Origin of the sequence: Pseudoalteromonas sp. Isolate6 (assembly GCF_022398435.1) — a bacterium.
GTDB classification, from domain to species: Bacteria; Pseudomonadota; Gammaproteobacteria; order Enterobacterales; family Alteromonadaceae; genus Pseudoalteromonas; species Pseudoalteromonas galatheae.
In genome coordinates this window covers 1-56326 of record NZ_JAKEVK010000007.1, presented here as the reverse complement: position 1 = coordinate 56326, position 56326 = coordinate 1, and the positions used below count along the sequence as shown (strand labels likewise).

54 protein-coding genes are annotated in these 56326 nt (G+C 44.3%); 31 read left to right on the top strand and 23 right to left on the bottom strand.

Annotated elements, in window-relative coordinates; all coding sequences use genetic code 11:
• The first annotated feature begins 212 nt into the window (after positions 1-212).
• Positions 213-440 carry a helix-turn-helix domain-containing protein gene (locus L1D50_RS02045; RefSeq protein WP_128728415.1) on the top strand — a complete coding sequence of 76 codons (228 nt, stop codon included), beginning with the start codon at positions 213-215 and terminating at the stop codon, positions 438-440.
• Positions 424-1041: a GNAT family N-acetyltransferase gene (locus L1D50_RS02040; RefSeq protein WP_128728416.1), complete on the top strand. Its 618-nt coding sequence runs from the start codon at positions 424-426 to the stop codon at positions 1039-1041. Before L1D50_RS02045 ends, L1D50_RS02040 begins: the two co-directional genes overlap by 17 nt.
• A 141-nt stretch (positions 1042-1182) precedes the next feature.
• On the opposite strand, the gene L1D50_RS02035 is transcribed toward L1D50_RS02040, so the two are convergent.
• Positions 1183-1929: an SDR family oxidoreductase gene (locus tag L1D50_RS02035; RefSeq protein WP_239965404.1), complete on the bottom strand. Its 747-nt coding sequence runs from the start codon at positions 1927-1929 to the stop codon at positions 1183-1185.
• A 27-nt stretch (positions 1930-1956) separates the two neighbouring features.
• Positions 1957-2445: a winged helix-turn-helix transcriptional regulator gene (locus L1D50_RS02030; RefSeq protein ID WP_010371968.1), complete on the bottom strand. Its 489-nt coding sequence runs from the start codon at positions 2443-2445 to the stop codon at positions 1957-1959.
• A gap of 405 nt (positions 2446-2850) precedes the next feature.
• On the opposite strand from L1D50_RS02030, the gene putA reads away from it, so the two are divergent.
• Positions 2851-6654, top strand: coding sequence for a bifunctional proline dehydrogenase/L-glutamate gamma-semialdehyde dehydrogenase PutA (gene putA, locus L1D50_RS02025; protein ID WP_128728418.1), 3804 nt, complete (start codon positions 2851-2853; stop codon positions 6652-6654).
• A 71-nt stretch (positions 6655-6725) separates the two neighbouring features.
• On the opposite strand, the gene L1D50_RS02020 is transcribed toward putA, so the two are convergent.
• Complete coding sequence (locus tag L1D50_RS02020; RefSeq protein WP_010371972.1) at positions 6726-6980, bottom strand: helix-turn-helix transcriptional regulator; 255 nt, start codon at positions 6978-6980, stop codon at positions 6726-6728.
• A 227-nt stretch (positions 6981-7207) separates the two neighbouring features.
• Here L1D50_RS02020 and L1D50_RS02015 point away from each other — a divergent pair, with 227 nt between their 5' ends.
• From L1D50_RS02015 to L1D50_RS02005, 3 genes are read left to right on the top strand one after another with little or no spacing between them, the layout of a single operon-like run.
• Positions 7208-7891 (top strand): S24 family peptidase, encoded by a 684-nt coding sequence (locus L1D50_RS02015; RefSeq protein ID WP_010371973.1) that lies wholly within the window; start codon positions 7208-7210, stop codon positions 7889-7891.
• A 7-nt stretch (positions 7892-7898) separates the two neighbouring features.
• Positions 7899-8534 carry a LysE family translocator gene (locus L1D50_RS02010; RefSeq protein ID WP_088529978.1) on the top strand — a complete coding sequence of 212 codons (636 nt, stop codon included), beginning with the start codon at positions 7899-7901 and terminating at the stop codon, positions 8532-8534.
• A 28-nt stretch (positions 8535-8562) separates the two neighbouring features.
• Positions 8563-9021 (top strand): methylglyoxal synthase, encoded by a 459-nt coding sequence (locus L1D50_RS02005; protein WP_239965403.1) that lies wholly within the window; start codon positions 8563-8565, stop codon positions 9019-9021.
• 54 nt (positions 9022-9075) lie between these two features.
• Here L1D50_RS02005 and yegD read toward each other — a convergent pair whose 3' ends face one another.
• Both yegD and L1D50_RS01995 read right to left on the bottom strand, forming a co-directional pair.
• Positions 9076-10434, bottom strand: a complete 1359-nt coding sequence (gene yegD, locus L1D50_RS02000; protein ID WP_239965402.1) for a molecular chaperone — start codon at positions 10432-10434, stop codon at positions 9076-9078.
• 68 nt (positions 10435-10502) lie between these two features.
• Positions 10503-11444 (bottom strand): sensor domain-containing diguanylate cyclase, encoded by a 942-nt coding sequence (locus L1D50_RS01995; RefSeq protein WP_239965400.1) that lies wholly within the window; start codon positions 11442-11444, stop codon positions 10503-10505.
• Between the two features lie 388 nt (positions 11445-11832).
• Here L1D50_RS01995 and L1D50_RS01990 point away from each other — a divergent pair, with 388 nt between their 5' ends.
• The 8 genes from L1D50_RS01990 (at position 11833) to L1D50_RS01955 (ending at position 18639) form a co-directional block, all read left to right on the top strand.
• Positions 11833-12615 carry a sporulation protein gene (locus tag L1D50_RS01990; RefSeq protein WP_128728423.1) on the top strand — a complete coding sequence of 261 codons (783 nt, stop codon included), beginning with the start codon at positions 11833-11835 and terminating at the stop codon, positions 12613-12615.
• Positions 12616-12810: 195 nt separating this feature from the next.
• Positions 12811-13749, top strand: coding sequence for a CHAD domain-containing protein (locus L1D50_RS01985; RefSeq protein WP_138521565.1), 939 nt, complete (start codon positions 12811-12813; stop codon positions 13747-13749).
• 23 nt (positions 13750-13772) lie between these two features.
• Positions 13773-14672 (top strand): DUF350 domain-containing protein, encoded by a 900-nt coding sequence (locus L1D50_RS01980; protein WP_128728425.1) that lies wholly within the window; start codon positions 13773-13775, stop codon positions 14670-14672.
• Between the two features lie 3 nt (positions 14673-14675).
• Positions 14676-16412 (top strand): polyamine aminopropyltransferase, encoded by a 1737-nt coding sequence (locus L1D50_RS01975; RefSeq protein WP_138521567.1) that lies wholly within the window; start codon positions 14676-14678, stop codon positions 16410-16412.
• A gap of 81 nt (positions 16413-16493) precedes the next feature.
• Entirely contained in the window at positions 16494-16907 is a 414-nt protein-coding gene (locus L1D50_RS01970) for a DUF2170 family protein (protein WP_010606165.1), read from the top strand.
• Between the two features lie 15 nt (positions 16908-16922).
• Positions 16923-17612 (top strand): PspA/IM30 family protein, encoded by a 690-nt coding sequence (locus L1D50_RS01965; RefSeq protein WP_010371996.1) that lies wholly within the window; start codon positions 16923-16925, stop codon positions 17610-17612.
• Between the two features lie 65 nt (positions 17613-17677).
• Positions 17678-18316, top strand: coding sequence for a DUF4178 domain-containing protein (locus tag L1D50_RS01960; protein WP_128728427.1), 639 nt, complete (start codon positions 17678-17680; stop codon positions 18314-18316).
• Positions 18313-18639 carry a hypothetical protein gene (locus L1D50_RS01955; RefSeq protein WP_138583022.1) on the top strand — a complete coding sequence of 109 codons (327 nt, stop codon included), beginning with the start codon at positions 18313-18315 and terminating at the stop codon, positions 18637-18639. Before L1D50_RS01960 ends, L1D50_RS01955 begins: the two co-directional genes overlap by 4 nt.
• Before the next feature lie 109 nt (positions 18640-18748).
• On the opposite strand, the gene L1D50_RS01950 is transcribed toward L1D50_RS01955, so the two are convergent.
• The 5 genes from L1D50_RS01950 to L1D50_RS01930 form a co-directional block, all read right to left on the bottom strand.
• On the bottom strand, positions 18749-19228 hold the full coding sequence (locus tag L1D50_RS01950; RefSeq protein ID WP_010606161.1) for an FKBP-type peptidyl-prolyl cis-trans isomerase: 480 nt from the start codon (positions 19226-19228) through the stop codon (positions 18749-18751).
• Positions 19215-21641, bottom strand: coding sequence for an AAA family ATPase (locus tag L1D50_RS01945; protein ID WP_128728429.1), 2427 nt, complete (start codon positions 21639-21641; stop codon positions 19215-19217). The genes L1D50_RS01950 and L1D50_RS01945 overlap by 14 nt, the downstream gene beginning before the upstream one ends.
• 71 nt (positions 21642-21712) lie before the next feature.
• Complete coding sequence (locus L1D50_RS01940) at positions 21713-22171, bottom strand: hypothetical protein (RefSeq protein ID WP_010372012.1); 459 nt, start codon at positions 22169-22171, stop codon at positions 21713-21715.
• A gap of 134 nt (positions 22172-22305) precedes the next feature.
• Complete coding sequence (locus tag L1D50_RS01935) at positions 22306-24441, bottom strand: TonB-dependent receptor (protein ID WP_239965398.1); 2136 nt, start codon at positions 24439-24441, stop codon at positions 22306-22308.
• A 180-nt stretch (positions 24442-24621) separates the two neighbouring features.
• Entirely contained in the window at positions 24622-25698 is a 1077-nt protein-coding gene (locus L1D50_RS01930; protein ID WP_345773966.1) for a PepSY-associated TM helix domain-containing protein, read from the bottom strand.
• Between the two features lie 248 nt (positions 25699-25946).
• Between L1D50_RS01930 and leuS the strand changes: the two genes are divergently transcribed.
• The 14 genes from leuS to L1D50_RS01860 all read left to right on the top strand — a co-directional run bounded on the left by leuS (position 25947) and on the right by L1D50_RS01860 (position 39939).
• The gene (gene leuS, locus L1D50_RS01925; RefSeq protein ID WP_239965397.1) at positions 25947-28535 is read left to right on the top strand and encodes a leucine--tRNA ligase; all 2589 of its coding nucleotides are present in this window, start codon (positions 25947-25949) and stop codon (positions 28533-28535) included.
• Positions 28519-29031: an LPS assembly lipoprotein LptE gene (gene lptE, locus L1D50_RS01920; protein WP_010606155.1), complete on the top strand. Its 513-nt coding sequence runs from the start codon at positions 28519-28521 to the stop codon at positions 29029-29031. The genes leuS and lptE overlap by 17 nt, the downstream gene beginning before the upstream one ends.
• On the top strand, positions 29031-30074 hold the full coding sequence (holA, locus tag L1D50_RS01915) for a DNA polymerase III subunit delta (RefSeq protein ID WP_239965396.1): 1044 nt from the start codon (positions 29031-29033) through the stop codon (positions 30072-30074). Before lptE ends, holA begins: the two co-directional genes overlap by 1 nt.
• Complete coding sequence (gene nadD, locus L1D50_RS01910; RefSeq protein WP_128728434.1) at positions 30071-30706, top strand: nicotinate-nucleotide adenylyltransferase; 636 nt, start codon at positions 30071-30073, stop codon at positions 30704-30706. Before holA ends, nadD begins: the two co-directional genes overlap by 4 nt.
• A gap of 52 nt (positions 30707-30758) precedes the next feature.
• Positions 30759-31076, top strand: a complete 318-nt coding sequence (gene rsfS, locus L1D50_RS01905; RefSeq protein ID WP_128728904.1) for a ribosome silencing factor — start codon at positions 30759-30761, stop codon at positions 31074-31076.
• A gap of 1 nt (position 31077) precedes the next feature.
• Positions 31078-31548, top strand: a complete 471-nt coding sequence (gene rlmH, locus L1D50_RS01900; RefSeq protein WP_010372039.1) for a 23S rRNA (pseudouridine(1915)-N(3))-methyltransferase RlmH — start codon at positions 31078-31080, stop codon at positions 31546-31548.
• 2 nt (positions 31549-31550) lie between these two features.
• Positions 31551-33419 carry a penicillin-binding protein 2 gene (gene mrdA, locus L1D50_RS01895; protein WP_128728435.1) on the top strand — a complete coding sequence of 623 codons (1869 nt, stop codon included), beginning with the start codon at positions 31551-31553 and terminating at the stop codon, positions 33417-33419.
• A complete protein-coding gene (gene rodA, locus L1D50_RS01890) occupies positions 33416-34522 on the top strand; it encodes a rod shape-determining protein RodA (protein WP_128728436.1) in 1107 nt (368 codons plus the stop codon). The genes mrdA and rodA overlap by 4 nt, the downstream gene beginning before the upstream one ends.
• Complete coding sequence (locus tag L1D50_RS01885) at positions 34522-35295, top strand: septal ring lytic transglycosylase RlpA family protein (RefSeq protein ID WP_239965394.1); 774 nt, start codon at positions 34522-34524, stop codon at positions 35293-35295. Before rodA ends, L1D50_RS01885 begins: the two co-directional genes overlap by 1 nt.
• Before the next feature lie 41 nt (positions 35296-35336).
• Complete coding sequence (locus L1D50_RS01880; protein ID WP_010372052.1) at positions 35337-36500, top strand: serine hydrolase; 1164 nt, start codon at positions 35337-35339, stop codon at positions 36498-36500.
• 164 nt (positions 36501-36664) lie between these two features.
• A complete protein-coding gene (gene ybeD / locus L1D50_RS01875) occupies positions 36665-36943 on the top strand; it encodes a DUF493 family protein YbeD (RefSeq protein ID WP_095728297.1) in 279 nt (92 codons plus the stop codon).
• A gap of 19 nt (positions 36944-36962) precedes the next feature.
• Positions 36963-37616, top strand: coding sequence for a lipoyl(octanoyl) transferase LipB (lipB, locus tag L1D50_RS01870; protein WP_130163564.1), 654 nt, complete (start codon positions 36963-36965; stop codon positions 37614-37616).
• Positions 37613-38578 carry a lipoyl synthase gene (gene lipA / locus L1D50_RS01865; RefSeq protein WP_010372064.1) on the top strand — a complete coding sequence of 322 codons (966 nt, stop codon included), beginning with the start codon at positions 37613-37615 and terminating at the stop codon, positions 38576-38578. Before lipB ends, lipA begins: the two co-directional genes overlap by 4 nt.
• A gap of 158 nt (positions 38579-38736) precedes the next feature.
• Positions 38737-39939 carry an aromatic amino acid transport family protein gene (locus L1D50_RS01860; RefSeq protein WP_167815409.1) on the top strand — a complete coding sequence of 401 codons (1203 nt, stop codon included), beginning with the start codon at positions 38737-38739 and terminating at the stop codon, positions 39937-39939.
• 24 nt (positions 39940-39963) lie between these two features.
• On the opposite strand, the gene L1D50_RS01855 is transcribed toward L1D50_RS01860, so the two are convergent.
• The 3 genes from L1D50_RS01855 to pomA form a co-directional block, all read right to left on the bottom strand.
• Complete coding sequence (locus tag L1D50_RS01855) at positions 39964-40476, bottom strand: hypothetical protein (RefSeq protein WP_138583033.1); 513 nt, start codon at positions 40474-40476, stop codon at positions 39964-39966.
• A 222-nt stretch (positions 40477-40698) separates the two neighbouring features.
• The gene (locus L1D50_RS01850) at positions 40699-41628 is read right to left on the bottom strand and encodes a flagellar motor protein MotB (protein WP_128728439.1); all 930 of its coding nucleotides are present in this window, start codon (positions 41626-41628) and stop codon (positions 40699-40701) included.
• Positions 41629-41630: 2 nt separating this feature from the next.
• The gene (pomA, locus tag L1D50_RS01845; RefSeq protein ID WP_010606140.1) at positions 41631-42398 is read right to left on the bottom strand and encodes a flagellar motor protein PomA; all 768 of its coding nucleotides are present in this window, start codon (positions 42396-42398) and stop codon (positions 41631-41633) included.
• Between the two features lie 234 nt (positions 42399-42632).
• On the opposite strand from pomA, the gene xseB reads away from it, so the two are divergent.
• The 3 genes from xseB to dxs all read left to right on the top strand — a co-directional run bounded on the left by xseB (position 42633) and on the right by dxs (position 45798).
• The gene (gene xseB / locus L1D50_RS01840) at positions 42633-42872 is read left to right on the top strand and encodes an exodeoxyribonuclease VII small subunit (RefSeq protein ID WP_128728440.1); all 240 of its coding nucleotides are present in this window, start codon (positions 42633-42635) and stop codon (positions 42870-42872) included.
• The gene (ispA, locus tag L1D50_RS01835; protein WP_128728441.1) at positions 42872-43771 is read left to right on the top strand and encodes a (2E,6E)-farnesyl diphosphate synthase; all 900 of its coding nucleotides are present in this window, start codon (positions 42872-42874) and stop codon (positions 43769-43771) included. The genes xseB and ispA overlap by 1 nt, the downstream gene beginning before the upstream one ends.
• A gap of 164 nt (positions 43772-43935) precedes the next feature.
• On the top strand, positions 43936-45798 hold the full coding sequence (gene dxs, locus L1D50_RS01830) for a 1-deoxy-D-xylulose-5-phosphate synthase (RefSeq protein WP_128728442.1): 1863 nt from the start codon (positions 43936-43938) through the stop codon (positions 45796-45798).
• Positions 45799-45881: 83 nt separating this feature from the next.
• Here dxs and L1D50_RS01825 read toward each other — a convergent pair whose 3' ends face one another.
• The 10 genes from L1D50_RS01825 to glyA all read right to left on the bottom strand — a co-directional run bounded on the left by L1D50_RS01825 (position 45882) and on the right by glyA (position 56186).
• Positions 45882-48962 (bottom strand): ligand-binding sensor domain-containing diguanylate cyclase, encoded by a 3081-nt coding sequence (locus tag L1D50_RS01825; RefSeq protein WP_239965392.1) that lies wholly within the window; start codon positions 48960-48962, stop codon positions 45882-45884.
• A gap of 24 nt (positions 48963-48986) precedes the next feature.
• Positions 48987-49469: a phosphatidylglycerophosphatase A gene (locus L1D50_RS01820; RefSeq protein ID WP_239965390.1), complete on the bottom strand. Its 483-nt coding sequence runs from the start codon at positions 49467-49469 to the stop codon at positions 48987-48989.
• An 8-nt stretch (positions 49470-49477) separates the two neighbouring features.
• A complete protein-coding gene (gene thiL / locus L1D50_RS01815) occupies positions 49478-50440 on the bottom strand; it encodes a thiamine-phosphate kinase (RefSeq protein ID WP_138521586.1) in 963 nt (320 codons plus the stop codon).
• A gap of 43 nt (positions 50441-50483) precedes the next feature.
• Entirely contained in the window at positions 50484-50894 is a 411-nt protein-coding gene (nusB, locus tag L1D50_RS01810) for a transcription antitermination factor NusB (protein ID WP_010372094.1), read from the bottom strand.
• 11 nt (positions 50895-50905) lie between these two features.
• Entirely contained in the window at positions 50906-51370 is a 465-nt protein-coding gene (ribE, locus tag L1D50_RS01805; protein WP_010372096.1) for a 6,7-dimethyl-8-ribityllumazine synthase, read from the bottom strand.
• Positions 51371-51486: 116 nt separating this feature from the next.
• The gene (ribBA, locus tag L1D50_RS01800; RefSeq protein WP_128728446.1) at positions 51487-52599 is read right to left on the bottom strand and encodes a bifunctional 3,4-dihydroxy-2-butanone-4-phosphate synthase/GTP cyclohydrolase II; all 1113 of its coding nucleotides are present in this window, start codon (positions 52597-52599) and stop codon (positions 51487-51489) included.
• A 28-nt stretch (positions 52600-52627) separates the two neighbouring features.
• On the bottom strand, positions 52628-53284 hold the full coding sequence (locus L1D50_RS01795) for a riboflavin synthase (protein ID WP_128728447.1): 657 nt from the start codon (positions 53282-53284) through the stop codon (positions 52628-52630).
• Position 53285: 1 nt separating this feature from the next.
• Positions 53286-54398: a bifunctional diaminohydroxyphosphoribosylaminopyrimidine deaminase/5-amino-6-(5-phosphoribosylamino)uracil reductase RibD gene (gene ribD / locus L1D50_RS01790; protein WP_239965389.1), complete on the bottom strand. Its 1113-nt coding sequence runs from the start codon at positions 54396-54398 to the stop codon at positions 53286-53288.
• Positions 54395-54844 (bottom strand): transcriptional regulator NrdR, encoded by a 450-nt coding sequence (gene nrdR / locus L1D50_RS01785; RefSeq protein ID WP_010372109.1) that lies wholly within the window; start codon positions 54842-54844, stop codon positions 54395-54397. The genes ribD and nrdR overlap by 4 nt, the downstream gene beginning before the upstream one ends.
• Before the next feature lie 85 nt (positions 54845-54929).
• The gene (gene glyA, locus L1D50_RS01780) at positions 54930-56186 is read right to left on the bottom strand and encodes a serine hydroxymethyltransferase (RefSeq protein WP_010372111.1); all 1257 of its coding nucleotides are present in this window, start codon (positions 56184-56186) and stop codon (positions 54930-54932) included.
• Positions 56187-56326 lie beyond the last annotated feature (140 nt).

The following is a 56326-nucleotide window of genomic DNA, read 5'->3' as shown; positions in this document are numbered from 1 at the left end:
CGTATTTACATACCAATAAAAAATACATCCTATTGATATTAAATAATTTTAATTTTTGGCACAGTTTTTCCTTATCAACTAACACGACAAAAAAGGAGCGTAATTATGTACACTTTATATCAAACGATGTACTTACTTTGGCATTTGGATGTGAGTATCTGGCCTGTGCACGATACAGCAACAAACCCAATAGATGTTAAGGAGAAAGCACAATGACACTTAGCAAACTAGACACTGCCGTACACGCTGTAATGAACGATATGCTCACCCCATCACAAGCCGCAAAAGCCTATCATGTGCCGCAGCGATCACTATACGAAGCACTGAGACGCTCCAAAGAGAAACAGCAAACTCGATGGCAAAAATTAATGCATGAAAAGGCAAGGCTTGAGCAAAGTCTGGCTCGGATAAATAAGGAACTGCATGAACAATTTGTCTAATACCGCAATGCAGCTTCGCATTATTCAGGCACCTAGCTTGAAATACAATCGCTTAGATTGTCAGCTTTGGGTAAAACAACTTAGCGCGCTGACGCAAGCCTGTATTAACCTTGGCGCCTCTATCGGTTTTTTGCAATCATCCTCTAGCAGAGCAATACAGAATTACTGGTGGCAAGTTCTCGATGCTGTGATCAAGTCGCAAAAGACGCTTATTATCGCTGAACTTAATGGCGTAATGGCAGGTTGTGTGCAACTCTCTCCTGCAACAAAAGATAATGCTCAGCACCGAGCTGAAGTTGAAAAACTATTAGTGCATCCAAACAGCCGGCGAAAAGGTGTGGCAACAAAGTTGATGCAAGCCATAGAGCAAGAATCTACACGGCAGCAGATATCGTTACTCGTCCTTGATACACAATCGGATTCGGACGCAGAAATCCTATATCAGAGTCTAGGCTTTAAAGTCGCAGGGCAAATCCCTCATTTTGTCAGTGATGAGCGCGGCGACTTCCATGCCACCACATACTATTACAAACTGCTTGCACCGACCTTGCGCAATCGTATTGGGAACCTAGCTCAAGCGCATTATGTCAATGAATACTAGCAAATCAGTATAATCAAGCGATTCGCTAAGACTTTCGTTGCGCAATAAGACGTCAAATCTTTGTAACTGTTAAATGCCGCCGTCGACGCCGCATTGATCAAATGTTCCTGAGACATAAACAATTTTATTTTTCATAAATTGCTATTTCCCTCCAGCTAAATCAATAAAAGTCCCTGTAACAAAGCTTGCTTCGTTACTTAAAAGCCAAGCGATGGCATTAGCAACCTCAATTGCGGTTCCACCTCGCTTCAGCGGTAAAAAATCGGCTAGACGGTCAACTCGGTCTGGTTCGCCACCGTCACCGTGGATATCGGTATAAATACAGCCAGGTCTCACGCAGTTTACACGGATCTGCTCAGCGGCTAATTCCAGAGATAAGCCTTTAGTGAAGCTGTCTATTGCACCTTTTGCAGCGGCGTAGTCAACATATTCATTTGCCCCACCTAAATAAGAAGCTGCTGACGATACATTTACCATTGCACACTGTGCTGGATTAGCACTCAAACGCATGTGTTTAATTGCTTCGCGAGCACAAATAAAATACGGCGTAACATTATTAGTAAGCATATTGTTGATACGCGCTGCAGTCATGTGTTCAACTCGAGTCTGCGTGTTCAGCACCCCCGCGTTGTTGACCAGATGCGTAACTATGCCAATACCTGCCTTTATCTTGTCAAACATTGCCTCTACAGACTTTTCGTCTGTGACATCTGCTTGCAACAAATGCGCTTTACCATTATTACTTAGGATGGTATTGGCAACCGTTTCTGCGGCTTGCACATTCTGCTTGTAATTTATAACAACGGTAAACCCTTGTTGTCCCAGCAACTGAGCCGTTGCCGCACCAATCCCACGGCTCGCACCGGTGATAAGTACCACTTTTTGCATGTATTATTCCTTAAATTGGGCCAACAGTTACTGATAGTTCAACACTTCTACACCCATGTCTTCTTTGACGTGTTCTATCACCATATAGGTATGATTTGTACCAACTCCAGGTATTTCAACGATTTGACCTAATACCTCACGATATTGACGCATATCCTGGACTCGGATCTTAACTAAATAATCAAAGCCACCAGCTACCATATCACAAGAAACGACGTTGGGGATTTTTACAATATGCTGTTTAAACACCTCAAATACCGCTTCGGTCGAGCTTTTCAAGGTTATTTCAACATGCGCAACCAAATGCTGGCCAAGTTTTGCGGCATTTAATCTTGCCGTATACCCTTCAATATACCCTTCCGACTCGAGTTTTTTTACTCGGTCGAGGCAAGGACTCGGGCTCAAGTTTACCTCTTTCGCCAAGTTTACATTAGAGATCCGACCGTTGCGCTGGAGCGCGTCTAAGATTGCTAAATCGATGCGATCTAATACCCGAGTTTTAATGGAAGTCGTCATATCAGCATAAAATTTTGTGAGGGTTTGAGATTACCCGCAAATTTACCGTATTCCTTGAAAATAAAACAGCATATTCTGCTGTCTTTTCGATAGAATGCCCGCGAAATTAACGATAAAGGGCAAAGCGGTTTATCTCTGTATCTAACGCAGCTTTGTTCAAACACTTAGAACATGCATTCTGGCTAAAATTTGAACCCCCGAATGGGTGTGTTATGGTTAGCAATGTGACTGCATCATTTTGTCGTAATTGAGGCTTCCTATGCAAAAGAAACTACACTTTCAACCTTTGGTTGCTTAGTTTGGCATCAGTTCAGATGTAGTTTTGTAATCTACACATTAGATGTGTGATTCCATAGGCTGGCGCGAATTACATGTATTTTTGACTCCAATTTTTGAGGGTTGCTTATGCTTTTTAACGGCGATTTGACAACTAACTGTCCTATTCGACAAAAGATCCGTGATTTTTACCGCATTGATGAGAACGCGGTTATTGATCATATTTTACCTTTAGCTGAGGTAGGCGTTACAGCTCGAAGCCGAGCATGGGAACGTGCGCGTCAAATGGTATTGAACATTCGTAGAGATCAAGATGGTCAAAACGGTGTAGACGCGCTTTTAAATGAATTCTCTCTTTCTACCGAAGAAGGCGTGGTGCTGATGTGTTTAGCCGAAGCGCTACTTCGTGTACCAGACAAAGCAACGCAAGAAAGCCTGATCCGCGACAAACTCGCACAAGGCGACTGGAGTTCACACTTAGGTAGCAGCGACTCGTTATTTGTTAACGCTTCAAGCTGGGGCTTACTCGTTACCGGTAAAATGGTTAATTACTCAGACAAGAATAAAGAAGAACAATTTGGCGTGCTAAAGCGCACAATTGGTCGTCTTGGTGAGCCTGTTATCCGTAAATCCGTTAACTATGCAATGAAGATCATGGGTAAGCAGTTTGTAATGGGTGAAACCATTCAAGATGCTATCGACCGTGCCGCTGATAAAGAACAAAAAGGTTATGTATATTCGTACGACATGCTAGGTGAAGGCGCACGTACGATGAAGGATGCAGAGCGTTACTTCCAAAGCTATATGAACGCCATCCACGCAATTGGTAAAGCGGCAAAAGGCCGTGGCCCAATTAAGAGTCCTGGTATCTCAGTTAAACTTTCAGCTATTCATCCGCGCTATGAATTCACACACCGTGACCGCGTGATGGACGAGCTAGTACCAAAACTAAAAGAACTTGCTATTGTAGCTAAAGAATACGATATCGGTTTTACTGTTGATGCGGAAGAAGCAGACCGTTTAGATATCTCTTTAGATGTCATTGAAGCGGTATTCTCTGATGATGCACTTGGCGACTGGAATGGTTTTGGTCTTGCAGTACAAGCATATCAAAAGCGTGCTATTTTCGTTGTGGAATGGGTAGCAGAACTTGCTCGTCGCGTAGGCCGTAAATTGATGGTGCGTTTAGTTAAAGGTGCTTACTGGGATACGGAAATTAAAACCACACAACAAGATGGTCTGGAGCACTTCCCTGTATTCACCCGTAAAGCAACGACTGACGTTTCTTATAAGGCCTGTGCTATTAAGCTCCTTGAAGCACGCGATGTATTATTCCCGCAGTTTGCAACGCACAATGCTTACACCGCAGCAACTATCCTAGAGGTTGCTAAAGGCGATAATAAAGGGTTTGAATTCCAACGTTTACACGGAATGGGCGAATCACTTTACGATCAAATCGTTGAAAAAGAAGGTATTCAGTGTCGTGTGTATGCGCCTGTTGGTCAGCACGAAGATCTACTTGCTTATCTGGTACGCCGTCTACTTGAAAATGGTGCAAACTCATCATTCGTAAACGCGATTGTAGATACCACTAAGCCTGTTGAGTCACTACTTCCTGACCCTGTAGAAACACTGCAAGGCCTACGTAACCGTTACAATACGCAGATTAAACTACCTATAGAGCTTTATGGCGATGAGCGTCCAAACTCAAAAGGTAAAGATCTGACGGATATCAATGATTTAACACCATTCAAAGAGAACCTAGACAACTGGTTTAACGAACACCTAATCGATGAAAGCCAAGTACCAGAAGGTCACCTTGCAGTTCGTAACCCAGCGAACCACAAACAAGTGATTGGCTCTGTGCCTTTACACGATGAAGTACACATGCAAAATGTACTAATAAATGCTGACGCGGCTTTTGAGAGTTGGTCACAGACCACTGTCGAAGAGCGTGCAAACCTACTACGCCGTATTGCTGACATTCTTGAGCGTCACCATGACGAACTCGTTGCTATTTGTATTAAAGAAGCAGGTAAAGTAGCCCAAGACAGCATCGATGAAGTGCGTGAAGCCGTTGACTTCTGTCGCTACTATGCAGCTCGTGCAGAAGAGCTGTCTAAAGATGAACGCTTTGAAGCTCGTGGCGTGATCTTATGTATCAGCCCGTGGAACTTTCCTCTGGCGATCTTCTTAGGTCAGGTAGCTGCTGCTATCGTGACTGGTAACACCGTTATTGCAAAGCCTGCTGAACAAACCAGTATGATTGCACTGCGTTGTATCGAATTAATGCATACTGTTGGCTTACCTGAGCACGTAGTACAGCCTGTTATCGCACGCGGTAGCGAAGTGGGTAAACACATCGTGCCTGATGAGCGCATCCAAGCGGTTATGTTCACAGGTTCAACAGAGACCGGTACGCTTATCTCGCAAATTCTTGCTGAGCGTAATGACATTCAGGTTCCTCTGATTGCAGAAACTGGTGGTCAAAACTGTATGATCGTTGACTCAACAGCATTACCAGAGCAAGTGGTTGACGATGTTATTTCTTCAGGTTTTCAAAGTGCGGGTCAACGCTGTTCAGCACTTCGTGTGTTATTTGTACAAGAAGATGTCGCTGATGGCATTATCGAAATGCTAACAGGTGCACTAAAAGAGCTGCATGTGGGTGACCCTTCACAACTTTCAACTGATATTGGTCCTGTGATCGATGAAAAAGCGCTGACCACGCTGACTAAGCACGTTGATTACATGAAGTCGAACGGCAAGCTACTATTCGAAGCTAAGATCCCAGATAACAGCGAGAATGGCGCTTACTTCTTTGCCCCTCGCTTATATGAGATTTCTGATCTATCCGTGTTGAAGCGTGAAGTATTCGGTCCGGTAGTCCACGTTGTACGCTTTAAAGCAGATCAACTTGATAATGTTATCGACCAAATCAATGGTACAGGTTACGGTCTAACAATGGGTGTTCATTCACGTATCGAAGAGCGCTGCGAATACCTAGCTAAGATGTCTCGTGCGGGTAACGTATACGTGAACCGTAACATGATTGGTGCTATCGTTGGTGTACAGCCATTTGGTGGTCGAGGCTTATCTGGTACAGGTCCAAAAGCAGGTGGTCCAAACTATCTAGTTCGCCTTGTAAAAGAAAAAGCGTCACCAGACAACGTCCAAATGACAGATTTAACACCTGATGAGCTAGAAATTCACCACTTCCCAGGTGCAGTTGAGCAAGTTGAAAAACTGATGCAAAACTCAAAGCGTGATGAAAAGATCTGGCGTCGTACAGCTTTGAATGACCGAGTTTCAGCAGTGCGTCAGCTACTTGCTAAAATCGCAACTGTAGACATTATTGATGAGTTGGCAGATGATTTATCATTAACGCTTTCTGATGCACGTGCTCAGCTAAACCGCTTAGAAAAGCGTATGCGTACTTACACCACGCTACCGGGACCTACTGGTGAGTCAAACACGCTGCACTTAGAAGCGCGTGGTTGTGTTGTGGTATATGCCGATAAGAGTACTTCGTTCAACTTTTGGGCGATTTCAATTATCACAGCGCTTGCTGCAGGTAACACAGTGATCACGGTAGCCTCTGACCTATTCTATGAAGAAGCATTGGCATTTAGAGATAAGTTTATCTCTACAGGGGTTGCTGAAGGCGTATTCCAAGTAGCGAAGCAAAACCAACTGCAAGCTATTTTGGCACACCCTCATCTTGCAGGTGCTGTTGTGGCTGCACGCTCTTCACGCCTTGGTTACTTCTCACAACAACTTGCAGAGCGCAAAGGCGCTATCCTGCCAGTGATCAGTGCAGAGTACTACGATACGCTTATCAATCGTCTAGTAACAGAGAAAACCATTAGTATCGATACCACAGCTTCTGGTGGTAACACTTCACTGATGACACTTGTTGAAGACGAAGAGTAAGAAAATATAAGTCGCTATGCTAGACATAGCGATTTTATCGAACAAAGCCAGCGTACGCTGGCTTTAATTTTTTACGCAGCACTTGATGTCCTTAACCCCACGATGACATTAACAATGTCCATTAAATAAACATCTTCAACCAATGCAATCACATCATTCCATTTAGGGTTGTATTCGTTATTCTCCCAGCGCCTTAATGTTCGCTCCTCTATACCATAACTTGCGGCTGACTCAGCTTGAGTAAAACCACGACTTTTACGTGCAAATCTAAGTATGGCAGCACCAAGCGGCGCGCGTTCAGAAATTAAAGGTTGGCTCATTAACATCACACTCATTCCTTAAAAAATTGCGCAAATAAATGACGTTTATAAAAATCACTTATTTACGCACTCACTGACTAAATGCATTCACTGCGTAATTTAATGAAGATAATAAATCCATTTTTTACGCATTACAACGAAAAAATGGATCTTTTTTGCGTCAAAAATGATTTTACTTCGCAAAAAATAGCCCATATAATGACGCACACGTATCACTATTTAAGAGGAAACGCATGGAACAAAGTCTCATGAGCCTAGCGGAGCGCGTAGAATATGCGATCAAGCCGGACAGTATTAGAGCTTTTGCGTTAAAAATTGATGTATCTGAAGGGACGCTGCGCAGAATATTAAAAGGGGAAGACCCAAAACTCAGTGTGATTGAACGCATTGCTAAACAGGCCAATGTAGATTTGATGTGGCTCGTTACCGGGATCCCACTTGATTGCAAAACAGAGTCACCAATCATCCAGCAAAGTATTACCTTGGAAGACTTTAATGAAGACTTTGTTGTTGTGCCTGGCTATCATGTTTCTGTCAGCACGGGTTATGGCGCATTTAACCAAAGCGCCGAGGTTGCACGCTACCTTGCATTTAGAAAAAAGTGGATTGAATTTAAAAATCTAGATAAGTCACAGCTGGTCGTGGTGTTTGCCAAAGGCGACTCTATGGAACCCACTATTCACAATAACAATACAATTTTAGTGGACTTATCGGATAAAAAGTTAAGCGAAGGCCTGATCTATGTTGTTCGCCTTGGCGAAGAGCTTTATGCCAAGCGCCTACAACAAAACTTTGATGGCTCAGTACGCTTGATTAGCGATAATAAAGAATACCGAGAACAAGTTGTGATGCCGAATGAATTGGAGCAGCTGGAAATTCTCGGTAAAGTGGTATGGATTGGTAAAGATCTAATTTAATAATACGATGCTAAATCTTGAATACTTATTCTCATTTTTAATCGCCAGCACGGTAATTGCCGTAGCACCGGGTCCATCCAATGCATTTTTAATGGCGCAGACCTTTACTAATGGTCGCGCAGCTGGAATGCAGAGCGCATTGGGCTTTGCGCTCGGAGGGGTGATACACACACTCTTTGCCGTTGTTGGCTTATCGGCACTCCTAAAAGCTTCAGAGACCGCCTATACCACAGTGCAATACCTCGGCGCAGCTTACCTAGCTTATCTAGGTGTAATGACTATCAAGGAGACGCTTGGGAAGGGGCAGATAGCCTGCGAGGAAAAACCACACGTGAGCACCAAAAAGCCTAAAAACGTAATGTTCCAAGCAATGATGACGGAGGTCTTAAACCCTAAAGTCGCCCTGTTCTTTATTGCATTTATTCCTCAGTTTGTCGATAGTAGCTTGGCGACCTCGACAACGATGCAGCTAGCCATGTTTGGCTTACTTTATCCTATTTTAGCTTTCCCCATCGACTGCATGTACATCTATGGTGGTGATAAAATTGCAGGCTATTTTAGACAACATCCCGCAGCACCAGTGTGGATTGATCGTATTTCTGGCTTAATTTTTATCGCATTAGCGGTCAATTTATTACTCTAAGTAGTCACACAAAATAGGAGCAGTACACATGCAAAAACGTTCACAGCCACTGCCGGCGAAAAAGCATATTGCTTTGGTTGCACACGACGGTATGAAACCAGCCCTACTTGACTGGTGTCAGACTCACTTAGCTAGTCTTAAACAGCACAAACTTTACGCCACAGGCACAACGGGTAATCTGATAGAAAAGCATACCGGTTTAGCAGTAACTAAACTGTTTAGTGGCCCAATGGGTGGCGACCAGCAAATTGGTGCAAAAATCGCGGAGCAAGATGTTCATGTCTTGATTTTCTTTTGGGATCCGCTTGCGTCACAGCCTCATGATCCGGATGTCAAAGCACTGTTGAGACTCGCTGCTGTTTGGAATATTCCCGTTGCCTGTAATGAAGCAACGGCAGATTTACTGATGGCATGCGACAAAATGAACCAGCCAATTGAAAGGCACCTACCCGATTATGAGCAGTACCTTGCCAGTCGCTTAGATTGATAATATAAAGAAGAAAGAAGCGGGTTATTACCGCTTCTTTTATCACGACTTCAATTACTTAAATAGTTTATCCGCCCATTTAGTCAAACCTGCGGTTACACTACCAAAATTATCCCCGTTCACCATTTCAATATCACCAATTTGCTGTGCAAGCGTTGCTTTGAGCAGTGGTGATTGCGCGCTACCGCCAGTAAGATAGATCACGTCTGGTTTTGAGCCTGCTTGATGTATGGCTTCTTTCGCAAGTGCCCCCATCTGCTCTAAGTTCGACATGACTGATTCGGCAAAATCTTGCTGTGTAAATTCAGAGGATAGCTGTGGCTCAATAAAACCAAGATCGGCGTTAAACTTTGCTTGCTCAGAGAGTGCTATCTTGCCAAGTTCACCTTCACGAACCGCTTGATGGGTGAGCTTGTTCTGTTGAATGTGAAGTAAACGCGCCAGCTTTTGCGGCTCGGCGACATCTCGCAACATGCTTTGCAATTCTCGCGCTAGTTTATCGCTGTAGAAGTCTAGTTGAGACTGAATATCATTGATTTTACATGCCTGCCAATACAGTTGACTAGGCATCGGCAAACCTGAACTCATGTTAGAGCCTAGACCACATAACGGCATTAATTGGTGATAAGCAAGCGCAATATCTAAATCGTTACCACCGATACGTTTACCCGTATGCGCTAAAAAGTCTTGCTGTCGCTGTGTATTATTTCGATAGCTTGGCCCCATTCGGACAAACGAGCAATCGCTAGTACCACCGCCGATATCAACCACCAGCACAAGTTTATCTTGCTGAAGACGACTTTCGTACTCAATTCCCGCAGCTAGCGGTTCGAAGAGAAAATCCACTTCCTTAAACCCAGCTCTTTTTGCGGCGGTGGTAAGAATATTAACCGCTTGTTGGTTGCTTTCCTCTCCACCAACAGATTGAAAATTAACAGGTCGACCAATCACAGTGTCGGTAATGGACTGTTGCAGCTGCGACTCGGCACGGCGCTTAATCTCCATCATCATCGCCGCAGCAATATCTTCAAAGAAGGCGATTTGTTGAGGTTTAAGCCCAACCGCCCCAAAGAAGGACTTGGGTGATTTAACAAAAAAGCCTTCTTCAGGAAATTCTATATACTCAGAAATTGCCGCTTGACCAAAAAAAACGCCCGCTTCATGCGCTTCTAAATCGAGATCACGTTTGGCTTGCTGTGCTACCGTTAACAGCCCCTGTCGAGACTGCGTGTAGGCTGGATCTGGTTCATTGAGATGGCGGTTAACAAATGCAGGAATTAACGCATTGTGCATGGCATACATAGTCGAAGGCAGGTAATATTTATCTTGCTCGAGACGTAGTAAGTCCACTTCATCATTTTGCATAACGCCTATCGCACAATTAGAACTTCCGTAATCAAACCCGACTTTCATTCTCTACCTCAAACTGCTGAAAAGTCGCGAAGTGTATCATGGTTGTCGTTATTGTCAGATGAATTTATCTAGGTTCCAACACCCTTAACTGGCTTGTGGTAAAAAGCATAGCGCAAACTATCTGACTGCTTGGCTTGATACATAGCGGAGTCCGCCTGTCTGATCCCTGTCTCGATATCGAGGTTGTCAAACAGGCTAACGCCGATGCTAACCCGGCAATTTAGTTTATCGCTTTCAAAGAGGTACGGTTTATCTACCTTATTGATGATTTTCTGGCAGATCCCAACAACATGAGATTTAGCTTTAGAGTACTTCGGGGATAAATGAGTAATTAAAATAACAAACTCATCACCTCCCCAACGGATCACCACATCCCCCTGACGTACGCTAGCGCACAAACGTTGAGCAACCGTCTTGAGTAATTGATCCCCTACATGGTGACCATGTAAGTCATTTGCTTTTTTAAAATCATCAAGGTCTAAAAACAAGATTGCGCAATAACAACCAAGCTGTTGTCCTGCATGAAGTTGCTCCACCAGCCCATGCTGAAGAATATGGCGATTCGGTAACTCGGTTAACTGATCATGATACGCCAGTTTCTCGGCTTCAAGATACTCAAGCTTACGCTCATTGATATCCCGAGATAACACGATAAAACGCATTTCTGCATGATTGTCGCTTGAGGTCGCAACTTTACGAGCGATAGAGACTTCAAACCAACGCTCACCAACAGGTGTGGGCAAGTGAATATGGCTTCCATGTGAGTAGCCGTTAACTTTTGCTTCTTGCAATGCCAGCATTACTACTTTAGCGGCATGCTCTGGCATCACCTCAGTCACCGTATGACCAATCAGCTGTTCTGCCGGAGCAACCAATAGCTCAGGGCGGAGTATTCTGGCATCCCAGTGTCTCCCCTCTTCATCCAGTTCAAACATTAAGTCCGGCATTGCGCTTAATGTCGACGCCAATTCCTCATAGCTCGGTTGTACCGAAGTTCGGGTACGAGCCATACGACGATCCTTGACCATGAGGCGCTGCAACATCCTGTTCCATAATTCTATAAACTTGAACTTTGCAATTTGAAACATGCCTATGAACACAGCTCATCTGCGGCTATCGTTATGAAATAATATACCAATTTTTTGAATTATGACTAGGACCTGCCGCGCTTTACTGTTTAATTTTTGTTCTCAGAAATAAATTTTGACCGCGACACTCGACTGGCCTCTTGGAAATCTAAGTAAAAGTTGAGCAACAATGAACAAATCACATTTAGGTGAACTCGAACGACAGCACGAATTTGCAGAGGAAAAGCAATTGACGAACGCATAATAATTCCTATAATCGACACGGCAGCGCTTTCCATGATGGAAGGTCACAAGATATATAAGGATGACTATGTCTTTTTTCAAAAAAGCCCTTGGCGCAGTCGGTATCGGTGCAGCAAAAGTAGATACCATCTTAGAAACCCATCACGCCTCTCCTGGCGAAGAAATTTCTGGAACGGTTAAAATCATCGGTGGCAAAGTTGCTCAAGAGATCAACAAAATAGATCTCAACGTAATGTGCAACTACACGGTTGAAAGAGAAGACAGTGAAGGTGAAACAACGACCATCACTAAAAACCACACCCTTGCTAAATTTCAAATCAACGAACGATTTACTATCGAACCTGGTGATGAAAAGCACATTCCATTCGCGCTTGACCTCGCTGAAGAAACCCCGCTTACTGTAGGACAATCCAAAACTTGGATTGCTACCAACCTTGATATTGATATGGCGCTCGATAAGTCAGATAGGGACTATTTACATATCGTACCTACCGAGCTACAACAAGCGGCTATCGATGCAATGGAAGCGCTTGGCTTTAAACTCTATGAATCAGACTGTGAAGGTATTGATGAAGTATCATTCTCACGCCTCCCATTCGTACAAGAGTTAGAGTTTAAAACAATCACAGGTGACTTCCATGGTCGCTTTGATGAAGTAGAAGTGGTTTTCTTTAATCGTGGTGAGCAACTAGAAATCATCTTTGAGATTGACCGTAAAGCGCGAGGCTTTAAAGGCTTCTTTGCAGAGGCACTAGACCTTGATGAGTCAAAAGCCAGACTGCTGATAGATGAATCAGATTTAGAAGACCTAGAAGATGCTATCTATGACATTTTAGAGGCGAATTGCTAGGATACTTTAATAGTTTTATGCTTTAGTGCTCGTTGCATTCATACGAATGCAACTTCTATATGAACAAACTCTCTATACTGACTTATGACAAATTTAAGCCACTGAAAAATGCGTACTACAGCGCTTTATAGTTGACTTAAGCTCAATAAGACAGCACATTAAAACGAATGGTCAAGGTAGATTAGGTGACAATGAATGTCCAACTTTAGAATTTGGAAACTGGTTAGCCTACTGTGTGTTTTGAGCCTAATGCTGGGCTGCGAATCGAAAGAAGAGCGTATTCAGCAAACCATTACACATACACTTCAAGAAGCTTCAACAGCGATAAATACGCTGGGAACCGCCCTTGATAAAAAGCAGGTGAGAAATGCCAACCTTTTGACTGAGTATGGCAAAGTACTTAGTCAGCAAAAACCTCAGCTCAGCGAAATTGCGCAAATTATTTCCCAAGACGCAACAAGCAGCGGTACCTTATATCAGAGTTTATTGACTCGTTATCAGTCCCTTAAGTCCCCCGATCCTAGCATGAACAGCGATGACATTATCAACCAAGCAGTGTTGTTAAAAGAAGCAGCTTCCATCAGTTTATTCAATGATGCGCTCACAGATCCAATCAATGTTTTAGCCGATATGTCAGATGGCAAGCTAGCGCGAGTCGGCGCAATCAGTCAGCAAGCGGAACAAACGGCAAATGGCCAGACCGGTATCGGTAACCAGCTTGTTGGCAATGCCAACTATGGCGAATGGCAGACCAACTCAAACGGCACTAGCTTTTGGATGTGGTACGGCATGTATCGCATGCTTGGAGATATAGTGGGTGATGTGGAGTATGGTCGCTGGAGTAAACACCGCAAATACAGTTACTACAGTGACTATGGTCGCCATAGGTACACTAGCTACAGAGGTTACAAACGCCAAACTGAGCTCGCCAAGCGCACTAAACAATCGTATCAACGCCAGGGTAAACAATTTACCAGTCCCTATGCCAAGAAAAAATCTGGCGCGTCAGGGTTAAGCCGAAGTAGTAATACCCCATCAGCAGTAACTCGAAGCAGCTACTCTCGAACCTCAAGCTACGGCTCAGTTCGCAATAGCTCAAGTAGAACCTCCCGTGGCGTAAGCCGGGGCAAATAGCGCATATATAGCGGAGTTAACACATGTACCAATTTAACGGATTAACAGCTTGGACTTTCCAAGCATTGCTAATAGATATGGCGGTGATCGTCGCGTTGTTTGTTAGCTTAAAATACATCAAAGGTTGGGTATCTAACCTTCATGCAAACGATGAAATCACTGAAAGAGACAACTTTGCATTTGGCCTCAGTTTTGCTGGTGGTTTAGCAGGCTTAGCCATTGTGATTTCGGGCATTTCAAGTGGTGCTTTTGCCAGCTCTTTAGCTCAAGAAGCGCTACAAATGGCGGGCTATGGTATCGTTGGTATCGTCCTTATCAAGCTCGGCCATTTTTTCCAAGACAAAGTCGCGCTACGCAAGGTGGACCTTCATGACGAAATCGTTAAAGGTAATGTCACCTCAGCACTGATTGATTTTGGCCATGTGGTGAGCGTTGCCATTGTGATCCGCTCAGCTTTGCTTTGGGTACTCACAGAGGGCTGGTATGGTTTACCTATTGTGGTTGCAGCCTTCATTATCGGTAATATTTGTATGCTGCTTGTGAGCCAATACCGAGTACAACTATTTAAGCGCACCAACAAAAGTGGCGACTGTTTACAGCAAGCAATCAAAGACAACAATGTTGCGGTCGGGATCCGCTACGCAGGCTTTTTAATCGGCTCAGCACTTGCACTGACTGCAGCGTCCGGTTTAGCGCCTTATGTGGCAGACAACATTAACTCAAGTCTACTGTATTGGAGTATTGCTGCACTGGGTAGTATTGTGCTATTCATCGTCTTACACCTAGCCATGATAAAAATTATTCTGGCGGGTAAAGATATTTCCGATGAAGTGAACAGACAAAAGAATATTGGTGTTGCTGCCATCTCAGCCGCGCTTTCTTTTGCCATTGGTACGACTATGGCAAGTTTGTTAGGTGCATAACCCTTGAGCGTATCAGCACCACAAACTTCTGCAAGAGTGACCGGCAACTGGTCGTTGTTCGGTCACGATACCCTACTTATTGGCGTTATGGCCATTTTGGCCGGTTGCGGCCTAATCTACGAATATTTGCTTTCCCACTATGCGGGCCGCGTTTTAGGCTCAGTAGAGAGCGCGATTTATGCCATGATAGGCACGATGATCGTGGCGATGGGCATTGGCGCATTTTTAGCGCGTTGGTTTAAAGATCCTTTTACCGCTTTTGCATGGCTTGAAAGCCTAATAGCACTGCTCGGCATGAGCAGTATTTTGGTGATCGCCAGTGTTATTGCCCTTACTTATACCCTGCCCCATACACTTTCCAGCCTTTATAGCCTGCCTCCTGATAGTGTCTTAGATGGTATGCCATTTGAGCAATTACAAGTATTTGCCCGATTTCTACCTTATGTTTTCGGCCTCGTCCTAGGTATTTTAATCGGCATGGAAATTCCGCTGATCGCTAGGATCCGCCAACAAGTGTACGGTCGTTTCCTTGAAAATAACGCAGGCACCATTTACGGTGCAGATTATATCGGTGCAGGTGTTGGTGCTGCCATTTGGGTCACGATTATGCTTGCGCTACCAATAATGCAAGCAGCTGCGTGGACTGCACTATTTAATATCATTGCAGGACTTATCTTCCTATGGCGTTATCATGTTCACGTCCGTTTCGCTAAGTTATTATTCGCGTGTCACTTTGTCCTATTGGGAGTTTTTTTCGTTATTCTGAGCCACGGCTCCAATTGGATGAAAGACCTCAGCAATGTGCTTTACAAAGACAAAGTGATCTATTCAGAATCAACGAAGTACCAACATGTTGTCATCACCGAGCGATTAAGCCGCGCACAACCGATGCCAATTAACGATTTATTCTTAAATGGTCGATTACAGTTTTCATCTGTTGATGAACAGATCTATCACACTATGCTCGTGTATCCTGCAATGCTGGCATCCAACCGTCGCGAAAAGGTATTAATCATTGGCGGCGGAGATGGTTTGGCACTTCGAGATGTACTTGAATGGCCTGTTGAAAATGCAACCTTAATCGATTTGGATGGGCAACTGCTCTCACTATTTGGACTACAAGGGCAGCCCTACCCCGCTAGACCGAACATCACTAGTCAATTAACTCAATTAAATGGCGATGCGTTAAATGACCCAAGAGCAACCGTTATCGTTGCAGATGCATTTTTAGAAGTAGAGAAAATGCTCGACCAAGGTAGACAATTTGACACTATCATTATTGATTTACCCGACCCAAATCACCCTGATTTGAATAAGCTATATAGCGACTACTTTTATAATCATGTGCGTCAATTACTGGCACCTGATGGCGCACTCGCTATTCAATCAACGTCTCCCTATCACGCCAAAAAAGCGTTTATTAGCATAGCTAAAACGGTAAAGCATGCCGGGTTTACGCATGTTGAGCAATATCAGCAGAATATTCCCTCATTTGGCCAATGGGGTTGGACAATCGCTACGAGAGCTGGACAACCGGCAAGTGCTAGGATCAGGTCGATCGAGACTTTACCTGTCCCAAGTAACTGGATAAATAAAGAGTATTTACTTGCTACTTTCGCTTTCCCAAATCGCTTTTTTGATGGAGCAAAAGATATTGAAGTCAACCAGTTAGGAACGGGAAGACTATACGATTATTATCGCCAAGCATGGCAAACAGAAGATGAGTTGTATAAAAATTAGCGCACGGCCATTGACATATTATGTCTTACGTGCAACTCTTAACTCAGACATAATATGTCAAAACAAAAAAGGTAAATGAAGATGGAATTAAATGAACTATCAATCAAATTAGCATCATTTGAAACAGAAGGTGCTAACTTCGAATCATTCTTAATCGCCAATGAAGGCGAGCAAGATGTATTGCAAGTGATTGTTGACGGAAATGACGAATTACCAATTTTTGTGACTCAGACTGAAGAACAACTTGTATGCATTAGTTACCTATTTAAAGAGAACGAGGTAAAGCCTGAACTGCTAAACGAGTTAAATGAAGCACTATTAAAACTGAATGTGCCGATCCCGCTGAGTGCGTTTGCTAAAATTGATGAGCAGTATGCGATATTTGGTGCTCTAGCCGTTTCCTCCTCAATTGATGAGATCACGCACGAACTGGTCACCCTCGCGGACAATGCAATCGAAGCATTGGAAGCCGTGACTGTGTATTTGAATGAGTAATATTGGAGTTGTGAAATGAGTATTTTAAAGAAATTATTTACTGCTGTTCGTGGTGGCGCTAGAGAAGTTGGTGAGTCAATTGTTGATGCAAATGGCATTCGTATTTTTGAGCAAGAAATTGCCGACGCACAAAACGCATTAGCTAAAGCCAAAAAGAGCTTAACAGAAGTAATGGCGAAAGAGATGCAGACAAAACGCAAATTAGCTGCACTTGACGAAAGCATTATCGAGCATGAAAACTATGCAGGACAAGCGCTGGAAAAAGGTAACGAAGCTTTAGCGGTAGAAATCGCAGAGAAAATCGGTGAATTTGAAGTTGAGCGCGCAGAGCATCAGCAAGTGCTAGACGGTTTTAGTAAACATGTGATCCTGTTAAAACAGCAAATTAAAGAAGCTGAAAAAACGATTAAAGAAAACCAACGCCAGCTGACAATGGTAAAAACCACAGACAGCGTTCAAAAAGCAACCATGGCAGTAAACAGCACGCTAAATACCAATGCGTCATCTATGGTAAATGCACGTCAGTCGCTTGAGCGTATCAAGCAACGCCAGCAAGATAGGCAAGATCAACTGGCTGCGGCAAAAGAGCTTGAAGCCGCTGCAACGGGCGCAGATCTAAAAGCTAAAATGGCAGAAGCTGGAATTGGCTCTACGCAAAAGAGTAATGATATTCTTGAACGTATTAGAGCTAAACAAAGCAACTAATATTTACTGATTAGAAAAAGGAGGCCTCGCCTCCTTTTTACCCTTTTTGATTATGTAGGTGCATTATGTTTGGCTTTTTTAAATCAAAAAAAACTCCTGAGCGACAGCTTACTCATGCAAAAGATCTGAAAGTTGGGGATATGCTCACCATCATTGATTCGTTCGCTTATCCTAGCTGGCTCAAGGGACAAACCCTCAAAGTGGTTGGCGTACAAACTTACCAATTTGAACGCAGCGCTGCATATGAATTTGTTCTCGAAAGTGATTCAGGTAACATTACTTTTTTGCAAATTGAACAAAGTGACGGTGAGGAATACGCTAACTTCTCTATCAAAATCCAAAGAGAAGACGTCGATGCTATTTTTACACTTGATGAATTTGCGCGTATTTTCGATGAAGAAGCACTGACCCACATCGACGCGCAGGCCACTCCGGAGGCTTTCGAGCGATTTTTAGGTAAAAGCTATCAACAAAGTGAAGCGCCCTACATTTGCTACTTCTACGATAGCGATTATCGCGGTCGCACCTTGCCACGCTATCAAGATGAAAGTGGCGAAGTATGTGAAGTTATCGAGTTACTTAGTCCTGACGAAAAATTCGCTATCAATATCGAAATCTGGGATGGGGGAGAAACTGACGTGTCACTAACCATGTGCCGACCACTGAGCGATATTGTCGACCTATTCCCTGGAGCGAACTCGTGACCACAAGAGAAGACAAGTGGAAACGTCAAGAAGTCGCATTGAGGGCCACACAAATGGCCTTCGATTTAACCACTGAAGTACAAAAAAGCATTAAAAAACAGGCAATAGACGAAGAGCTAACACCATCCGATATGATCAGAAAGATCCTTGATTTAGAAGTTAAATCGAAGAAAACTCGGCAACGCTTATCCTTCAATCTAACCGATGATGAAATCGTACTATTAGCAGAACGTTTTGGCGTTGACCCTAACGACAAACGGGCTGTAAAGCAACAAGTCGCCAATATGCTACTTAGTCGCTATACAGAAAATAAAAAGAAGTAGTTGGCTGTATTTATTGTAGATTTATCTAGGTTGTTGTTCTATAAACAACCTATGGCGCCACCCTTATTCAACCTACATGATGTAGCGCCTTGCACAACTATAACACCGATCACTCTACCGCAAGCAGCTCAACTTCAAACACTAATAACGAACCCGGTTCGATTTTACCTGCAGCACGGTCACCATAGCCTAAGTCTGGACCAATCCAAAAGCGGTATTTATCCCCTTCGCTCATCAACTGCACGCCTTCGGTCCAACCAGGGATCACTTGATTAAGCCCAAAGCTGATAGGTTGGTCACGCAGTACTGAGCTGTCGAATACGGAGCCATCAAGTAAAGTGCCGTGATAATGCACTTTAACTTTGCTCGTTGCATTTGGCTGTTTGCCACCGTCAGTTTGAGTGATTATTTCGTACTGGAGACCTGAGTCAGTTTTATGTACCTCTGTGCGCTTTTCGTTTTCTTTCAAAAAGTCAGCTGCTTGAATTCGATTAAACTGCGCAAGCTGCTTTTGTTTCTGACCACCACGAAAAAACACCACCGCAATCACCAGTGCAACAATAACGAGGATAATATTAGTTGTCGTCATGGTTTTCTTCTCCTTTGTCGTCATCGCCGTTTACTACTTTTGCAATACGCTCAAGTTTCGCCATTGCAACTGCATTGATACTGTTTTCAGGATAGCCTTCATCGCTAAGCTCTCCTGCTGGTCTATCCATTAACAAGCTAAGCGCTTCATCTACTGTAGCAACGGCATAGACATGGAATAAGCCTTTTTCAACAGCTGCAATCACTTCATCATCTAACACTAAGTTGACCTTGTTAGATTCAGGGACGATCACCCCTTGCTTACCTGTGAGACCTCGCATTTTGCAGAGTTTAAAGAAGCCTTCGATTTTTTCGTTTACACCACCAATGGCTTGTACTTCACCGTGTTGGTTAATTGAACCGGTGAGCGCTAACGATTGATCCACGGGCAGTTGCGTCACAGCCGATAGCAGCGCACAAAGCTCTGCAAGTGATGCGCTATCACCGTCAATAAAACCATAATTTTGTTCAATGGCAATATTTGCGCTAAGTGTCAGGCTAAAGTCTTGCGCATACTTGTTACCTAGGTAACCCGTAAGCAGCATCACGCCTTTTGAGTGAATTGACTTACCTAAGTCTACCTCACGTTCAACGTCAATCACCCCGTCAGCACCCGCGTATACCGTAGAGGTAATACGCGCAGGCGTACCAAATGCGGTGTCACCAATATGCAGTACCGTCAGGCCATTTACCTTACCAATTGCGGTGCCTTCGGTTGCAATCAAGGTATGCCCTTCTTGAATATCGCTGAGCATGTTTTCACTTAACTGTCCTGTTCGATATTCTTTTCCGGCTATCGCCTCATCGATGTGATTAGCGGCAATTTGGTTTACGCCATCTTGCTTGGCATAAAAACTGGCTTCTGCCACCAGCTCCAAAACATCAGCAAAGCGCGCCGAAAGCTTACTGTGGTGCTCCGCTTGGCGATAGCTAAATTTAAGCATCCGCGCCAGCGCCGCTGAGCTAAGCTCAATCTTCAAGGTATCATTGCAGTATTCCATCACCTTAGTGATAAATTGATACTGCATTTTGTCCGAGCTTGGTAAGTAGTAATCAAAATCAGCGAGCACTCTAAATAGCTCTGCAAACTCTTCATCGTACTCACCTATGGTGTAATACAGGTCTCGCGACCCCAATAGAATAATTTTGACATCCAACGGAATTAGCTGCGGCTTTAAGGTAAAGCTGCTGCCCACCGAATTGTCTTGATACGGTAGGTCATTTTTAATTTGGTGGGTTTTCAGCGACAGTTTAAGGCCATCCCACACTTGCGCGTTAGCCATAACTTTTTCTGCATCCATGATCAGATAGCCGCCATTGGCGCGGTGCAATGCACCGGCTTGAATAGAGCGATAGCTAGTGATCAAATTACCTTGGGAGGTTGCATATTCCACCTTACCAAAGATATTACCAAAGGTCGGATTTGGCTCGTACACCACAGGCGCAGGATCGTCTTCTTTAAACTCAACCAGAATATTGGGCGCAAAAAAGTCAGTGAGCATTCCCTTTGAATCAAAGTCGTCTTTGTTTTCGTCGCTGCTACTATCGTCGTCTAGCCAATCTAATACCGCATCGACAATTTCAACCTTGAGATCTTTAAGATAACGCAGTACGCCAATGTGTGCGGCATACTTATGCTCAAGTGCTTTTAATAGCGGTTTGGTCGCCATTTCGATGGTGGTTTTTTTAAGATTACGCAAGCGCTCAGAGGATTCGCGCTTCCATCTTGGCAGCTCAATAAGCGACTCAATGAGGGCATCTTCTAATGTTTCAATTGCCGTTAAAAAGTGTGCCTGAACATGCTCGTCTAGTGCTGAAAACTCCGTATCACTAAGTTGCTTACCGTCAACCACAGGAGCGAAACCAACCGTTCCCGTATCTTCTATCAGTGCAACGCTCATATTCATAGCTTGCTGCTCAACAGCGGTGATCGCAGCGTCGTATTTTTGTTCGAACTCTTTATCTAGCGACTTTTTCTTGCGTTGATAACCCGGGTTATCAAAAGCTGCAGGAAAAGTATCTAAGATCTCATCGATAAAGGCGTCAATATCTGCCTCAAGCTGCTTACTTTCACCCGCTTGCATAAACAGTGCGATAGGCTCACGATGGTCGTCATAGTTGTTGACGTACAGCCATTCTTTGGGCGTTGGCTTAGTTTTACTGTGCGCCTCGAGCTTGTCTTTTACCATGGTAAAACGACCCAGCGCCGCTTCTCCCATGACATAGACATTATAACCGGGTAGCTCCATTCCCAAGGCAAAGTCTAGCGCGGTTTGAGCACGCTGCTGGCCAATAAACGGTAGCGCTTCTGGGTAAGGGTTTTGAATACAATTTTCTATGTGAGTCAACGAAACTGATGGCGCGAGCTGGCTCGCAGGCAGTGCTTTTTCAGACGACAATTTAGATTTGGTCATTCTAACTTCTTTGTATTATTCGCATACGTTAGTCTACTCAGCTTGGTGCTTCCAAGCTGAGCGCCCACACTTTAGGGCGCTAATGCTTTTCTAGTATATTCCCCATGCCCGCACTCGCTGCAAGCTGGGATCTTGATGGCATAATAAACATCTAATTTATAGCCACAATTCTTACACACTAATTGTCCCAAAGCTATCCATTCACCTTCTTTATAAATTCCTTGGTGTTCAAAATCCTTTAAAAGTGCGGACCACTCAAGTTGAGTTCTATCTTCTAATTGGGATATTTCGAATAAGATGTTGGCTTTGAGTTCACTCCAAGCCGCTTCATCATAGAAGGTTTTGTTTTCGAGAAGATGTTCCAAGTCACGTTTTAGATAGTAACTATAATCATCATAGGTTTGTTTGGTGTAGTCTTTCAGTGCGCTCTGCGCTTCCCAGAACCGCTTAGATAAATCGTCAATTTCATGTTCTTTGACGTCTTTAAGCCAATCGGAAAATTGATCTAGCCATTTTTGATAATCCGCCATTGCTACACTCCTGTTTCGCCAATAGGTTAAGTGTAGACCAGATATACCATTCATTGTATTAGGGTTAGCTGAACTTGGGGCTCAGCAAACCCATTTGGCTTCTGGTTACGAAGCCAAAAGTCATTGCTATTAGCTTAGAAACGATACTTCACACCAACAGTTGCCGTCGTACCAAGGCCTTTAACATTGTAGCCGCCGTACGTGTAGGCTTGTGCACGAGCTGGGTAGTAGTCAGAGTTAAATAAGTTCTCAATACCAACAAACGCTTGCCAGCTTTGCCCGAATTGATATTGACCACTAAAGTTAACCACGTTATAGCTATCTATTGGACCTTGATCTCCAACATAATTACCTTCATCGTCCCGTTCAAAACGTTTACGGTCGCCGACATGTAACCAGCTTAACGTCATAGATAACGCATCAGCTGGCTGCCAGTTTAGGTTTGCCGTAAGTTTTGGTGGACTAATTTGTCTTGAGCCAAGGTACGTATCCGCTTTAGTATCTTTACCCTCTACATAGCTATATGTCGCAATGAGTTTTAGCGTGTCGTTGATCTTGTAATCGACAAGTGCCTCATAGCCCCATATTTTTTGTGGTGCTCGAACAGGCTCATAAACTCCGGTTACTTCATTGAATTTATTTGTTGTGCCAAATTCAGATGTACTTCTATATGCCGCAAATTCAAATCGTAACGTCTCAAATTGAGAGTTAAAACCGATTTCGTAGTTATCAACAATCGATGCTTCTGTTTGAATTTGGCCAATGTCTTCTACCGTTGCACTACGTAGCAGACGGCCAATATCCGAGATATCAGAGCCCTGTGAGTAACTGGCGAATGGGCTGAACTTTTCATTCGCGTTATATTTAATACCCACATTGTACGTTGTGGCGTCATAGTCAATAGTGTCACCTTTCACGTTGAGTGGCACAGAACACTGATCCGCTGAACGGCATAGTTTTAGTGTTTGGTAATCAGCTACCGCAAGATCGATACTTTCTTGTCTCACTCCCGCTTTTAACACTAAGTCATCGGCAACAATCCACTTGGTCTGTAGGTAACCTGCGATGCTTTCCATATCCATTTCTGGCACCCAAATACGACCATCAACAAGTGGCTGTGAGGTCACATCGTTCAACGCATCGATACCATAGATGAAGGTAGCTTGGACATTGTCAAAATCAACCAAGGTATTAAATGTCGCACGCGCGCCCTTTTTTTCAGAGCGGATGATAGATTGACCGCCAGTGTACCCTTCATCAGGGTTTGCTAAACTTGGCGAGAAGAAGAACACGTTCTCAATGTCTTGCATATACGCATCAAGCGTCATTTGTGTATTAGCAAAAACTTCTATATCGGTGTATTTCAACGTAATGTTTTCATTGCCTTCTGGCCCTTGAGGCTTACCTTGTTTTTGCTGAGCTGGTGGCACGTGAATAGCGTAAGATTTTTCACCTAAATTGATGTTGCCAAACACATCACCTAGGTCCGTTTTTTGCTGTGAACTGTAGAAGTTGTAGCTAAATTGCAGTTGCTTGTCTTCATCAAAGTCATAGCCAAGCTTAGTAAAGTAGTTTTCTGTCACAGTATCCGACAGACCATACTGTAAACCCAGAATATCGCCTTCAGCATCACGCTGAACACCATTTTCTTCATAGCTTGCCGTGACTAAATAACTAAATTGGTCAACGCGGCCATTAATCGCGCCCGCAATTCGAGCACCAGCGCTCTCTGCAAGCTTTACTGCGCTAAAGCGGCTAGATAGACTAATTTCACCTTCTGGTTTGCCATCGCTTTTGGCCTGCTTGGTGATGTAGTTAATGATCCCGCCTGAAGCACCATTACCATAAATTGAGGTTGCCCCTTTGATCACTTCTATACGGGCGATGGCACTTGGATCGAGTGTTTTTACACCCAACGAACCATTTCGCAGTGGTGTAGACTGAGGTACACCGTCAATCATCACCAGAGGCGCACGTCCACGCAATGATTGCCCTGTATTACTTGAACTACCCGTATCCGGAGCAAGACCAGGAACAATTTGAGATAACAAGCTTTGTAATTCTGGATTTACTTTTAAATGATCTTCAATTTGTTTTTGATTAATAATCGTAATGGAGGCAGGCACTTCATCGATGCTTTCAAACACACGACTGCCCGAGACCACAATATGCTCCATATTTTCAGCTTGAAGATCTTTAACATTGGTATCGTCTGCAATGGCTGCTGCGCTAACAGCCAACGCTACCGTACTGAGAGTAGTTTTTAACATAGTTATCCTTGCTGGATTTGGAATAATAATGATGTAAAAAGCGGCAATATAATATTGCCAAACCCCAGTGAAAACAAGGTAAATGTGAATGGTTTTCATTATCCTTTACTTGAGGGTTATTCTACTCTGCACCGTTTTTTGCAATTATATCTACATAACAGCAACTTAGAGTGAAGTTAATTACCTCCTCCTGCGATGACGTTGTAACCAAAAATACAGGCCGGATACCGTGAACAAGGTCGGAGCTAAAGCAAACATTAACCAGACAAATTGCACGATGGGGCCAGCAAAATCACCAATGTGAAACTTGTACTTAAAGTTCCAAATTTGCGTAGCGACTCCCGCTTTTGACGCATCATATTGCGCTACCACCTCACTGTTATAAGGATTTACCCAAACCCAGCTATAGGCATGACTTTCGCCCGGATTTTGAACTCTAAAAGCGACACTGTCGGATGCTTTGTCAGGCATATAAATACGGAACAGCTGACTGTTTGGGAAAGTTGATTTTGCGCGCTTTGTAGCGCTATTTAAATCATAGGGCAAGCCGTGAAAGTTAACCGCAATAGTGGGTGGTTTTGGCCTTGCTTCGACCTCATCAAAGCTCAACCACTCAACCACAGCCTTAGTTTGCGGCTGCCAGTTAAACGCCATACCACTGAAGGCAATGAGCAGTATTGGTAAGAGCAAATATACACCCAATACGGTGTGTAACTGATAAAGCAGGACCCTTAGCTTCGCTTTTGGTTTTATCACTAGCCGTTTCAAGCGATTTTTAGGCTTTACCCAAAGATAAAACCCCAGCACTAACTCAATAATGAGTACAAGTGCACAAATAGATACCCAGTCTCTAAGCGGCTTTTTGTTGTCAGCATCTTCAAACAACAACCAACGATGTAGCGCCATCGTAAAGCCATATAGCGTAGAGTAATACTCGTAGCGATGAAGGATCTTGCCACTGTAGGGGTTAACGCTAACATAATCACCGCTAGACAACTTCAGTTGCCACGCCAAATCCGGCTGCTGCTCAGGCATAAACAATGAAACTTTTTCAGCGGTTGTAGATTCAACTGAGGTGACTATTTGCTCTACCCCAAGAGGCTCAGACTGCAGCTCAACTCGCCACAACTTAGGCTGAGTAAGATATTGAATATCTTTGGCATATATAAGCAGTGCCCCAGTTAAGCTTAAGCAAATAATAAAGGCACCAGATACCAGCGCCATTACGAGGTGAGCACGGCGTAACCACAATTTTATCAAGGGAATTCTCAAACTTCTTTCGATATTTAGCAATAGTAAGTGATAATAACTCTTACTTGCAACAGCACAAAATTTACCCTTTTACCGCTGCAGGTCTTTGCGTAGTTTAGCTCTACTTCGACACCACCTTCAGTCCGCGGCAATCGACTAAAATAATTCCACTTTAGGTGCTGTGATTGCTGGCCAATTTCGGGTATGCTATCGAGCAATTTTCTATTAATTTTGCCAGATGTTTGGAAACCTAGATGCAAGAGCAATATAACCCGCAAGATATCGAAGCCAAAGTACAGTCGTACTGGGAAGAAAACAATACCTTCAAAGTTGTCGAAGACGAAAGTAAAGAGAAGTACTACTGTCTCTCAATGTTCCCATATCCAAGTGGTCGCCTCCACATGGGTCACGTACGTAACTACACCATTGGTGATGTGGTTTCTCGTTTCCAACGCCTACAAGGCAAAAACGTTATGCAACCTATGGGTTGGGATGCGTTTGGTCTTCCAGCTGAAAATGCGGCAATTAAAAATAATACCGCACCGGCTAAATGGACCTACGAAAATATCGACTACATGCGCAACCAGCTTAAGTTACTTGGTTTTGGTTACGACTGGGATCGTGAAATTGCGACTTGTCACCCAGAATATTATAAGTGGGAACAGTGGTTCTTCACTAAGCTTTACGAAAAAGGCTTAGTATACAAAAAGATGTCAACGGTAAACTGGGATCCAGTTGACCAAACGGTACTGGCAAATGAGCAAGTTATTGACGGCCGTGGTTGGCGTTCAGGTGCCATTGTAGAGCAAAAAGAAATTCCACAATGGTTCATTAAGATCACCGATTATGCACAAGAGTTACTGGATGACTTAGACAAGCTTGAGCACTGGCCTGAGCAAGTTAAAACCATGCAGCGTAACTGGATTGGTCGCTCAGAAGGCGTTGAAATCGACTTTAAACGTGCCGACAACGACGAAAGCTTTACCGTATACACCACCCGCCCTGATACCTTTATGGGCGTGACTTATGTGGCAGTTGCGGCCGGTCACCCAATAGCTCAAGAAGCGGCAAAAAACAGTGAAGCAATCTCTCGCTTTGTTGAAGAGTGCAAGAACACCAAAGTTGCCGAAGCGGATATGGCAACGATGGAGAAAAAAGGCATCGCGACAGGCTTTACGGCTATCCACCCACTCACAGGACAAGAGGTGCCAATTTGGGTAGCTAACTTTGTACTGATGGATTACGGCTCAGGTGCCGTGATGGCAGTACCAGGTCACGACCAACGTGACTATGAGTTTGCAACCGCTTATGGTCTTGAGATCAAACAAGTTATTCAGCCTCTAGCCGGCGCAGAAGTAGAAGCTAATCTGGCTGAAGCAGCGTTTACCGAAAAAGGCACGCTTATCAACTCTGGCGAGTTCGATGGCCTAGACTTTGAAGGCGCATTTAACGCCATCGCAACTAAACTAGAATCACTTGGCGTAGGTAAACGTAAAGTAAACTTCCGTCTTCGCGATTGGGGTGTGAGCCGCCAGCGTTACTGGGGTTCGCCAATCCCAATGTTAAACAAAGAAGATGGTTCTGAGCTTGCGGCACCTGAGGACATGCTTCCTGTTCGTCTACCTGAAGACGTAGTCATGAATGGAGTAACTTCACCGATTAAAGCAGATCCAGAATGGGCAAAAGCAACAATAAATGGTGAGGCGGTATTCCACGAAACCGATACATTCGACACCTTTATGGAATCATCTTGGTACTATGCACGTTACTGTAGCCCACGCTATGATGAAGGTATGCTTGAACCAGGTGCAGCAAACTACTGGCTACCAGTAAACCAATATATTGGTGGTATTGAGCACGCTATCTTGCACTTGTTGTACTCACGTTTCTTCCACAAGTTGCTACGTGATTTCGGTTTAGTGAACTCTGATGAGCCATTTGAGCGTCTACTGTGTCAAGGCATGGTACTTGCGGATACTTACTACCGTAAAGACGAGAAAGGCGGCGATATTTGGATCGCACCAACTGACGTATTAACTGAGACTGACGACAAAGGCCGCATCACTAAAGCGTGGCATAAAGAAGACGGCGAGCCGGTATTCTCTGCTGGCATGAGCAAAATGTCTAAGTCGAAGAACAATGGTATTGACCCGCAAACGGTTATCAAGCAATACGGCGCTGACACAGTTCGCTTATTCATGATGTTTACGGCTCCACCAGAGCAAACGCTTGAATGGTCTGACTCAGGCGTTGAAGGTGCGCACCGTTTCCTTCGTCGTATTTGGAAGTACGCGGTTGACGTAAAGCAAGCAGGCACTGCCGAGCTTGATTTAAGCAAACTAAATGCAGCACAAAAGACGCTACGTCGCGACATCCACAAAGCCATTGCAAAAGTGACAGATGATATCGAACGTCGCCAAACGTTCAACACGGCAATTGCGGCGGTGATGGAGCTGTCAAACAAGCTTATCAAAGCGCCACTTAGTGATGAGCAAGACATTGCGCTAGCAAACGAAGCACTAGAAGCTATGGTGATCATGCTGGCGCCTATCACACCGCACATGTGTCACGAGCTGTGGACTGAGCTTGGCAAGGCTGGTGATATTCTTGATGCGGCATGGCCTATCGTCGACCAAAGCGCACTAGTTGAAGATGAAAAGCTTATCGTGGTGCAAGTAAACGGTAAGCTGCGCTCTAAAATCACCGTAGCGGCAGATGCAACGCAAGAGCAAGTTGAAGCGATTGCATTTAGCGAAGAAAACGTCACTAAGTTTACTGACGGCAAGACCATTCGTAAGGTGATCTATGTTCCTGGTAAACTACTTAATGTGGTTGCAAACTAAGATGCGTAGCCTATTTTGGCACACCAGCAAGCTAGCAGTTTTGCTAGCTTGCTTCTTCGTGGCGAGCTGCGGTTTTCACCTCAAGCAAGCCTCTTACCTTCCTGACGATCTGAAAGAGATCACCTTAAGCGGTGACGACAAGCGCTCAGCCTTGTTTGAACAATTACAATCCGATCTTCAGCGTGCTCAGGTATCCCTTACACCAAAAAATACCAAACAAGCTGCTGAGTTGTACTTGTACAATGATTCACTTGAACGTCAAACACTTAGTTTGTTCAAAAATGGTCAGGTTGCTCAGTATGAACTGGCTTATCGCGTGTCTTACCGATTGAGTCGCCCAGGCCAAGAACCCGTTAAACAAATGTTCGAGCTGTATCGCAACTATCAGGACGATCCTGACAACGCGCTAGCAAAGGCAAAAGAGCTTGAGCTGATCCTCACTGAAATGCGCCGCCTTGCAAGCCAACGTATTATTCGAGAGTTGTCGCAACTGTAATGCGTTGTTATGCCAATCAACTCTCCAATTACCTGAATAAGGGGCTTGCGCCTTTTTATCTTGTCTTTGGTGAAGAACCCTTTCAACAAGGTGAATGTGTACTTGCAATACGAACAGCAGCTAAGCAACAAGGCTTTGACGAAGTCATTAAATTTGCTCTACTCCCGGGATTTGACTGGCAAGAGCTCTGTGCGCAGTACAATAGTATGTCTTTGTTCAGTGCGCGTACGCTCATCGAGTTCGACTTTAATGAGCAAAAAGTTCCTACCCAAGGTGTTGCGGTTTTAAAGTCTTTGGCCGAACAGGTCAATCCTGATGTCGTTGTTATTTTTAAAGGGCTAGGCGCGGGTCAAGACATTCAACGCACTGCTTGGTTCAAAGCATTAGAGCCTAAAGGCCTATTTGTTCCTTGCTATGCGTTAACAGGCCGTCATCTTGAACGTTGGTTTGATGATGAGTGTAAGCGGCTGAAGCTTTCTGTCTCACCACAAGGCAAGCGCGCCCTACTCGTCGCCACAGAAGGCAACTTGCTTGCAACGCATCAGGAGCTCGAGAAGCTCTCCTTACTATTTGGTAAAAACCCAGTTGATGAACAGCAATTGCTAAGCGGCTTATTAAATCAATCTAAGTTCGATATCTTTGATTTAAATACCGGATTATTAACTGGCAACCCTAAGCAAATTATCAAAGTATTGAACAAGCTCGCCAGCGATAATGTAGAGCCCGCGAGTATTCTCTGGACCTTGCAAAACCAAGCTCGTACTCTGCTGGGAGTTAAAACCTTATGGCAAACTGGCACTACACTTGCGGATGCCTATAAAAAGCATAATGTCTGGAAAAATCAGCAAACCATCACGCAGCAAGCGTTAGACAGGTTAACGCTAGAGCAGATGAAACAGTTGCTCTGTATGATGGCAGACTTTGATACCGCATATAAAGAAGCAAGGATCACTGCGCCATACCAAGCTCTGGCACACATTGCGCTGGCCTTTGCCACACCCATCACAATGCCGTTGCCAATTAGTCAGAGTGAGCATGTATGATTGCTTTGTTTGGTGGTACTTTCGATCCTCCGCATTTAGGCCATTTAAATATGGCGATGCGCTGCGTCGACGAGCTAAGTCTGGCTGAGTTAAAGTTTTTACCTTGTGCCATACCGGTTCATAAACAAAAGCCCAGCATCAGTGACGAGCATCGCCTAGCGATGCTTGCAAATTTGCTATCAGGGCAACAAAAACTGGTTATTGATAGACGTGAACTTGACCGACAAGGGCCCTCTTACAGCCTGCTAACACTGCAAGAACTGCGTAGAGAATATCAGGACCAACCGATTTTATTTTTAATGGGTATGGACTCGTTTAATAGTCTGCACACTTGGTATCAATGGCAAGAAATCACAAAGCTGTGTCATCTTGTGGTGTATCAACGCCCAAAAGAACATTGCTCGCCGGATGCTAAAGTCTCGGCTTATTTAGCCAAAGCAGGCACAGATAACGCAGATAAGCTCCAAACCACCAACGCGGGACATTGCTATTTCCTTCACGGTGAGCAAAAAGACATTGCATCGAGTACAATTAGGGCTGCAATCGTGCAGCAAGATACAGAATATTTGGAACATTGGCTGCCCGCTTCGGTCATAGATTATATAAATAGCCATGGCTTGTATGCTGATTAACCCCATAAAGCGTGCTAAAATCGCCGATTATTTGAAATACAGAGACAAAAACTTGGATTCACAACAGTTATTAGATTTCGCGCTAGACAAAGTAGATGATATGAAAGCGCGTGATATTGTTAAGCTCGACGTTCGCGAAACTTCTTCAATCACCGACTACTTAGTGATCTGTACAGGCACCTCAAAACGCCATGTACAATCGATTGCCGACCATGTTGCAAAAGAAGCACGTCATGCTGGAGAAACACCAATTGGCCAAGAAGGTCAAGACATTGGAGAGTGGGTATTGGTTGATTTGGGCGACGTTGTTATACACGTGATGCAAGATCAAACCCGCGACTTTTATGACCTAGAAAAGCTGTGGGGTTAATGTGAAGATCCAACTCATTGCAGTAGGTACCAAAATGCCGAAGTGGGTTGAAACTGGCTTCACCGAATATCAAAGACGCTTTCCCAAAGATATGCCACTGGAGTTAATTGAAATTAGCGCGGGTAAACGGGGGAAAAACGCAGATATTAAACGCATTTTGCAACAGGAAGGTGAAAAAACCTTAGCCGCTATCCCAAAAGGCAATCGGATCGTAACCTTAGAAGTGACTGGCAAGCCATGGGATACACACCAACTTGCGAGCAATATGGAAAAGTGGCAGCTGGACGGTCGCGATGTCAGCTTACTGATTGGCGGCCCTGAAGGGCTTGCGCCAGAATGTATTGCTGCGGCCGAACAAAAGTGGTCATTATCAAACTTAACCCTACCCCACCCTTTGGTGCGTATAGTGGTTGCCGAGAGCTTGTATCGCGGCTGGAGTTTAAATAACAATCATCCTTACCACAGAGAATAATAATGATAAAAAAGCGGCCGACGATTAGGGATCATTCTGCCGAGGCGAACCTCTTTGCGAGACGGGCCTTTGTCGGCTTTGTTTTTGTCGTTATTATTGTTGGGATCTTGTTTCACAATGTCTACACGCTTCAGGTGACTGAACACGAAACCTATCGCACCCGCTCTAACGATAACCGTATAAAAGTCATTCCTGTCGCCCCTAATCGTGGTCTAATTTATGACCGCAATGGTGTGTTGCTCGCCGAAAACCGCCCCGTTTACAATCTTGAAGTGATCCCAGAAGACGTTGAAGACCTCGAAGCATCATTAGCTTCTGTCCGCCAACTTATTGAGATTTCTGAGCAAGAAATAGAAGATTTTAAAAAAGAAATCAAGCATAACCGACGCTTCAAAAGCCAAGTACTAAAGGGCCGCTTGAATGAAGAAGAAGTGGCGATTTTGTCGGTTAATCAACACCGCTTGCCCGGCTTTAGCGTTGAAGCCCGCTTATCTCGCTACTATCCATATGGCGATACCCTCACTCATGCCCTTGGCTATGTAGCAAAACTCAATAAAGAGGAGCTCTATGATTTAGAGCTTGAGGGCAAAGACACCAACTATCGTGCCACCCATGATATCGGTAAACTCGGTGTCGAAAAGTTTTATGAAGAACAGCTACATGGTATTGTTGGCTCTCGTCGCGTCGAGGTGAATAACCGTGGTCGCATTATTCGCACGCTGAGCATGGAAACACCGCAACCAGGTAAAGACTTGGTGCTAACGCTTGATATCGGTTTACAACAAATCGTACAACATGTACTTAAAGACACCCGAGGCGCAATCATCGTTATGGATCCGCGCGACGGGGGTATTTTAGCGCTCTATTCTAATCCAAGTTACGACCCAAACCTTTTTGTCCATGGGATCAGTGGCAAAGATTACCGAGCCTTACTTAACCCAGACAGGCCACTGATAAACCGTGCAACTCAGGGCCGTTATGCGCCTGCTTCCACAGTGAAGCCCCATCTCGCAGTGCTTGCACTGGAAGAAGGTGTTGTCACCGAAACAACCAAAATTTGGGATCCCGGCTTTTTTCAAATTCCAAATGTAAAACATAAATGGCGTGACTGGCGTCCTTGGGGCCATGAGCATGTTGATGTGTATAAAGCTATTGAGCAGTCTTGTGATACCTACTTTTACGAAACCGCATATAAACTCGGCATAACCAAAATTAGCGACTTTATGAACCAGTTTGGCTTTGGTGAGCTTTCGGGTATCGATATTCATGAAGAAACCTCTGCTATTTTACCATCCGTTGAGTGGAAAAGAGCTCGTTTTAAAGAGGCTTGGTATCCTGGGGATACTATTTCCGTAGGGATAGGCCAAGGTTACTGGACTGCTACTCCAATGCAAATAGCTAACTCGCTGAGCATTTTGGTCAATAAAGGCATACATAGGCAGCCGCACTTAGTACAAATCTCTAAGCAAGATACTGAAGTGGAGCAGTTATTTACGGAAGAAAAGCCACCTGTCGTGCTAAAAAACCCTTATCACTGGGATATTGCATTAAAAGCCATGCACAACACGGTAAAAATAGGTACCGCAAAAAATGCGTTTAAGGGCGTAACTTATGATCACGCTGGTAAAACTGGAACCGCGCAAGTTATTAGCATTGCTCAAGGCGAAAAGTATGATGCCAAGAAGCTAAAAGAAAAACACAGAGACAATGGTATTTACGTGGGTTTTGCGCCTTTTGATGATCCGCAAATTGTTATCACTGTAGTCGTGGAAAACCAAGGTGGCGGTAGTGCAATCGCAGCGCCAATGGCAAGACAAGTGATGGATTATTACTTTTCAGCCTACCCGCTTGAGAAGGAGCAACAGCAATGAGTCCGCTGAATAAGCCACGTTCACTCTTTGAAAAGGTTCATATCGACCTACCATTATTTGCAGCCTTGATTACGATGATGGTTGGCAGCCTAGCGATTGTTTATAGCGCTAGTGGGCAAGACATGGGCATGATGATGCGTCATGGTACACGCATGTTTGGTGCATTAGTTGCCATGTTATTTATGGCACAATTCTCTCCAAATACGCTTAAGCGTGTAGCTATTCCCGTCTATCTCGTGGGCCTTGGCATGCTCGTTGCTGTGCTGTTTTTTGGTGTCAGCAGTAAAGGGGCTCAGCGCTGGTTAGACTTAGGCGTTACCCGTTTTCAACCCTCTGAAATAATGAAGCTAGCAGTGCCCATGACGGTCGCTTGGTTTATAGGTCGCTCTCACTTACCTCCAAGTATTTTAAATTTAACAATCGGCTTTGTGATTGTGCTAGTGCCAACTATTCTGATCAAAGAGCAGCCTGACCTCGGTACTTCTATCTTAATTGCCAGTTCTGGTATTTTTGCACTCTTTTTAGCTGGGTTAAGTTGGCGTTTAATCGGTTCAGGTATATTACTTGCGGTTCCCGGTGGCTATGCGTTTTGGCATTACGGAATGCATGCCTATCAAAAACAACGTGTACTGACTTTTTTAGATCCGGAAAGCGACCCGCTAGGCTCTGGTTACCATATCATCCAATCAAAAATTGCAATAGGCTCTGGTGGCGTTGAGGGAAAAGGCTGGCTACACGGAACCCAATCTCAATTAGAATTTTTGCCAGAGCGCCATACCGACTTTATCTTCTCGGTGTTGAGCGAAGAATTTGGCTTGTTGGGTGTCACCATATTACTCAGCTTGTATCTTTTTATAATTGGTCGCGGATTATATATCGCAGTACAGGCACAAGACGCTTTCAGTAAGCTGCTTGCAGGAGCACTGACGTTGACCTTCTTCGTCTATGTCTTTGTAAATATCGGAATGGTTTCTGGTCTCTTGCCTGTAGTCGGTGTACCTCTGCCCCTAATTAGCTATGGTGGCACATCGATGGTGACCTTAATGGCCGGTTTTGGCATTATTATGGCAATCGCAACAGATAAGAGGATGTTGTTAAAATAATGACTGTTCGTATTACTCTGATTTCAAAATTGATTTTAGTATTTGCCCTGTTAAGCATGCTAAGCGCTTGCGGTAGTCGTTATCATATTCGTCATGACAAAGCGCCACTGCGCGAGCCTACCGAATTGGAAATGCAGGATGCCATTGTCACCAACGAGAAAAAGAGCGTCAGTGCCAATCGCCCCTACACTGTTCTTGGAAAACGTTACACGCCAATTTCGGACGAACATGGGTATCAACAACAAGGCATTGCCTCGTGGTATGGCCGAAAATTCCATGGCTACCACACCTCCAATGGTGAAATTTTTAATATGTTCGATATGACAGCAGCACATAAAACGCTGCCACTCCCTAGCTTTGCTAAAGTAACAAACTTAGACAACGGACGCTCTGCCATCGTTAGAATTAACGACCGAGGTCCGTTCCATGACGATAGACTAATCGACCTCTCTTATGCGGCTGCCTACAAGCTAGGCTATCACCTTCAGGGTACAGCGCGCGTTAAGGTCGAAGCCATTACTCTATCGCGCGAGTCTCCAAGGCTAACTTATGTACAAGTTGCTGCTGGCAGTAAACTTGAGAATATACAGTTATTAGCAGGTCAGTTAAAACAAGAGCTGGGGTTAGGTACACCCATCACGTTTGAAAACAACCTGTACAAGCTTAGAGTCGGCCCTGTTACCGACGACAATCAAGCACAATCTTTACTAAAAACCTTACAACAAGGTCAATTTAGTCGTGCTTTCTTGCTTTACAGTGAGCAGGAACTTTAGAATAACCGCAATGAATGCCGATAAACAAAAAAGCGAGCATAATGACTTCTATCAAACCAAAAATCGTTAAAAAAGTCCTTGGACTGGTGTGCACTTTCTCTATTATGAGTGCCAGCGCACAAATTATTCCTTCGCCGCCGCAAATCAATGCGAAAGGCTATTTCCTTGTGGACTTCACAACTGGAAAAGTGATTGCAGAGGGCGAAGCGGATACTAAGCTAGCGCCAGCAAGTTTAACCAAAATGATGACCAGCTATGTTATTGGTACCGAAATCGCTGCAGGTAACATTAGCCCATCAGATCAAGTCACTATTAGTGAAAAAGCGTGGGCTAAGAATTTTCCTGGTTCGTCGGTGATGTTTATCGAAGTAGGTAAGCAGGTCAGTGTTGATGACTTAAACCATGGGATCATTATTCAATCAGGCAACGATGCTTGTGTTGCAATGGCCGAGCACATTGCTGGCAGCGAAAGTGCGTTTGCCGATCTGATGAATGCACATGCTGAAAAACTGGGGATGACTAATACCCACTTTATTAACAGTCATGGTTTAGATACTGATGAGCATTACACCACCCCAAGAGACATGGCAACACTCGGGGCGGCACTTATTCGTGATGTACCTGATGAATACGCTTTGTACAAGAAAAAGTCTTTTTCATACAACGGTATAAAGCAATATAACCGTAACTCACTACTTTGGGATGCAAGCCTTGAAGTGGATGGCATTAAAACAGGCCACACCTCGGATGCAGGCTACAGCCTAGTTACTTCAGCGGTTAAAGATGATATGCGTCTTGTTGCGGTAGTCATGGGCACGGAGAGTGAACGTGCACGTAAAGTTGAGAGCAAAAAGCTACTTAACTACGGCTTCCGTTTCTTTGAAACCATTACTCCATACCAAGCTGGTGACGCTTTTGCCGATCAGCGTGTGTGGATGGGTAACAAAGAAACCGTATCGCTGGGCATTATGGAAGACACGCCTATTACTATTCCACGCGGTCAAAGTAAGAATTTAAAGGCTAACTTTGAGCTAGATAAAACACTCGAAGCACCTCTGGCGAAAGGCACTAAAGTTGGTACTTTGTTCTTACAGCTTGAAGGTGAAGACGTAGCACAATACCCGCTAGTTACACTTGAAGAGATCCAAGAAGGTGGATTCTTCAGCAAGATCTACGACTATCTACGTTTACAGATCTCGCAATAACCCTATTTTATGTAAGTGAACGCCTCATCATGAGGCGTTTTTTTTTGCGCCAAAAATGATAGAATGCGGCCAATAAATGACGACCTTGGCAGCTCCAGGCTTGAAAGAGCATCTTAGTGGCCAAACAAAGGCGTCAGCAAGTAGTTCGTTGTGAGGATACCGTCGTGGTAAAACCAGTTAAAAATACTAAGTTTGATGAATACTTAGAATTTCCTTGCCCATTTACATTCAAGATTATGGGCCTTGCAAATGTCGATTTGACGGATCAGATCCTAACTAAACTGCAGGTTATTGCACCGGGTGATTATGCACCAAAGGTTAAACCAAGCAGCAAAGGCACCTATGAAGCCGTATCTCTTGTCGTTACCGTAACCAGCAAAGAGCATATCGAGCAGATTTATACCGAGATCGGTGGCATCGAAGACGTCCGTTACATCCTGTAGTTGGTAAGGACCCCTAATTATGGAATCTCGTAAGTTAATTGTGCGCCAACTCGGCCTTTGTAGTTACGAGCCAATTTGGCACAAAATGCAATCTTTTACCGATGAGCGTGATGACACCACAGCGGATGAAATCTGGCTGGTGGAACATGAGCCTGTTTTTACACAAGGTCAAGCTGGTAAAGAAGAGCATGTCTTGGCGCCCGGTGATATTCCTGTCGTAAAAGTGGACCGCGGTGGTCAAGTTACCTATCACGGTCCAGGGCAACAAATGCTTTATGTATTGCTCAACTTACGACGATTGAAAATAGGGGTACGTGAACTCGTCACTTGGCTAGAAGAAAGTATAATCGACTCCCTAAAAGAATATGGGATAGAAGCTTACGCTAAAGCCGATGCGCCGGGCGTTTATGTAAATGATAGCAAGATAGCATCTCTTGGACTTAGAGTCCGCCGAGGCTGCTCGTTTCATGGTCTCGCACTCAACGTTAATATGGACCTTAACCCATTTTTACGAATAAACCCTTGTGGTTATGCGGGCATGAATATGGTGCAAAGTAGCGAAATTAATGGACCTCAAACCGTCGCTGATGCGGGGGCTGGTCTGGTAAAACACATGCTAAAACGCATTAATGCTGAGCATGTCGAATACACTGAAGGGTTTGAAAACGTATGAGTAAACCAGTCAAAATGGAGCCAGGGGTAAAGCTCCGCGATGCAGAAAAAATGGCATTGATCCCAGTTAAAGTCATGCCAACAGAACGCGAAGAAATGCTGAGAAAGCCTGAGTGGTTAAAGATCCGTTTGCCAAAATCAAGTGAACGTATCGATGGCATTAAACAAGCAATGCGTAAGCACGGTTTACACTCTGTTTGTGAAGAAGCATCTTGCCCTAACCTGTCTGAGTGCTTTAATCACGGTACAGCAACCTTTATGATTTTAGGTGCAATTTGTACTCGCCGCTGTCCATTCTGTGATGTGGCCCATGGTCGTCCACTAAAACCTGATGCACAAGAGCCGGAAAAGCTTGCGCTTACGATTAAAGACATGAAGTTAAGCTACGTTGTTATTACCTCTGTTGACCGTGATGACTTGCGCGACGGTGGTGCACAACACTTTGCCGACTGTATTCGCGAGATCCGTAAGCACAATCCAGGTATTACAATCGAAATTCTCGTACCTGATTTCCGTGGTCGTATGGATAGAGCGCTTGAAATCTTAAGCGAAACCCCACCGGATGTATTCAACCATAACCTTGAAACAGCACCCAGGCTCTACAAACTAGCGCGTCCGGGTGCCGATTATAAGTGGTCACTTGAATTGCTACGCCGCTTTAAAGAAATGCACCCAGAAGTGAGAACTAAATCTGGCTTGATGGTTGGACTAGGCGAAGAAATCTCAGAAATTGAAGAGGTCTTAAGAGACTTGCGCGAGCATAACGTAGATATGCTTACCGTAGGCCAGTACCTACAACCTTCAAAGCACCACTTACCAGTCAAACGCTACGTGCCACCAGTTGAGTTTGATGGGCTAAAAGAATATGCCGACGAGATAGGCTTTAGCCACGCCGCTTGCGGACCATTTGTGCGCTCTAGCTACCATGCAGATCAGCAAGCCGCGGGTAAAGAAGTAAAATAAACAGTGCCATTATATTCACTGTTTTGAAAGCCGTATTCCTATACGGCTTTTTTGTATCCGTAATTCCCCGTCCAACAGCCATTAACAGCAAAACGGTTTCAATTCCGAGCTATTCGTTATATCTTGCCTCACCAGATAATAATAATCAGGGGCAAAACGTGCTTAAGAATAAAACTTTGGGCAGCATGCTGATTGTAGCAGGTACTACAATTGGCGCGGGTATGCTCGCCCTCCCTATTGCATCAGCAGGACTCGGCTTTTCTACCGCTATCGCATTATTAGCAATCACATGGTTATTAATGACCTATACTGCATTGCTTATGCTGGAAGTACATCAATACGCAGATCAAGACGCAACATTAAATACACTAGCAAAAAACTTACTTGGTAAAACGGGGCAGTATGTCGCTAACTTTTCAATGGTCTTTTTGTTCTATGCCTTATGTGCAGCTTATATCGCAGGTGGCGGCGCACAGCTTCAAACCAAACTTGTCGGCATGTTAGGTGATGGCATAACCCCTCAACTGGGCTCTGTACTGCTTGCTGTTATCATAGCGACCATAGTGACATTAGGCACAAGTACAGTTGATAAGCTCAATCAGTTATTATTTACTATTAAAGTTATTGTGCTCGCGAGTTTGTTCTTTATTTTAACACCTTATGTTCACGGCCAGCACCTCATCGATATGCCGGTAGAACAAGGGCTGGTAATTGCAGCAATTCCGGTAATTTTTACTTCCTTTGGTTTTCATGGCTCAATCCCATCAATCGTTAAGTATGTGGGTGTAGATATCCGCCAACTACGTAAAGTAATGATGTTTGGTGCTGCCCTCCCGCTTATCATCTATGTGTTCTGGCAATTGCTCAGCCAAGGTGTTATGGGTCAAGAGAGCCTAATGGCAAGTGAGGGACTGCCGGGTTTTGTCACTAGTATTTCGTCTATCGCACACAACGACAACGTACAATTATTTGTGACTATATTTGCAGATCTTGCTCTCGCGACTTCGTTCTTGGGTGTAAGCCTTGGTTTATTCGACTTTTTTGCTGATACCTTTAAAAAGCAAGATACCAAGAAAGACCGTATAAAAACGGCGTTCATTACCTTTTTACCACCGCTAGGGTTTGCCCTTTTTTATCCCAAAGGTTTTATCATGGCACTGGGATATGCGGCGATTGCATTGGTGGTATTGGCGGTTTTTCTGCCAGTTGCTATGGTATGGAAACAGAGAAAAGCTAGAGGCAATGATGGATATCAGGTTAAAGGTGGTACGCTTGGATTAGGGCTTGCAGCCGCTTTCGGTGTAATGATCATTGCTTCCCAGCTGATGCAAATGGCTGGCCTTATTCCGAGTTTAGGGTAATACAAATCATGTAAAAGTAGGCTATCAACTGCCTACTTCAACACTCTCTAGTGAATCAGCTTGTAATCGTTTATGTTTCAGTTGAAAATAAGCTACTACTGGCACAAACGCCAAACACAAAGTGGCAAAGTTAACAATTGGAATAATTGTGACATAGAGGTATGACGAATAACTAAGTTCCATTAAGTGCCTGTCGACTAAGCGGAACATTTGTAAGAGCGGTGCAGGAATAATAATAAGTTGAGCGATCACACTCTGCCACATATAGACCTTGTCTTTTACAGCCCAAACAGCAATTATTGCCATAAAAATAATGTCGTTAAATGCCCAAAATATATAGCGATAAACTAAACCACTGTCTATCGCTCTTATAAAATCACCAGTAAAAGAGCCAATAATGTAAAACAAAGCAATCAAAATCGCATAACGAGCAGCTTTTATATCTCTTAGAACCAAACAGGCAACCACTGCAATCAGCGAAAGTGGAATGCTGTATTGGATATAAAAAAGCCTAACCGACTCCCAAGCCTCTAACATATTTACTCTTCTAACTATTAGTTATGATGATTTTTAATGGGTCAAGTGATTATTATAATCAGTTAAGACGGCTTTTTTTCTGCCTCTTCATCACCACCCTCACCATTACCGCCCGGTAGTCTAAAATTTTGAGGTTTTTTTATCGAAATCATTCTATTTCTCCTTTAAGTAGAACCGTCGGAAACAATAGCGAATTCCCTGTAATTTGGCAACAAACTGTAATCAATTTTGTCTTACTTCAATAGGCTCAGATTCTTTCGCTTTACCCTGTAAGATAGAGATTTCGACACGCCTATTACGTCGTCTATCAGCGTTGCTCTCATTGGGAACAAGCGGTCTGGTATCTGCGTGTCCAACCACGACCATTCTGTTCTTATCAAAACCACGAACTCGCTCCATCACAGTTGCGACGGCCACAGCTCGAGTTGCCGATAAATCCCAGTTATTCGAATAAAGCTCGTTCGTCACTCTAAAATCGTCGGTGTGACCCGACACAGTGATTTCACCAGGAACATCTTTTAGTAACTCTGCAATTTCTTCAACCACAGGCTCAAATTTAGGCTGCAAAAATGCACTACCTGCTGGGAAAGAGCCATTCTCCTGAATGCGTATAATGATTTGTTGCCCTAGCGATTCAAGCTCAATTGCACCATCCATAATTTGCTTTTCTAGCTGCTGCGCAATCTTTTTCACAAGTTCATTAACTTGTTCTTGATCCGCTGATGCAATTGCTTGCGTTGACGCCATTTCCTGCGCAGTACTGGCTGATTCACCACCACGCTTGTTGCCACGCTGTTCTTGCCGACCACCCGCAGAAGATTCATCACCAGCCTGAAACTCGAGCATCTGCTGCGTCATCTCTACCGTTTGCTGTTGAATAGTTTCAATCGGTGTCGGCTCTGGCTTTCCTGGAGTAAACTCCATCGCGATAACGCTGGTACCTTTTGGGATATCCTTTACTTCAATTTTATTTTGTACGCCAAAAGCAAACTTCATCGAACCGGCGATTTGCTTAAACTTCAGCACATCCATTTCAGAAAAAGCCAACAGTAGTACGAAGAAGCACATTAACAATGACATCAGATCGGCAAAGGTTCCCATCCAAGCCGGAAGACCTGGAGGGGGACATTTACATTCGTTCTCATCTGACATGATTATTCCTCAGCCTCAGCACCACGTTTAGACTCAGGCAAATAGTTCTTCAAGATACCTTCAATAACCTTCGGGTTTTGGCCATCTTGTATACCTAATATAGCATCCAAGATAAGTCGCTGATTTCGTTCTTCTTCATCTTTACGGAGTTCAAGTTTTACCTGAATAGGGATCGCAACCACGTTAGCTAAAAACGCACCATACAAAGTTGTTAAAAGCGCAACGGCCATAGCAGGTCCAATTGCTTTTGGATCATCCATGTTAGACAACATCGCCACTAGGCCGATAAGTGTCCCAATCATCCCCATCGCAGGCGCAATATCCGCTAGGGACTTGAATAAACCTGCGCCTAATTCATGCCTTGAAGACGTCAAGGCAATATCTTTTTGCAATGTAGCACGCACAACATCAGCATCATGACCATCGACTAGCATATCGACGCCTTTACGCATAAATTGGTTGGGGATTTCAGCTTCTTCTAACGCTAAAAAACCACCTTTACGCGCAGAATCTGCTAGCTCAACTGCTTTTTCAATCAGCTCTTCAGGGGTTTCAATCTTAAACATGAAGGCCTTCCCGGCCACCTTACCAATACCGAAAAACTGCCCAAGCGTAAAATTGGACAACACGATAAAAATTGAACCACCAAATACGATAACGACGGAAGGCGTGTTATAGAACATAGCGATCTGGCCATCACTACTCAATACCATTGACATTACAATCAAACCTATGGCACCCAGGATCCCTATTACCGTTGCTAAATCCACATGTCCTCCGGGGGAAGTTATTTGTGATAAATCACGCAGTTATTGTTGTTTGAGTTATCGGCAAGTTTTTCTACAACTTAACACTATTATATTAAAAAGAGTTTAAAATGCGAGTTTATAGCAGATCTTGTAATGCCGATACTCGGACAGATCAAAAAGTCACTGGTTTTTTTGACCTTGACGTCCAATCCCCCTAAAATTGCCACACTTTTACTTTACGGGTCGGTGTGATATATGGCAGTAAAAAAACCAGATAACTTGAGCTTTGAAGAAGCTATGCAAGAACTGGAGCAAATCGTTGCGGACATGGAAAATGGTAGCTTGCCTTTAGATCAAGCACTTAAACAATTTGAGCGCGGGATTAAGCTTGCAAAAGCATCAAATCAAAAACTTCAGCAAGCTGAGCAGCAGGTCGCTATTTTAATGGGCGAAGGTGAGCAAGCACAATTACAGCCATTTGATAACGAAGCCTAATGTCAGCAAAATTAAAAGAAAAACTGCAGCATGCTAAAACCCGTGTAGAGAACACCGTTTTACACTATTTTGATAATGCGCTTGATACCGAAGAAAATATAAAAGCAGCTACCCGTTATAGCATCGAAAACGGTGGCAAACGTCTGCGACCATTTTTGGTATATTGCACTGGTGAATTATTTGGTGCTGCTCCAGAAGACTTAGACAAGGCCGCCGCCGCAATAGAGTGTGTGCATAGCTATTCTTTAGTGCACGATGATTTACCAGCTATGGATGATGATGAGCTTAGGCGCGGCCGCCCAACTTGTCACATTCAATTTGACGAGGCGACCGCTATTTTGGCTGGTGACGCTCTGCAAACGCTGGCTTTTGAACTATTAAGTGATCAGCAATTCACAGTGAGCCATCATGCACAAATCAAAATGATTTCCGCACTAGCCAAAGCATCAGGTCTAGCGGGGATGGTTGGAGGTCAAGCGCTGGATATTGCAGCCACAGATCGGTCTATTACAATTACTGAACTTGAGCGTATTCATAAGCTAAAAACTGGTGCTCTCTTAAGTTGCGCAGTAGAGTTGGGGATTTTGTGCGGTAACCCTGAACAAGTTACCAAGCAAGCGCGTGAAGCAATGCATATATACGGGCGTGCAATCGGCCTTGCATTCCAAGTCAGAGATGACATCCTAGATGTAGAAGGCGATACTTCTGTGCTTGGCAAACCACAAGGTTCTGACTTGGAACACAACAAGTCTACCTATCCAGCGCTCCTTGGTCTCGCACAAGCAAAAGAGAAAGCGGAACAATTGATTGATGAAGCACTAGATGCACTCAAAGTTATCGATGGCAACACGGAAATACTTGCAGATTTAGCAAAATACATCATAGATCGAGAATATTAAGCTGACGTATAAAATAACTACGCCAAGCTAAGAAAATATTCACAAGTACTTTGTAAACGCTGGCTAACATAATATCATGACCAGTTAGTGAAGAATTTTAATAATTATGAAGTGAACCACGTGAGGAATTGCGCTGAGATTCACTTAGGACTCTGATAAATACCATGAAACTTGATAGTAGCAAGTATCCATTACTCGCGTTAATTGACGAGCCAAGTCAACTCCGTCAATTACCCCAGCACAAGTTAACCGCCTTCAGTGATGAGCTTCGCGAGTATTTGCTGAACTCAGTCTCTCAAAGTAGCGGTCATTTTGCCTCCGGCTTAGGTACTGTAGAACTTACCGTGGCTTTGCATTATGTGTATAACACACCAAGCGATAGACTCGTTTGGGATGTTGGTCATCAAGCCTACCCGCACAAGTTACTGACAGGTAGAAGAGATAAAATGCATACTATCCGTCAAAAGGATGGCTTGCACCCTTTCCCTTACAGAGAAGAAAGCGAATACGATACGTTTAGCGTTGGCCATTCAAGTACATCGATATCAGCAGCACTTGGTATGGCTATCGCAGCCGAAAAAGAGGGAATTGGACGTAAAACCGTCGCTGTTATTGGTGATGGTGCGATGACCGCAGGTATGGCGTTTGAAGCAATGAATCACGCAGGCGACATCAATCCAGATATGCTGGTTATCCTAAACGACAACGAAATGTCTATTTCGGAAAACGTTGGTGCACTCACCAACCATTTCGCCAAGATCCTTTCCGGCAGCTTTTACACCAACATTCGAGAAGGCAGCAAAAAATTGCTGTCTGGCGTGCCTCCGGTCAAGGAGCTTGCAGGCCGTATGGAAGAGCATTTAAAGGGGATGATAATTCCGGGCACTTTCTTTGAGGAATTAGGTTTTAATTACATTGGACCAATTGACGGGCATAACGTAGATACCTTGGTTGATACACTGCGCAATATGCGAAATCTGAAAGGCCCTCAACTATTACATGTTAAAACCCAAAAAGGAAAAGGCTATAAACCAGCAGAAGCAGATCCTATTGGTTATCATGCAGTGCCTAAGTTCGATCCAAGCGTGCACAGCTTACCCAAATCAAAACCCAGCGCACCGACCTTTTCAAAGGTGTTTGGAGATTGGCTTTGTGATATGGCAGCGCAAGATAATAAGTTGATGGCAATCACACCAGCAATGCGTGAAGGCTCAGGTATGGTGCGCTTTTCAAAAGAGTACCCTACTCAGTATTTCGACGTTGCCATTGCTGAACAACATGCTGTAACACTGGCCGCGGGTTTTGCATGTGAAGACCTCAACCCAGTGGTTGCAATCTACTCTAGTTTCTTACAACGCGCATACGACCAACTCATTCATGATGTCGCGCTACAAAACCTACCGGTGTTGTTTGCTATTGACCGTGCAGGTGTCGTTGGTGCGGATGGTGAAACACACCAGGGCGCATATGACTTAAGTTTCTTGCGCTGTATCCCTAATATGGTGATCATGGCACCAAGCGATCTCAATGAGTGTCGTCAAATGCTCTACACAGGTCATCGCCTAGATAGGCCAGCAGCGGTAAGATACCCTAGAGGCAGTGCTGGAAGCGCAGACATTAGTACAGACATGGCTGAGTTAGAAATTGGCAAAGGCAAAATTGTAAGAGAGGGTGAAAAGCTTGCAATTTTAAGCTTTGGTACATTGCTTGAAAATGCTCAAACCGTTGCCGACGAGCTAAATGCGACACTTGTGGATATGCGCTTTGTAAAACCTTTAGACACGGCTCTTCTCGAAGAGCTAGTGGTAACTCATGAGCGCTTCGTTACACTTGAAGACAATGCCATTGCAGGTGGTGCAGGCTCTGCTGTGTGTGAGTATTTATCGACTCAAGGGCACGTTAAGCCGATTAAATTACTAGGTTTGCCTGATGAATTTATTAAACACGGCTCACAAGCTGAGATCCACGCAGAGCTTGGTTTAAGTAGTGAAGGAATAAGCCAACAAATTAAAGCTTGGCTTAAATAAATTTAAAGTTGCAAAAAAGGCTTTCAGTTGAAAGCCTTTTTTATTCTCTACAAACTATCGGATATATTGGCAGTTTTAAAGACTTACCTCATCCACACCCTAACGTCTGCAAGCCCATTGCCCTGCAATAGTTGCAACTGAGACTCTATGTTCGCACTTTGCTCAAACTCAAACGCATCTAACTGTTCATCAAAAATGATAGTAGCCGCGCCATCACCGCCACGTTGCTTAACTTGATGCAAGGCAATATCAGCAAGATTCACCGAAGACTCCCAGCCAATAACCTTACCGCCCAACAGTGGTAGCGGATAGTAAGACCAGCCCATTGACACTGTGAGCTTGGTAGTTTTGCCGTTAGGTAAGAGATAATCGGTTTCAGCAATCGCTTTACACAAGTCGCTAACGTATTCTTCGATATAGTCTCGGCTAAAATCGCGCAATAGCAATAAGAATTCATCACCACTCCAGCGAACCACATAGTCTGACCCTTGAGTGCGTGTGTTTAATAGCGTAGCCAATTGCTGCAAACAACTATCACCGCCAATTGGACCATAAGAGTCATTAATTTTACTGAAATCATCAATATTCATGATCATCAATACCAAACTCTTATTTTGAGCCTGCAATGACTGTGCATTGCGCTGATAATGCTCAACGTCTTTTGGTAACTGATCAAATAGAAAGCGACGACTACGTAACCCCGTTAATTCATCTGAGTGACTCACAAGTTTAAGCTGAGTATTGACCTGGTTCAGCTTCTCGTTAGCTTTCCTGAGCTCTGTCGTACGCTCTGCGATTAATGCCTCAAGTGCAGCTTGTTTTCTTCTTTCTTGTGCTCTGAATACCCAAAAAATCAGATAGAACATAAAGATAAATGCACAGGTGATAAATAATCTAAAATAAATCGTCTCATCGAAACGGCGCGGTAATGTGATGGATAAGTCAAGCACCTTCGCCTGCTCCCAATCTTGCCCTTGGCGCTTAACTTCTAACATAAAGGTAAAGTTACCTGGTGGTAGATTAGTATAAATCGCCTCACGCCGAGACTGAGCATCACGCCATTGCGTATCGTGCCCTTTTAGCTTGTATCTAAATTCAATACTATGCGGCGCGTAAAAGTCGATTGCAGTATAATTAATGGTTAAGTCACGCTCTGAAGTATTAAGCTGAATAACTTGATTTAAGGACTCAGTACTAAATACTCTGTCATGGGTAGAGAGTGATTCTAATCGAGGCATTAGATCTCCACCACCAAACAGCAGGACGTTTTTGGGGATCTCTACCACGCCTTGTAAGCTGGGGTAAAAAATAGCGGACTCAGTTTCCACTACAGCATCATGGCCAAGACCCGAGCAACACTGGCTCGGTCTGCCATCAAGCTGCCGGTCAAATGGGCTGATCACTTGCTCAACTTGTAAACTCTCTATCACATCGCCAAATTGTGCAACGGGCATGCGATATACCCCTTTCATCGTACTTACCCAAACTAGCTGATTGCTCTTATCAAAATGCAACGAAAAAATTGAGCCATAAGGTAGGCCATTTGAGGCATCAAGTTGGTACCAGTCACCATCGGAGGTGCGATAGAATAATCCATCATTGAGGGAGCCAACTAAAGTAGTCACTGTATCTAAATGCAAAATACTGGTGATGTAAGCGGTGTCCAACGAGGTTTGCGCACCAATTTTTTCAATACCTTTTTCATTATAGCGATATGCACCTTTATTCGTGCCGATAAAGCCATACCTCGGAAAGTCCTGAATAAAAGTAACGAATTGGCTGCCAAGGAAGGCATTATAGGCAAATGGTGTTATACCTTTATAATCTAATCGGTATAACCCCCTTCCCGTACCAAACCACATTCCCCCGCGATTTGATGGGCTAAGTGAAAAGACAGGGTTTTGCCTAAGTTCTCTTTCATTTAATTTTTGCAGTGAACCATTTTCATAGATAAGTGCACCGCGATCGGTACCGAGGATAAGTTTTTCGCCGATAAACTCAAGGTCATGTATTACTGAGCGGTTCAATTGAGCACTCGTCAGTATTGGTTGATAATTGTCGTTCGGCTCAATGATCCCAAGCCCTTCTCGGCTTGCAACCCAGAGCTGACCACCGGGCCCTTGTGTGATTGCCGAAATGGCTTGATTAGTCTTCAAACCAATATGATGACGCTCGACCTTCCCCGAATGCGCAAGCCAAAGTCCTTCGTTTAAACTAGCAAGCCAAATATTATTGTCTTTGTCCATAAAGATATCAGCAAACCAGATACTTTGATCAAGTTGTATCGGCTCTACCGCTTGCCAAACGCCATTATTCTGTCGATAAAGTAGTCGCCCATAAGTAGAGACCCACAGCCCACCGTCTTTATCGTTGAGAAATTTATACACAGCGTTATTACCCACTTCTTGATAGCGGCGTAATACTTCATCAATATCTAGAAAATAAGCCCCCAGCTCTGATGCTAAAAACAGCTTACCATCAACCCAAGCTAGGTCATGAATAATGGTTTGCGCTAACTGCTCAGGTAGTGAGACCTTGCTCGCTAACTCAAGTCTAACTCCATCTCCATTACGATTGCTCGATTCGCTAATTTTAAGTAAGTGACGTTCATTTACTAACCAAATGCCATCGGGAACCAGCGCCATTTTAGTCACTGAGCCCACTATTTGATTGATTTGGGTAACATCTAACGTACTTTGTTCGATATTATTTGCAGCTAACGTCAGCTTTTTCGCAGAAACATAATACAGACCATTTGCAGCAATCCAGATCCCGCCATCTTCATCTTGTAGTATATCTCTGACAGGGCCCTGTATGTCGAAGCGCCTAGCCTCTAAGGTTTGTGGGTTAAGTCTTAACAGTCCTCGACGTGTGCCAACCCAGAGCATACCGAATTGATCCACCACCAATTTATTGATAGCGTTGCTATTCAAAAACTCGGTATTTTGCGTATTGAAGTTTTGGAATTGATGACCATCAAAACGGCTTAAACCAAACTGAGTTCCGAGCCAAATATAGCCTTGATTGTCTTGAACGACACTCTTGACGCTTTGTGATGGTAAACCACTTTGGATATTCCACTGTTTAACCACGTAATCATCTATCGCCGCTACACTCGTCATTGGTAGCAGCAAAGTGAAAATGAAAAACAATAGCCTTGTCATCTCGATTCCATCACATCAGTACAATTAGACTAAAATGCCAGTTTTAAACAAAGCTTGCACGCAAATCAATGAAAAAATGCCGGCTAATACATCATCTAGCATAATCCCAGAGCCACCGTGCAAGCGCTTATCGAGCCACTTTATCGGACCCGGTTTCAAAATATCGAAAAAACGGAACAAAATAAACCCAACGATTAGTGACTGCCAACTCAGTGCAGCCCCTATCATGGTGATATAAAAGCCAGCCACTTCATCCCAAACAATCGCGGGGTGGTCATGAACATTAACATCGTCCGCTGTTTTACCACACACCCAGATCCCAAATAACGTCATGGCAATAGCAATTAGACATTGCAGCCAAATCGCTTCACCTTGAGTTGCAAAGATAAATGGTAATCCAGCTAAAGTACCAAATGTACCTGGCGCTTTCCTTGCTAATCCTAAACCAAACCCGAGCGCAAAAAATTGATGCGGCTTCTTTAAATTAAATACACGTTGTTTAGCCAAACCTACTCCTAGCTAAAATGCTCAAAACCAAGCCCGGTGAGCTGGTAAGGTTGGCCTTTGTTGAGTAATTGAACCTCACCATTATTAGCCGTTATTTGACCAATACAAACAGGTTCAACGCCATATTGCTTTAACCTAGTTTCCACGGCATTTTTGTTATTATCATTGACAGTGAAGAGCAATTCATAGTCATCACCAAAACCGAGCGCCAATCGCATGCGTGCGTCTTCATCAAGGCTTGAACGCAGTGCATCTGACTGTGGAACTTTATCCGCATTTATCTTAGCCCCCACTAAAGAGCTACGTAAAATGTGCTTAAGATCCGCAAGTAGACCATCTGAGATATCAATTGCAGAGGTGGCAAGACCCCTAAGAACTTGACCCGCAGCAACACGTGGCGCTGGGTAATGAAACTTTTCCAGAGCCGCTTTGCCGTGTTTTGGCTCAAGTGTCCAACCTTGCTTGCGCGCTTCGATTGCAAGTCCTGCATCACCAAGTGGGCCAGTCACATAAATCCAATCACCTACTCGTGCTCCTGAACGCTTGAGCGCTTTACCGGTTGGTATAATACCTTTTGCACACACTGTGATGGTCAATGGACCTTGCGTTGTATCGCCACCTATCACCTGTACGTTATAGTACTCAGCGATTTCATGCATCCCCTCAGTAAAGGCTTCTAGCCACTCTATGTCAGCGCTGGGTAACGTTAAACCAAGCGACACCCAAGTAGGTTCAGCGCCCATTGCTGCTAAGTCGCTAAGATTTACCGCAATAACACGATGGCCAAGCGCCCGCGGTGGAATATCTTCAAAAAAGTGCACACCCGCAACTAGCGTATCGGTTGTTACTGCAAGTTGACTGCCAGCAGGAACTGAAACCAAGGCACAGTCATCACCTATTCCAAGTTCTACATCTCGGCGAATAATGCCACGGCCTTTAAAATAGTGATTGATTAGCTCAAATTCTTTCATACACAAAAAAGCCGGCCAAGGCCGGCTATTCCTATAGTAAAGCTTATTTGCGAATAAACTTAACCGCTTTGTCTAGTACACCATTGACGAACTTGTGACTCTCTTCAGCGCCAAACATTTTTGCCAACTCAATGCCTTCATTGATAGCCACTTTGTATGGCACATCTTCACGGAATTTAAGCTCATAAGCACTAACACGTAATACGGCAAGCTCAACCATATCCAATTCTTCGAGTGGACGAGCTAAATGCGGACGAATTGCTTCGTCTAGCTGCTTTTGGTTAACAACAACACCACGTGCTAAGTCTTTGAAGTATTCTACATCGACTTTCGTTACGTCGTTTTCGATCAGCATTTGCTGTTCGATATCGGCAATTGGGTTACCACTTAGCTGCCAAGAATAAATAGCTTGTAAAGCAAGTACACGTGCTTTGCGTCTAGCTGCTGGTTTCACTGAGATTCCTCTTAAATTTGCTCTAGCACGTTCACCATTTCTAGAGCTCCAAGGGCGGCTTCTCCCCCTTTGTTGCCCATTTTAGTGCCCGCGCGCTCGATAGCTTGCTCAATGCTTTCAGTAGTAAGTACACCAAAAGCAACAGGGATGTCATAATCTAATGAAACGCTAGCTAAGCCTTTGTTAGACTCGTTAGCAACTAAATCGAAGTGTGGCGTACCACCACGAATAATCACGCCTAGCGCAATAATCGCATCGTGCTCTTTTTTCATCGCAACGCGTTTTGCTGCCAGTGGTAGTTCAACCGCTCCCGGTACATATACAACCGTGATGTCTTCATCGCTAACACCACCGGTACGTTTTAATTCATCTACAGCGCCTTCAAGTAGGCTGCTACCGATAAAATCGTTAAAACGTGAAATGACAATGGCAAATTTTTTGCCAGGAGCGTATTTATTACCTTCGATTACTTTCATTAGATGTTCCTAATCTGTATGAGCAATTGCCAAATTGAGGCGCATGATAGCACAGTAATATGGCAATCGCCTACTATCTGAATATAGGCGATTGCGATCAATTTAGCATTTTGGGATTATTTTGGTTCGACGTATTCAACCACTTCTAAGTGGAAACCAGACAGTGCATGATATTTTTTAGGTAGACTCATTAGGCGCATTTTCTGAATGCCTAAATCAGCCAAAATTTGCGACCCCACACCTACGGTGCGCGAAGTACCTTGGAATTTACGGTAGTTCACCTGTTCACCCGCATCTTCCGCAGCAAATGCCTTAACCAGCGCTTCCATTTCTTCGCTGCGTTCTTGTTTACCAAGAATGACTAATACGCCTTCGTTGTCGGCGATGTGCTTCATGGCACTTTGCAGTGTCCAGCTTCTATCCGCACTACGATCTGAATGAAGAATGTCGTTAAACGTGCTTTGCAAATGCACACGGACTAAATTGGCTTCTTCCGATTTGATCTCGCCCTTCACCATCGCATAGTGCAGTTGATTATCAATGGTGTCTTTGTACGTCACCAGGTTAAACTCACCAAACTCGGTAGGAAGTTTACACTCTGCTACCTTTTCGATGGTGGTTTCGTTTAAGTTACGATATTCAATCAAATCAGCAATGGTGCCGATTTTAATATCGTGCTCTTTTGCGAATACTTCTAGTTGTGGGCGACGTGCCATAGTGCCATCTGGATTTAGAATTTCAACAATCACAGATGCAGGCTCCAATCCCGCCAAACGCGCTAAATCACATCCAGCTTCAGTATGACCTGCACGCGTTAAAACGCCGCCTGGTTGCGCCATGATTGGGAAGATATGACCAGGTTGTACAATATCATCAGGTACTGCACCTTTGGCAACTGCAGCTTGCACTGTACGAGCGCGATCTGCCGCTGAAATTCCCGTCGTTACGCCTTTCGCGGCTTCAATAGACAAAGTAAAGTTGGTAGAGAACTGAGCGCCATTGGTTTTCACCATTAGTGGCAAGTTCAGCTGCTCACAGCGCTCCTGTGTCATGGTCAAACAGATTAACCCGCGACCATATGTTGCCATGAAATTAATTGCATCTGGTGTAATGTGCTCTGCTGCAATGATCAGATCACCTTCATTTTCTCGGTCTTCATCGTCCATCAAAATAACCATTTTACCGGCTTTAATGTCCGCGATGATTTCCTCAGCACTATTTAAACTCATAGTTTTCCCATTTTTACTTTGTCTGTGGCTACTTTATAAAGCCAGCTTTCGCCAATAGACTGGTTGTGAGAGTGGACTCGCTGGCAGCGCTTGGCTCACCCTGAATTAGTCTTTCGAGGTAGCGGGCGATTTGGTCAACCTCTAGGTTTAGTTTTGACCCGACTTGAAAACCTGCAATCGTCGTTTCTTGAGCCGTGTGTGGCACTATGGTCAATTTAAAGCGATTTTGTTCCACGGCATTGACCGTCAAACTGATGCCATCAATGGCAACTGAACCTTTATACGGAATATACTTCATTAGCGATGATGGCGCAGTCAACCAATAGTCGGTCGCTCTGGCATTAGCGGTTATCTCTACCACTTCAGCGATGCCATCCACATGGCCAGACACCAAATGACCGCCAAGGCGTGAAATCGGCTGCAATGCCTTTTCAAGGTTGACCTTTTGGCCTTGTTGGTACTCGGCAAAACGCGTCAAACTTAAGGTTTCGTTAGAAACATCGGCTTTGAAGCCATCATGAAACTTCTCAGTTACGGTCAGGCAAACCCCGTTCGTGGCAATACTATCACCCAAGTTTACATCGCTCATATCAAGAGATGTCGTGGTCACACGAACAATTAAATCGCCGCCCTTGAGCTGCAATTGAGTTAATGTTCCTGTTGCTTCGATAATACCTGTAAACATTTTACTTCTCTTTAGTCGCGATAAGTTTGAGATCAGGCCCCACTTGGCAAACGTCGCCAAACACTAACTCTGGTATTTGCGACATGGCACTCAGTGGTGTGGTGTTAAACAGCCCTTTTCCAACGCCAATTATTTTCGGTGCCAAATAGATGATATATTCATCAATTAGCCCTTGTTCATGCATTACTCCCGCAAGGGTGGCACCGGCCTCAAGCCAAACATAATTACAGTGCTTTTCAGCCAGCTTGTTGAGCACGGCTTTTAGGTCGAGCTTACCGTTGATTTCAGGCACGACAATTTGCTCTACGAAATGAGGCCATTGCACTGAATTATCAATAGTACGGCGGAAAATAATCACTGGAGATGCAATTGTAAATAACGCAAGATCTGGTGTCAGACGATTTTGTGAGTCAATAATCGCACGTATCGGCTGGCGTAGCTCAGATTGAGGATAATCGGTGTCTTGCAAAAATTCTTCACGAACATTGAGTCTGGCGTTGTCTACCATAACCGTATCGGCTCCGGTCAAGACCACGCAACTTTGCGCGCGGTAGCGCTGTACGTCTAAGCGCGCTGCAGCTGAGGTTATCCACTTACTCTGGCCATTGTTTAATGCGGTTTTCCCATCAACAGAAGCGGCAAGTTTACAGGTCACGAACGGCACTCCATACTCCATTCGTTTCAAAAAACCATTATTTAGTGCCCTAGCTTGTAGCTCTAGCAAACCATAGGCTGTTGTAATGCCCGCGGCTTCTAACATTGCCAATCCACGCCCTGCAACCTGTGGGTTGGGATCAACCATAGCTGCAACCACTCTGCTGACGCCTGCGTCAATCAAACCTTTTGCACACGGCGGCGTTCTACCATAGTGACTACATGGCTCAAGCGTTACATAGGCAGTTGCACCAGCGGCTTTAGCTCCAGCTTGCTTAAGCGCATGCACTTCAGCATGGCCTTCACCTGCTTTTAAGTGCGCGCCTTCGCCGACAATTTCACCGTCTTTTACGATCACACAGCCGACGTTTGGATTGGGTGTTGTGGTGTATTTACCGCGCTTTGCAAGCGCGATAGCACGGCTCATGTAATCATGGTCTTGCGCTGTGAACTGGCTCAATCCCCCAACCTCGCAATTTCTTCACCAAACTCACGAATATCTTCGAAAGAGCGATATACCGAAGCAAATCGCACATAAGCCACTTTATCGAGCTTTTTGAGCGCTTCCATAATACATTCGCCAATCATGTCGCTTGGTACTTCACGTTCGCCAGTACCCCGAATTTGAGATTTAATTTGGTGCACTACTTCTTCTATTTGCTCTGTACTAACGGGACGCTTTTCCAGCGCTCGGTGCATGCCATTAAGTAACTTATCTTCATTGAACGGCTCTCTAGTACCATCTTGCTTTATCACGCGCGGCATTAAGAGCTCTGCGCCCTCGAAGGTAGTAAAGCGTTCGTGGCATAAAATGCACTCACGACGGCGACGGACTTGGTGGCCGGAAGCAACCAAACGTGAATCTATCACTTTGGTATCTTTGGCTGTACAGAATGGACAATGCATAGACGCTCTCGTTGACTCAAAAACAAAAAAGGCCGCTTGAATGCGGCCTTAATCATAACAAAAAACTGCTTTTTTGTGAGCGAAATTATGCGTAAACAGGTAATTTAGCGCAAATTGCTTTTACTTTTTCTTTCACTTGTGCCTGTACAGACTCATCGTTGATGTTGTCTAGTACGTCACAGATCCAGCCAGCAAGCTCTTTCGACTCAGCTTCTTTAAAGCCACGGCGAGTGATCGCAGGAGAACCGATACGCAGACCAGAAGTAACGAACGGTGAGCGTGGGTCGTTTGGTACAGAGTTTTTGTTTACTGTGATGTTTGCACGGCCAAGCGCTGCATCCGCATCTTTACCTGTGATGTCTTTATCAATCAGGTCAAGTAGGAACAGGTGGTTTTCAGTTTTGCCAGAAACCACTTTATAACCACGCTCCTGAAGTACCGCAACCATAGCTTGTGCATTTTTAACCACTTGCTCTTGGTATGACTTGAACTCTGGTTGTAGTGCTTCTTTGAACGCAACCGCTTTTGCAGCGATAACGTGACATAGAGGACCACCTTGGCCACCTGGGAATACCGCAGAGTTTAGCTTTTTGTAGATTTCTTCATCATCACAAGCAGAGATGATAAGACCACCACGAGGACCCGCTAGCGTTTTGTGCGTTGTTGTTGTTACAACGTGTGCATGAGGCACAGGGCTTGGGTAGATACCAGCGGCAACAAGACCTGCAACGTGCGCCATATCAACAAGTAGGTAAGCGCCTACTTTGTCAGCGATTTCGCGGAACTTAGCCCAGTCAACGATACCTGAGTATGCAGAGAAACCGCCGATGATCATTTTTGGCTTGTGCTCAAGTGCTAACGCTTCAACTTGCGCGTAATCGATTTCACCAGTTTCTTCGTTTAGACCGTACTGGATAGCATTGTACGTTTTACCAGAGAAGTTTACGTGTGAACCGTGCGTTAAGTGACCACCGTGAGCAAGGCTCATACCTAGTACAGTGTCATGTGGCTGAAGTAACGCTTGGAATACCGCCGCGTTTGCTTGTGAGCCAGCGTGAGGCTGAACGTTTGCGTAAGTCGAACCAAATAACGCATTGGCGCGGTCAATCGCAAGTTGCTCAACCACGTCAACGTGCTCACAACCGCCGTAGTAACGCTTACCTGGGTAACCTTCAGCATACTTGTTTGTTAGCTGAGAACCCTGCGCTTCAAGTACACGTGGGCTACAGTAGTTCTCAGAAGCGATAAGCTCGATGTGCTCTTCTTGACGTGAAGTTTCTGCTTCAATCGCTGCAAATAGTTCTGGGTCAAAATCTGCAATATTCATGTTACGTTCTAACATGGTTTCTCCTAGGTAAACGTAAGGGTATTTTTAAAGACAATCTAGCATCACAAGATAACCAGTTTGCCTATGAAATCAGCATGGGCATATTTAAGCAGGGATTGAATTTATTTCACACCCCTATCGCGATGATATTTTTT

What these genes read in the sequence shown, in the direction of transcription:
- L1D50_RS02045 (WP_128728415.1), top strand. Translation starts at nt 213, where the DNA reads ATGACACTTAGCAAACTAGACACTGCCGTACACGCTGTAATGAACGAT.
- L1D50_RS02040 (WP_128728416.1), top strand. Translation starts at nt 424, where the DNA reads ATGAACAATTTGTCTAATACCGCAATGCAGCTTCGCATTATTCAGGCA.
- L1D50_RS02035 (WP_239965404.1), bottom strand. Translation starts at nt 1,929, where the DNA reads ATGCAAAAAGTGGTACTTATCACCGGTGCGAGCCGTGGGATTGGTGCG.
- L1D50_RS02030 (WP_010371968.1), bottom strand. Translation starts at nt 2,445, where the DNA reads ATGACGACTTCCATTAAAACTCGGGTATTAGATCGCATCGATTTAGCA.
- putA (WP_128728418.1), top strand. Translation starts at nt 2,851, where the DNA reads ATGCTTTTTAACGGCGATTTGACAACTAACTGTCCTATTCGACAAAAG.
- L1D50_RS02020 (WP_010371972.1), bottom strand. Translation starts at nt 6,980, where the DNA reads ATGTTAATGAGCCAACCTTTAATTTCTGAACGCGCGCCGCTTGGTGCT.
- L1D50_RS02015 (WP_010371973.1), top strand. Translation starts at nt 7,208, where the DNA reads ATGGAACAAAGTCTCATGAGCCTAGCGGAGCGCGTAGAATATGCGATC.
- L1D50_RS02010 (WP_088529978.1), top strand. Translation starts at nt 7,899, where the DNA reads ATGCTAAATCTTGAATACTTATTCTCATTTTTAATCGCCAGCACGGTA.
- L1D50_RS02005 (WP_239965403.1), top strand. Translation starts at nt 8,563, where the DNA reads ATGCAAAAACGTTCACAGCCACTGCCGGCGAAAAAGCATATTGCTTTG.
- yegD (WP_239965402.1), bottom strand. Translation starts at nt 10,434, where the DNA reads ATGAAAGTCGGGTTTGATTACGGAAGTTCTAATTGTGCGATAGGCGTT.
- L1D50_RS01995 (WP_239965400.1), bottom strand. Translation starts at nt 11,444, where the DNA reads ATGGCTCGTACCCGAACTTCGGTACAACCGAGCTATGAGGAATTGGCG.
- L1D50_RS01990 (WP_128728423.1), top strand. Translation starts at nt 11,833, where the DNA reads ATGTCTTTTTTCAAAAAAGCCCTTGGCGCAGTCGGTATCGGTGCAGCA.
- L1D50_RS01985 (WP_138521565.1), top strand. Translation starts at nt 12,811, where the DNA reads ATGTCCAACTTTAGAATTTGGAAACTGGTTAGCCTACTGTGTGTTTTG.
- L1D50_RS01980 (WP_128728425.1), top strand. Translation starts at nt 13,773, where the DNA reads ATGTACCAATTTAACGGATTAACAGCTTGGACTTTCCAAGCATTGCTA.
- L1D50_RS01970 (WP_010606165.1), top strand. Translation starts at nt 16,494, where the DNA reads ATGGAATTAAATGAACTATCAATCAAATTAGCATCATTTGAAACAGAA.
- L1D50_RS01965 (WP_010371996.1), top strand. Translation starts at nt 16,923, where the DNA reads ATGAGTATTTTAAAGAAATTATTTACTGCTGTTCGTGGTGGCGCTAGA.
- L1D50_RS01960 (WP_128728427.1), top strand. Translation starts at nt 17,678, where the DNA reads ATGTTTGGCTTTTTTAAATCAAAAAAAACTCCTGAGCGACAGCTTACT.
- L1D50_RS01950 (WP_010606161.1), bottom strand. Translation starts at nt 19,228, where the DNA reads ATGACGACAACTAATATTATCCTCGTTATTGTTGCACTGGTGATTGCG.
- L1D50_RS01945 (WP_128728429.1), bottom strand. Translation starts at nt 21,641, where the DNA reads ATGACCAAATCTAAATTGTCGTCTGAAAAAGCACTGCCTGCGAGCCAG.
- L1D50_RS01940 (WP_010372012.1), bottom strand. Translation starts at nt 22,171, where the DNA reads ATGGCGGATTATCAAAAATGGCTAGATCAATTTTCCGATTGGCTTAAA.
- L1D50_RS01935 (WP_239965398.1), bottom strand. Translation starts at nt 24,441, where the DNA reads ATGTTAAAAACTACTCTCAGTACGGTAGCGTTGGCTGTTAGCGCAGCA.
- leuS (WP_239965397.1), top strand. Translation starts at nt 25,947, where the DNA reads ATGCAAGAGCAATATAACCCGCAAGATATCGAAGCCAAAGTACAGTCG.
- lptE (WP_010606155.1), top strand. Translation starts at nt 28,519, where the DNA reads ATGTGGTTGCAAACTAAGATGCGTAGCCTATTTTGGCACACCAGCAAG.
- holA (WP_239965396.1), top strand. Translation starts at nt 29,031, where the DNA reads ATGCGTTGTTATGCCAATCAACTCTCCAATTACCTGAATAAGGGGCTT.
- nadD (WP_128728434.1), top strand. Translation starts at nt 30,071, where the DNA reads ATGATTGCTTTGTTTGGTGGTACTTTCGATCCTCCGCATTTAGGCCAT.
- mrdA (WP_128728435.1), top strand. Translation starts at nt 31,551, where the DNA reads ATGATAAAAAAGCGGCCGACGATTAGGGATCATTCTGCCGAGGCGAAC.
- rodA (WP_128728436.1), top strand. Translation starts at nt 33,416, where the DNA reads ATGAGTCCGCTGAATAAGCCACGTTCACTCTTTGAAAAGGTTCATATC.
- L1D50_RS01885 (WP_239965394.1), top strand. Translation starts at nt 34,522, where the DNA reads ATGACTGTTCGTATTACTCTGATTTCAAAATTGATTTTAGTATTTGCC.
- L1D50_RS01880 (WP_010372052.1), top strand. Translation starts at nt 35,337, where the DNA reads ATGACTTCTATCAAACCAAAAATCGTTAAAAAAGTCCTTGGACTGGTG.
- lipB (WP_130163564.1), top strand. Translation starts at nt 36,963, where the DNA reads ATGGAATCTCGTAAGTTAATTGTGCGCCAACTCGGCCTTTGTAGTTAC.
- lipA (WP_010372064.1), top strand. Translation starts at nt 37,613, where the DNA reads ATGAGTAAACCAGTCAAAATGGAGCCAGGGGTAAAGCTCCGCGATGCA.
- L1D50_RS01855 (WP_138583033.1), bottom strand. Translation starts at nt 40,476, where the DNA reads ATGTTAGAGGCTTGGGAGTCGGTTAGGCTTTTTTATATCCAATACAGC.
- L1D50_RS01850 (WP_128728439.1), bottom strand. Translation starts at nt 41,628, where the DNA reads ATGTCAGATGAGAACGAATGTAAATGTCCCCCTCCAGGTCTTCCGGCT.
- xseB (WP_128728440.1), top strand. Translation starts at nt 42,633, where the DNA reads ATGGCAGTAAAAAAACCAGATAACTTGAGCTTTGAAGAAGCTATGCAA.
- ispA (WP_128728441.1), top strand. Translation starts at nt 42,872, where the DNA reads ATGTCAGCAAAATTAAAAGAAAAACTGCAGCATGCTAAAACCCGTGTA.
- dxs (WP_128728442.1), top strand. Translation starts at nt 43,936, where the DNA reads ATGAAACTTGATAGTAGCAAGTATCCATTACTCGCGTTAATTGACGAG.
- L1D50_RS01825 (WP_239965392.1), bottom strand. Translation starts at nt 48,962, where the DNA reads ATGACAAGGCTATTGTTTTTCATTTTCACTTTGCTGCTACCAATGACG.
- thiL (WP_138521586.1), bottom strand. Translation starts at nt 50,440, where the DNA reads ATGAAAGAATTTGAGCTAATCAATCACTATTTTAAAGGCCGTGGCATT.
- ribE (WP_010372096.1), bottom strand. Translation starts at nt 51,370, where the DNA reads ATGAAAGTAATCGAAGGTAATAAATACGCTCCTGGCAAAAAATTTGCC.
- ribBA (WP_128728446.1), bottom strand. Translation starts at nt 52,599, where the DNA reads ATGAGTTTAAATAGTGCTGAGGAAATCATCGCGGACATTAAAGCCGGT.
- L1D50_RS01795 (WP_128728447.1), bottom strand. Translation starts at nt 53,284, where the DNA reads ATGTTTACAGGTATTATCGAAGCAACAGGAACATTAACTCAATTGCAG.
- nrdR (WP_010372109.1), bottom strand. Translation starts at nt 54,844, where the DNA reads ATGCATTGTCCATTCTGTACAGCCAAAGATACCAAAGTGATAGATTCA.
- glyA (WP_010372111.1), bottom strand. Translation starts at nt 56,186, where the DNA reads ATGTTAGAACGTAACATGAATATTGCAGATTTTGACCCAGAACTATTT.